Genomic DNA, 56,479 nt, shown 5'->3' with positions numbered 1-56,479 from the left:
GGTCGCCTACGGCAAGATCGAAGCCGTCAAGGGCATCTCGTTCAAGGTCGAGGCGGGCGAGGTCGTCACGCTCATCGGCACCAACGGCGCCGGCAAGACCACCACCCTGCGCACCCTCTCCGGTCTGCTGAAGCCGGTCGGCGGCCAGATCAAGTTCAACGGCAGGTCGCTCAAGAAGATCCCCGCCCACAACATCGTCTCGCTGGGACTCGCCCACTCCCCCGAGGGGCGGCACATCTTCCCCCGCATGACCATCGAGGACAACCTCCGCCTCGGAGCCTTCCTCCGCAACGACAGGCCGGGCATCGAGAAGGACATCCAGCGGGCGTACGACCTCTTCCCGATCCTCGGGGAGCGGCGCAAACAGGCCGCGGGAACGCTGTCGGGCGGTGAGCAGCAGATGCTCGCCATGGGCCGCGCGCTCATGTCCCAGCCGAAGCTGCTCATGCTCGACGAGCCGTCGATGGGTCTGTCCCCGATCATGATGCAGAAGATCATGTCCACGATCGCCGAGCTCAAGTCCCTGGGCACCACCATCCTGCTCGTCGAGCAGAACGCCCAGGCGGCGCTCTCCCTCGCCGACCACGGTCACGTCATGGAGGTCGGCAACATCGTCCTCTCCGGCAGCGGACAGGACCTGCTCCACGACGAGTCGGTACGCAAGGCGTACCTCGGCGAGGACTGACCGCTCACGCACTCGCTTCGTGCATACGACGAGGCCCGCGCCCCTGTAGTTCAGGGCGCGGGCCTCGTCGTATGTGCGACTCCGGATCAGCCCTTGGACGCCTTCTTCTCCTCGGCGTCCTGAATGACCGCCTCGGCGACCTGCTGCATGGACATACGACGGTCCATGGAGGTCTTCTGAATCCACCGGAACGCAGCCGGCTCAGTCAGCCCGTACTCCGTCTGGAGGATGGACTTCGCCCGGTCGACCAGCTTCCGCGTCTCCAGCCGCAACGTGAGGTCCGCGACCTCCCGCTCCAGCTCCTTCAACTCCGTGAACCGCGAGACGGCCATCTCGATCGCCGGAACGACATCACTCTTGCTGAACGGCTTCACGAGATACGCCATCGCGCCGGCGTCCCGGGCCCGCTCGACGAGGTCACGCTGCGAGAACGCCGTCAGCATCAGCACTGGAGCGATCCGCTCCTCGGCGATCTTCTCGGCCGCCGAGATGCCGTCCAGCTTGGGCATCTTCACATCGAGGATGACGAGGTCCGGCTTGTGCTCACGGGCAAGCTCGACGGCCTGCTCACCATCACCGGCCTCACCGACGACGGTGTACCCCTCTTCTTCGAGCATCTCTTTGAGGTCGAGCCGGATCAGCGCCTCGTCCTCGGCAATGACGACACGGGTCGTCAGCGGAGGCACGTGCGACTTTTCGTCGTCGGGCGCGTCTACGGGCTGGGGCGACTCGGGGGCGGTCACGGGGGCTCCTTGTTGCGGGCCGGGCAGGTGCTGCTGCCTATGCAGCCTACCTAGAGGCGGGGAGCTGCGGTGACCCGGTACACTCACGGCAGTGCCAGCCGGGTTGGCGGAACAGGCTTACGCGGATGTCTCAAACACATCTGTCCGAAAGGACATACGGGTTCGAATCCCGTACCCGGCACTTCTAGCCAGGAAGCGGATGCTCACGTTCTCGTGAACATCCGCTTTTTACTGCACGCCGTCACGATCAGTGACACAGAGTGTCCACATGAACTTTCACGGCACTGAGGTTCGACAAAAGGCGCTCACGCTGCTGCGCAACGGCGTGAAGAACGCGGATGTCGCTCAAAAACTCAGCGTCCCGCTGGGGACCGTCAGCTACTGGAAGCACCTCGACCGAGCGAAACGCGGCGAGTGTCCAGGCAAGCACGATCCCAAGTGTCCCCGGTGCGACGGACGGGACCTCGACGAACCCGCGTACAGCTACCTACTGGGCCTCTACCTCGGCGATGGCCACATCAGCCACTACTCCGAGCACCGAGTGCCCAATCTCGTGATCGCCTGCGGCGATTCATGGCCCGGCCTCATGGACGACTGCGAACAGGCGATGCGCGCAGTCCTCCCCGACAACTCCGTCTGCCGCGTCCGCAAGATCGGCTGCCACAACGTAAAGGTCTACTCGAAGCACCTGCACTGCCTGTTCCCTCAGCACGGCCCCGGTAAGAAACACGAACGCACTATCGCTCTTGAGGCCTGGCAGCAAGCCATCGCCGACGCACACCCTTGGGAGTTCATCCGCGGCCTCATCCATTCGGACGGCTGCCGGATCACCAACTGGACCGAGAAGACCGTCGCCGGACAGCGCAAGCGCTACGAATACCCCCGGTACTTCTTCTCCAACAAGTCGGACGACATCCGGAAGCTCTTCACCGACACCCTCGACAAGGTCGGCGTCAAGTGGACCACTCTCGCTCGCGGCAGCGACCCGTTCAACATCTCCATCGCCCGCAAGGCCTCCGTAGCCCTGATGGACATCCACGTAGGCCCCAAGTACTAACCCCACACAACAAAGGGGCCCCTGCCAACTCGCCTACTTGGGACTGTCATCCTCACCGATGCGGTGCACCCGGACGAGGTTCGTCGACCCGGAGACCCCGGGCGGGGAGCCGGCCGTGATGACGACCGTGTCGCCCTTCTGGCAGCGGCCGTACTTCAGCAGCAGCTCGTCCACCTGGTCGACCATCGCATCCGTCGAGTCGACATGCGGGCCCAGAAACGTCTCCACCCCCCACGTCAGACTGAGTTGGGAGCGAGTCGCCGGCTCCGGCGTGAAGGCCAGGAGTGGGATCGGTGAGCGGTAGCGGGACAGGCGGCGGACCGTGTCGCCGGACTTGGTGAAGGCGACCAGGAACTTGGCGCCCAGGAAGTCGCCCATCTCAGCCGCGGCCCTCGCGACCGCACCGCCCTGTGTACGGGGCTTGTTGCGTTCCGTCAGGGGTGGGAGGCCCTTGGCCAGGATGTCCTCCTCCGCCGCTTCGACGATCTTCGCCATGGTCCGGACCGTCTCGATGGGGTACTTGCCCACGCTCGTCTCGCCGGACAGCATCACCGCGTCCGTGCCGTCGATCACCGCGTTCGCCACGTCCGATGCCTCCGCGCGCGTCGGACGCGAGTTGTCGATCATCGAGTCCAGCATCTGGGTCGCGACGATGACCGGCTTGGCGTTCCGCTTCGCCAGCTTGATCGCTCGCTTCTGGACGATCGGGACCTGTTCCAGGGGCATTTCGACGCCCAGGTCGCCTCGCGCGACCATGATGCCGTCGAAGGCGGCAACGATGTCGTCGATCGCCTCGACCGCCTGCGGCTTCTCGACCTTGGCGATGACGGGGAGGCGGCGGCCTTCCTCGTCCATGATGCGGTGGACGTCGTCGATGTCCCGGCCACTACGGACGAAGGACAGGGCGATGACGTCGAAGCCCGTGCGCAGCGCCCAGCGGAGGTCCGCCTCGTCCTTGTCCGACAGGGCGGGGACCGACACCGCCACGCCGGGGAGGTTCAATCCCTTGTTGTCGGAGACCATGCCGCCCTCGACGACCGTGGTGTGGACGCGGGGGCCGTCGACGGCGGTGACTTCCAGGCAGACCTTGCCGTCGTCCACGAGGATGCGTTCGCCTGCGGTGACGTCGCCGGCGAGTCCGGAGTAGGTCGTTCCGCAGGTCTGGCGGTCGCCTTCGGTGCCTTCTTCGACGGTGATGGTGAAGGTGTCTCCGCGTTCAAGGAGTACGGGTCCTTCGGTGAAGCGGCCGAGTCGGATCTTCGGGCCTTGAAGGTCGGCGAGGATGCCGACGCTGCGGCCGGTCTCGTCGGAGGCCTTTCGTACGCGCTGGTAGCGCTCCTCGTGGTCGGCGTAGCTGCCGTGGCTGAGGTTGAAGCGGGCGACGTCCATTCCGGCTTCGACGAGTGCCTTGATCTGGTCGTACGAGTCGGTGGCGGGGCCCAGGGTGCAGACGATTTTCGCTCGGCGCATGTTTCGAGCCTATGGCTTACCGGCGGGTAGAGAATTGGTCGTGCGTGACTACTCAACAACCTTTGGGTGAAGGGCTATTGACAAGTGTTGAATTGTGCGGCGGGGCGCTCCGATGAGCATGGCACTGACCATCACAGCTGTGGTGGTGCCATGGTGAATCGGGCGTTGACCTGGGCGTAGACGTGTTGGCGTTGGGGTTCCAGGTCGAGGGGGGCGGCGGCTGCGTCTTCGGTGGCGTAGGCCATGGAGCGCATGCGGCTGCCGGCCACCTGTGGGTAGTCGGGGGTGTTCTCGGCGCCGATGTCGGCGAGTTCGACGAGGGCGGCGAGTGAGGTGCCGAGTGCTTCGGCGTACTCTCGCGCGCGTTGTACGGCTTCTCGTACTGCTTGTTGGCGGGCTTCTCGGTGGGCGGGTGAGTCGGGGCGCAGGGCCCACCAGGGGCCGTCGACTCGGGTGAGGTCCAAGTCGGCCAGTCGTGTGGTGAGTTCGCCCAGGGCTGTGAAGTCGGTGAGTTCGGCGGTGATGTGGACGCGGCCGTGGTAGGCGTGGATGCGTTCGCCGCGGCCCTTTTCCTTCAGCTCCGGCGTGATGGAGAAGGCGCCGGTTTCGAGTCGTTCGACTGCTTCTCCGTAGGTTTTGATGAGGTCGAGGGCGGTGGTGTTGCGGCGGGTGAGGTCATCGAGGGCGGCTCGGCGGTCTTTGCCGCGGGCGGTGACGGTGATGCCGATGCGGGCGATTTCGGGGTCGACTTCGAGGTGGGCTTCGCCGCGGACGGCGATGCGGGGGGCGTCGGGGGTGCCGTAGGGGGCGGCGGGTTGGGGGTGGTCGCTCGTCGGGGTCGTCATACGTACCACTCTGTCATCCCTTGATTGGTTTTGGTCCCGGGAGGTCACAGGTTCGGTCATCAGATCGAAACCTGGGGGGGCTATTGCCGCTCGGCATGCACGGGTCAGAATCTACGCGCGTTGTTCAGGAATGCGACGTTGATCGTTCCCGTAGGAGAGGCCAGACATGCCGTTGAACCGCCGGAAGTTTCTGAAGAAGTCCGCCGTGACCGGGGCGGGGGTGGCACTGGCCGGCGGGGCCGCGGCTCCGGCGGCGCAGGCTGCGGAGATGAGCAAGGGGTCCCGGCCGGTGAAGCGGTACTCGCTGACCGTGATGGGGACGACCGATCTGCACGGTCACATCTTCAACTGGGACTACTTCAAGGACGCGGAGTACACGGACGCGAAGGGCAACGCGCAGGGTCTGGCGCGGATCTCGACGCTGGTGGACCAGGTGCGTGCGGAGAAGGGTGCCCCCAACACGCTGCTGCTGGACGCGGGTGACACGATCCAGGGCACGCCGCTGACGTACTACTACGCGAAGGTGGACCCGATCACCGCGGCGGGTGGTCCGGTGCACCCGATGGCGCAGGCGATGAACGCGATCGGGTATGACGCGGTGGCGTTGGGCAACCATGAGTTCAACTACGGCATCGAGACGCTGCGGAAGTTCGAGGAGCAGTGCGACTTCCCGTTGCTGGGTGCGAACGCGCTGGACGCGAAGACGCTCAAGCCGGCTTTCCCGCCGTACTTCATGAAGACGTTCCGGGTGAAGGGCGCGCCGCCGGTGAAGGTGGCGGTGCTGGGGCTGACGAACCCCGGTATCGCGATCTGGGACAAGGCGTACGTCGAGGGCAAGATGGTCTTCCCCGGTCTGGAGGAGCAGGCGGCGAAGTGGGTGCCGAAGCTGCGGTCGATGGGCGCGGACGTGGTGGTGGTGTCGGCGCACTCCGGTTCCTCCGGCACTTCCTCGTACGGTGACCAGCTGCCGTACGTCGAGAACTCGGCGGCGTTGGTGGCGCAGCAGGTGCCGGGGATCGACGCGATCCTCGTCGGGCACGCGCACACGGAGATCGCGGAGCTGCTGGTCACGAACGAGAAGACCGGTAGGACGGTCGTGTTGTCGGAGCCGCTGTGCTACGCGGAGCGGCTGTCCCTGTTCGACTTCGAGCTGGTCTTCGAGAGGGGCTGCTGGAAGGTCGAGTCGGTGAAGGCGACGGTGCGGGACTCGAAGACGGTCGCCGACGATCCGCGGATCACCAAGCTGCTGAAGGACGAGCACGACATCGTCGTGGCGTATGTCAACCAGGTCGTCGGTACCGCGACGGAGACGCTGACGACGGTCGAGGCGCGGTACAAGGACGTTCCGATCATCGACCTGATCACGCGGGTACAGGAGGACGTGGTCAAGGCGGCGCTGGCGGGTACGGAGTACGCGTCGCTGCCGGTGATCGCGCAGGCGTCGCCGTTCTCGCGTACGTCGGAGATTCCGGCGGGCGATGTGACGATCCGGGATCTGTCGAGTCTGTATGTGTTCGACAACACGCTGGTGGCGAAGCTGATGACGGGTGCGCAGGTGAAGGCGTATCTGGAGTACTCGGCGGAGTACTTCGTGCAGACGGCCGCGGATGCGGTGGTGGACCCGGAGAAGCTGACGAACGCGAACGGGCGTCCGGACTACAACTACGACTATGTGTCGGGTCTTTCGTACGAGATCGACATCGCGCAGGCGGTGGGTTCGCGGATCAAGAACGTGACCTATGGCGGTGTGGCGCTGGATGATGCCCAGCAGTTCGTGTTCGCGGTGAACAACTACCGGGCGAACGGTGGTGGCGCGTTCCCGCATGTGGCGTCGGCGCAGGAGCTGTGGGCGGAGTCGACGGAGATCCGGACGCGGATCGCGGAGTGGGTGACGGAGAAGAAGGTGCTGGACCCGAAGGAGTTCGCGGCGGTGGAGTGGAAGCTGACGCGGAACGGTACGCCGGTGTTCTAGGCGTGGGTTGCGTGAGGTGAGTGGGTGGCGCTGCGGCGTCGGTGCGGGTGTTTCCGTGCCGACGCCGTTCGTCGTTCCTGGGGGATCCTGCGGTCGGTTCAGCGTTGGTCGACGAGGGGGGTGAGCGTGGGCTGTGGCCGGCGGGGGGCTGGGATCTGGGGGTGGGGTTCGAGGCCGAAGGTGGTGAAGGCGGTGCGGGTGGGCAGGGGGTAGGGGTTCTGGCCGGTGAGGGCGTTGAGGATGGTGGCGCTGCGCCAGGCGGCGAGGCCGAGGTCGGGGGTGCCGATGCCGTGGGTGTGGCGTTCGGCGTTCTGGACGTAGACGTGGCAGCCGGTGCCGGTGACGGAGGGGTCCATGATCAGGCGGTACTGGTCGTCGACGCGGGGGCGTTCGCGGCTGTCGCGGCGGAGGTAGGGGTCGAGGCCGGCGAGGATGCGGTCGAGGGGGCGTTCGCGGTAGCCGGTGGCGAGGACGACGGCGTCGGTGGTGAGGCGGGAGCGGGTGTTCTGCTGGGCGTGTTCGAGGTGGAGTTCGATTTTGGTGGTGGCGATGCGGCCGGCGGTGCGGACGCGGACGCCGGGCGTGAGGGTGGCGTCGGGCCAGCCGCCGTTGAGGGTGCGGCGGTAGAGCTCGCTGTGGATGGCGGTGATGGTGTCGGTGTCGATGCCTTTGTGGAGCTGCCATTGGGTCGTGGCGAGGCGGTCGCGGACGCCTTCGGGGAGGGCGTGGAAGTAGCGGGTGTAGTCGGGGGTGAAGTGTTCGAGGCCGAGTTTGGAGTACTCCATGGGTGCGAAGGCCTCGGTGCGGCCGAGCCAGTGGAGTCGTTCGCGGCCGGCGGGGCGGTGGCGGAGCAGGTCGAGGAAGATCTCCGCGCCTGACTGTCCGGAGCCGATGACGGTGATGTGGTCGGCAGCGAGGAGGGTGGCGCGGTGGGTGAGGTAGTCGGCGGCGTGGATGACGGGGACGGCGGGGGCGTCGACGAGGGGTTTGAGGGGGTCGGGGACGTAGGGCTCGGTGCCGATGCCGAGGACGATGTTGCGGGTGTAGGTGCGGCCGAGTGCCTCTGCTTCTCCGCCGGTGTCGAGTTGGGTGAAGTCGACCTCGAAGACGTCGCGTTCGGGGTTGAAGCGGACGGCGTCGACCTGGTGGCCGAAGTGGAGGCCGGGGAGGTTTTCCGAGACCCAGCGGCAGTAGGCGTCGTATTCGGCGCGTTGGATGTGGAAGCGCTCGGCGAAGTAGAAGGGGAAGAGGCGGTGGCGGGTTTTGAGGTAGTTGAGGAAGGTCCAGGGGCTGGTGGGGTCGGCGAGGGTCACCAGGTCGGCGAGGAAGGGGACTTGGATGGTGGCGCCGTCGATGAGGAGGCCGGGGTGCCAGTCGAAGGCGGGGCGTTGTTCGTAGAAGGCGGTGTCGAGGGCGGGGAGGGGGTGGGCGAGGGCGGCCAGGGAGAGGTTGAAGGGGCCGATGCCGATGCCGACCAGGTCGCGGGGTGCGTCGGGCTCTTGGCGTGGGGGGTTGGGGGCGGGGGTCGTCATCGGGGGGTGTTTCCTTCCACCAGTTTCAGGAGGGCGGCCAGGTCGTCGGGCCGGGTGTGGGGGTTGAGGAGGGTGGTTTTGAGCCAGAGGCGGCCGTTGGTGTGGGCGCGGCCGAGGACGGCGCGGCCGTCGGTGAGGAGTGTGCGGCGTACGGCGGCGACGGCGTCGTCGGTGGTGTGTGCGGGGCGGAAGAGGACGGTGCTGATGGTGGGCCGGTCGTAGAGCTCGAAGCCGGGGTGGTGGTGGACGAGGTCGGCGAACTGGTGGGCGCGGTCGCAGACTTGGTCGACGAGTGTGCCGAGTCCGGTGCGGCCGAGGGTTTTGAGGGTGACGGCGATCTTGAGGATGTCGGGTCGGCGGCTGGTGCGCAGGGAGCGGCCGAGGAGGTCGGGCAGGCCGGCGTCGGTGTCGTCATCGGCGTTGAGGTAGTCGGCGTGCTGGTGGAGTGCGGTGAGGTCGCGGGGGTTCTTGACGGCGAGGAGTCCGGCGGCGAGGGGCTGCCAGCCGAGTTTGTGCAGGTCGAGGGTGATGGTGTCGGCGGCGTCGAGGCCTGTGAGCTTGGTCCGGTGCCGGTCGCTGAAGAGGAGGCCCGCGCCGTAGGCGGCGTCGATGTGGAGGCGGGCGCCGTGGGCGGCGCACAGGTCGGCGATGTCGGGCAGCGGGTCGATGAGCCCGGCGTCGGTGGTCCCGGCGGTGGCGGCGACGACATACGGCCCCGGGAGGGCGCTGAGGGCCTGGTCGAGGGCGGTGGGGTCGAGTACGCCGGCCGGTGCGGGGACGACGGCGGGTTCGGGCAGGCCGAGGAGCCAGGCGGCGCGTGGCAGGGAGTGGTGGGCGTTGGCTCCGTGGACGAGCCGGACGGTGGCGCCGTGGGTTTCGCGGGCGAGGAGGAGGGCGAGCTGGTTGGCTTCGGTGCCGCCGGTGGTGACGAGGGCGTCGGCCCTCCCCGCTGCCCCGCCCGGGTAGATCGCCCCTGCCAGGGCCCGGGTCACCAGCCTCTCCAGTTCCGCTGCCGCCGGGGCCTGGTCCCAGGAGTCGAGGGACGGGTTGAGGGCGGTGGCGGCGAGGTCGGCGGCGGTGGCCGTGGCGAGGGGTGGGCAGTGCAGGTGGGCGGTGCAGAGGGGGTGGGCGGGGTCGGCGGAGTGTGCGGCGAAGGTGCGGACGAGGGTGTGCAGGGCGTTCGGGTCGCCCTGGTCGGGGAGTACGTCGCCGACGGCGTCCCGTACGCGGGCCGCGACCGCCTGCGGGCCGCCCGCGGGGAGGGGGCCGCCGCGTGCCTCGGCTCCCTCGGCCAGCGCGTCGAGCACGGTGTCGAGCAGGGGGCGCAGGGCGCGGGGGCCGTCCGGGCCTGAAGCGAGCGACGACGGCGTGCTCATCGGTGTCCTCCCGGGCGCTGGGCAGAGGGAGTTCCAGCTTGTACGCGGATGCGTGGTCACGCCCGGGAAGTACGACGAGTCAGACCCGAAAGGGGGTACGAGGGGGGCACGAGGGGGTACGAGGCGCTCCGCCGGGGCTGCCGTCGGAGCCCCGTGGCGGGAAAGGTGTGCGGTCCCGCGCCCCTGTCGGGGTGCTGCTACATCTCCCTGACCTTCAGAGCCCGCCCCAGGTCGTCCAGTTGGTCCGCGAGTTTGCGGCGCAGGGCCGGGATGGGTTCGGCGTCGCGCAGGCAGGCCTCGCCCAGGTGGAGGGTGTCGGTGTCGACGGCGTGGGCGGGGAAGGCCCAGCGGCCGGCGGCTTCGGCGATGGCGGGGCCGCGGCGGGCGGCGACGGTGACCGCGTCGTCGTAGTAGCGGGCGACGTACGGGCGTACGAGGTCGGCCTGTTCGGGTTGCCAGAAGCCCTGGGCGGTGGCGGTGAAGAGGTAGTTGGAGAGGTTGTCCGAGGCGAACATGGCGTCCCAGGCCTTGGCCTTGGTCTCCTCGTCGGGGAGGGCGGCCCGGCAGCGGGCGGCGCCTTCCTGGCCGGTGGCGCTGGGGTCGCGGTCGAGTTCGGCGGCGATGGCGGCCTCGTCGGTGGCGCCGAGGACCGCGAGCCGGGCGAGGATGCGCCAGCGCAGTTCGGGGTCGAGTTCGGGTCCGCCGGGGACGGTGCCGTCGGCGAGCCAGGCGGCGATGGTGTCGGGGTGGGCGGCGGCGGCGATGAAGTGGCGTACGGCGATGAGGCGCAGGCCGGGGTGGTCGCCGTCCTCGGTGCGGCGGATGAGGTCGCGGCAGAGGGCGGAGAGGGTGGCCAGGGCGGCGGGGCGCTCGTCGGGGGTGACGTAGCGGTCGGCGATGTGGGTGGCGGCGAAGGCGAGGACGCCCTGGACGAGGGCGAGGTCGGTTTCGTGCGGGAGGTGGGTGCGGGCGGCCTCGAGGTAGGCGGTGGCGGGGAGTTCGCCGTCGCGTACGGCGTCGCGCAGGGCGTTCCAGACGATCGCGCGGGTCAGGGGTTCGGGCAGGCCGGAGAGGCTGGTGCGGATGGTCTCGGCGGAGTCGGTGTCGAAGCGGATCTTGGCGTAGGTGAGGTCGCCGTCGTTCAGGAGGAGCAGTGCCGGGCGCTTGCCGATGGGCTGGGGGGTGGTGTGCGGGACGTCGAGGTCGAGGCGTTCGCGGAGGGTGAGGTGGCCCTCGTTGTCGCCGAGGTCCTGGTCGTAGAGGCCGACGGCGATGCGGTGCGGGCGGCTGCCCGTGGGGGCGACGGTGAGGGTGAACGTGCCGTTGTCGCCGGGGGTGACGGTGGGGGTGAGGGTGTCGACGCCGGTGGTGCGCAGCCAGGCGTCGGCCCAGGCGTGGACGTCGCGTTCGGTGGTGGTGGCGAGGGACTCGATGAAGTCGGCGAGGGTGGCGTTGGCGAACTTGTGGCGGGCGAAGTGGGTGTTGATGCCGGCGAGGAAGTCCTTCTCGCCGAGCCAGGCCACCAGTTGCCGTAGCGCGGAGGCGCCCTTGGCGTAGGAGATGCCGTCGAAGTTGAGGAGGGCGGAGGCGGTGTCGTCGACGGCTTCGGGGGCGACGGGGTGGGTGGTGGGGCGCTGGTCGGCGTCGTAGCCCCAGGCCTTGCGGGAGACGCCGAAGTCGGTCCAGGTGTCGGTGAAGCGGGTGGCCTCGGTGAGGGTCTGGTAGCCCATGTACTCGGCGAAGGACTCGTTGAGCCAGATGTCGTCCCACCACCTGAGGGTGACGAGGTCGCCGAACCACATGTGGGCCATCTCGTGGGCGATGACCATGGCGCGGGTCTGGCGTTCGGTGTCGGTGACGGCGGAGCGGTAGACGAACTCGTCGCGGAAGGTGACCAGGCCGGGGTTCTCCATGGCGCCGGCGTTGAACTCGGGGACGAACGCCTGGTCGTAGGAGTCGAAGGGGTAGGGCTCGTCGAACTTCTCGTGGTAGCGGTCGTAGCACTGCCGGGTGATCTCGAGGAGTTCGTCGGCGTCCGTGTCCAGGTACGGGGCGAGCGAGCGGCGGCAGTGGATGCCGAAGGGCAGGCCGCGGTGTTCGGTGCGCACGGAGTGCCAGGGGCCGGCGGCGACGGCGACGAGGTAGGTGGAGATCAGCGGGGTGGGTGCGGCCTGCCAGAGGCCGTCGCCGAGGTGGTCGGTGATGCCGTTGGCGAGGACGGTCCAGTGTTCGGGTGCCTTGACGGTGAGGTCGAAGACGGCCTTGAGGTCGGGCTGGTCGAAGGCGGCGAAGACGCGCTGGACGTCGTCCATGAACAGCTGGGTGTAGACGTAGGTCTCGCCGTCGGTGGGGTCGGTGAAGCGGTGCATGCCCTCGCCGGTGCGGGAGTAGCGCATACGGGCGTGGACGCGCAGTTCGTGGTCGCCGGCGGTGAGGTTCTTCAGGGGGAGCCGGTTCCCGTCGAGGGTTTCCGGGTCGAGGGGTTGTCCGTCGAGGAGGACGGAGCGCAGTTCGGCCGGCTTGACCTCGACGAAGGTGTCCGCGTCGGCGCGCAGGGCGAACCGGATGACGGTGGCGGATTCGAAGGTGTCGTCACCGGTGGTCAGATCGAGTTCGATCGTGTAGCGGTGGACATCGAGGAGCTTGGCACGGGTCTGCGCTTCATCACGCGTCAGTACGGACATGCAGGACATGCTGCCTGATGGCGCTGACGTGGCACAGAGGCGGATCGGTACGCGCGCTATGTCCGGTCCGGCGCGGGGTGTGCGGGCCGGCTGTCGCGCTGGGGTGGTACGCGGGTGGCGTCGGGGTGGGGCAGGGCGGGGCGGGGGCCGGTCTGCTGGGCTTCGGTGTGGTCCTTGACGAGGGCGCGTAACTCGCGGACCTCCTGTTCGAGGGCGCGGTGGCGTTGGTGGGCGTCGTAGAGGTAGCGGACCTTGGTGCGCAGGGCCCAGGGGTCGATGGGTTTCATGACGAGGTCGGCGACGCCGAGGCCGAAGGCGGTGGAGGACAGTCCCTGGTCGGGGCCGAAGCCGGTGAGCAGGACGACGGGTATGTGCTGGGTCTGTTCCAGGCGGCGCATGTAGCGGACCACGTCGAGGCCGCTGACGCCGGGCATGCGGACGTCGAGCAGCAGGAGACCGACCTGGCCGCGGAGCACGTGCTTGAGTGCTTCGTCGCCGCTGGTGGCGCGGCTGAGCCGGTAGCCCAGCGGGGCCAGGGCGCTCTCCAGCGCGTACAGCGTGTCCTCGTGGTCGTCGACGATGAGGATCTTGGCATCCGACGGCATGGCCCGACGTCCCTCCCACGGTGGACAACCAGCGTATGGTCGCGCTGACGGGGAGTGCTTGTCAGCTGACAAGGAGTGCACAGCGCAGCATGCTCCGCGCGGGCGCCGGTGTCACTCCCCAGGAGGGCTCGAAGCGCGTCAGTTCGCCGTGGGCGCAGTGCCGTTGATGGTGTCCTCGGCGATGCTCTCGTGGTGTCTGATCACCTCGGCGATGATGAAGTTGAGGAACTTCTCGGCGAACGCGGGGTCGAGTTTGGCGTTCTCGGCGAGGGTGCGCAGGCGGGCGATCTGGCGGGCCTCGCGGGCGGGGTCGGCGGGCGGCAGCTGGTGCTGGGCTTTGAGGTGGCCGACCTGCTGGGTGGCTTTGAAGCGTTCGGCGAGCATGTGGACGACGGCGGCGTCGATGTTGTCGATGCTGTCGCGCAGCCGGGCGAGTTCCTCGCGGACGGCGGGGTCGACGTCACCGGTTCCGTTGTTGCTGGTGGTCATGGCGGACCAGCCTACGTGGCCTTTCACTTGGCCGTTTGTTCGATCCTCGGCGGATCGTCGGAGTCGGGGACCTGGTGGCTCCAGCCGCCGGGGACGGTGCGGCCCTGCTGGGCGCGGAAGCGGACGGGGGCGGTGCCGACGCGGCGGGTGAACAGGCGGGAGAAGTAGGCGGGGTCGTCGTAGCCGACGCGGCGGGCGACGGCGGCGACGGGCAGTTCGGTGCCGGCGAGGAGTTCCTTGGGCGCGGCCGAGGCGGATGCCGAGGAGGTAGTCCTTGGGGCTGCAGCCGGCGCCGCGGCGGACGGCGGTGCGCAGTTCGGCGGGGGGCATGCCGTGCCGGGCGGCGTGGTCGGCGACGGTCAGGGGCAGGAAGGCGTCGCGGGCGAGGGACTTGAGGACGTGGTCGCCGTCGGGGGCTGGGCCCTGTCGTCGAATTCCCGTCGTCCGCCCGGAGGGCGGGCTCTGCGGCGTCAGGTGCGTGCTCTCGGCGTGCCGGGCGGAAGCCCTCGTACTGGTTGCACGTGGGCTTTCGCCCGGTGCGGCGAGTGGGGGCACCTCCCACGCCCTTAAGGCAGTGGGGGAGCGTGCATGGCGTCGCAGAGCAGGCGGGAATTCGACGACAGGGCCCAGGTCGGCTCGGGCGCGGCACAGGGCGACGAGGAGTTCGTGGACGGCGGCGCCGGTCTCGTCCTCCAGGAGGGGGTTGTCGCGGCGGGCGGCGCGGGCGATGCGTCCGATGACACCGCGCGGGCCGGTGGCGTCGGTGAGGGGCACGACGGGGCGGTCGGGTTCGATGTAGCCGAGTTCGGTGTACGAGGCGGTGGCCGGTCCGGCGAAGTCGACGAAGCCCTCGTCCCAGCCGGTGTGGGGGTCGGGCGCGTAGTGGTGGGGGATGCCGGGGGTGAGCCAGAGCAGTGCAGGGGCGGTGACGGGCGTACGGCGGCCGTCGGGGGTCCGGTACCAGCCGTGGCCGGCGCTGATGACGACGGCGACGTGGTGGTCGAGGGTGCGGGGGCCGACGGTGGGCAGGGCGCCGTGCTGGAGGCCGACGCCGAGGCAGACGAGGCCGAGGCGGTGGTGGGCGGGTCCGGGGCTGAGGAACCGCATCCAGGTGTGGTACATCGGCGGCCCCGCTCCGTTCTCTGTCGCGTCTGTCGTTCCTGTCGCGTCTGTCGTTTCCGTTGCTTCCGTTGTTTCCGTTGTTTCCGTCCAACCGGCGCCGATCTTTGTCCATGGACGTGATCGGCGCCGGAGGTGAGGGTGGGGCGCATGAGCGAGTTCACGGTGGGGGACACGGACTTCCTGCTGGACGGGCGGCCGGTGCGGCTGCTGTCCGGTGCGCTGCACTACTTCCGGGTGCACGAGGCGCAGTGGGGGCACCGGCTGGCGATGCTGCGGGCGATGGGCCTGAACTGTGTGGAGACGTACGTTCCGTGGAACCTGCACGAGCCGAGTCCGGGGCGGTGGCGGGACGTGGGGGCGCTGGGCCGGTTCCTGGACGCGGTGCGGGAGGCGGGGCTGTGGGCGATCGTGCGGCCGGGGCCGTACATCTGCGCGGAGTGGGAGAACGGCGGGCTGCCGCACTGGCTGACGGCCGGGGCCGGGGCACGCGTGCGTACCCGTGACGAGCGCTGGCTGAGCCATGTGGCGCGGTGGCTGCACCGGCTGGGGCCGGAGACCGTGCCCCGGCAGATCGGCCGGGGTGGCCCGGTGGTCGTGGTGCAGGTGGAGAACGAGTACGGCAGCTACGGCTCGGACGCGGAGTATCTGCGCCGCCTGGCGGGCCTGCTGCGGGACAGCGGCGTCACGGTGCCGCTGTTCACGTCGGACGGTCCCGAGGACCCCATGCTGTCCGGGGGTTCGGTGCCCGGTGTCCTCGCCACGGTGAACTTCGGCTCGCACGCGCGCGTGGCGTTCGAGACGCTGCGCCGACACCGGCCCGGGGGTCCGCTGATGTGCATGGAGTTCTGGTGCGGCTGGTTCGACCACTGGGGTGCCGGGCACGTCGTGCGGGACGCCGGGGACGCGGCCGGGGCGCTGCGGGAGATCCTGGAGTGCGGGGCGTCGGTGAACCTGTACATGGCGCACGGCGGCACCAGCTTCGCCGGGTGGGCGGGCGCCAACCGGGGCGGCGGCGAGCTGCACGAGGGGCCGCTGGAGCCCGATGTGCCGTCGTACGACTACGACGCCCCCATCGACGAGTGCGGGCGCCCCACGGACAAGTTCTGGGCCTTCCGTGAGGTGCTGGCCGCGTACGCCGCCGCCCCGCTGCCCGAACCGCCGCCCCCGCCCGCGCCGTTGGGTACCCCGGCCGAGGTGGCCCTGACGGGCTGGGCGCCCCTGGACGGCGTACTGGAGGCACGCGGCGGCCAGGAGGTGGCCGGTCCCGTGCCGCCGTCCTTCGAGGAGCTCGACGTCGACCGGGGTGTGGTGCGGTACGAGGTGACGGTGCCGGGCCCGCGGGAGGCGCATCCGCTGACCGTGCGCGGGCTGCGGGACCTGGCGGTGGTGTACGTCGACGGGGCGAGGGCCGGTGTGGTCACCGAGGACGACGCGCGGCTGAAGGAGCCCGTCGCCGGGTACGCGCGCGTGGAGCTGTGGGTGGAGTCCCTGGGGCGGGTCAACTACGGGCCGCGGCTCGGCGAGTCGAAGGGGATCACCGGGGGGGGGATCCTGCACGAGCGGCAGTATCTGCACGGCGTACGCGCGCGTGGGCTGCGGCTGGACGCGCTGGACGACGTCGAGGGCGTTCCGTTGGGGGAGCCGCACGGGGACGGTGCCCGGGGTCTGTACCGGGGCACCGTCCCCGTGCGGGGCGCCGGGGACGCGCGGCTCGAACTGCCCGGCTGGACCCGTGGATTCGTCTGGATCAACGGGTTCAACCTGGGCCGTTACTGGTCCGCGGGCCCGCAGCGCTCGCTGTACGTGCCCGGCCCGGTGCTGCGCGAGGGCGCCAACGACGTGTGGGTGCTGGAGCTCCAGGAGACGGCGGCCCGGACCGAGTCGGAGTCCGGCGGGGTGTCCGCCGTCCTCCTGCGGCCGGTGTGAAGCGGGCAGTGCCCGGCTCCGTGGCGCGCGGCGGCCGTCTACAGTGCGGACGCCGCCCGGGCTATGTCCTTCGCGAAGGTGCTGACCTCGGTGTAGACGCCGGGCACGCCGGTACGGGCGCAGCCGTCGCCCCAGGAGACGATGCCGACCTGGATCCACTTGCCGGCGTCGTCCTTGCGGAACATCGGGCCGCCGGAGTCACCCTGGCAGGTGTCGGTGGCGCCGCGCTGCCAGCCGGCGCACAGCTCTTCCTTGGAGATCAGCTGGTTGCCGTAGTGCCGCTTGCACACACGGTCGGCGACGAACGGGACGGTGGCCTTCTGGAGCTTGGTGGTGCCGGTGCCGGCGCCCTCACTGGGGTCGCCCCAGCCGGCGATCGTGAACATGCCGCGGTTGTAGCGGGTGGTTGTGGTGATCTTCAGCGTGGGCTTGTCGATGGGCCGGGCGAGCTTGATCAGCGCCCAGTCCTTGCCGGAGCCGTCGTAGCCGGGGGCCACCTTGACCTTGGTCGACTTGACCTTGATCGCGGCGGCGGAGTTGAGGTCGGAGACACCGGCGGTGACCGTGATGCTCCGGTTGGGGCCGGAACCCTCCATGCAGTGGGCGGCGGTCAGTACGACGTCCTTCTTGTAGAGCGCTCCGCCGCAGCCCATGGAGAGATGGACCATGAACGGGAACTCGCTCTGCGCGGCGGGCGTTCCTCCGACGACGCGGGTGTCCGCGGCGTTCGCGCTGACCGGCTGGAGGGAGGCGACCGCGAGGGCGACGGCGCCGACGGCCGCGGCTCTCTTGGCCAGGGTCAGACCGCTTCTGGTGGGTGCTTTGAGCGTCAACGTACGTCCTTGTGTAGGGGGTTGGGCGCCCCGGAGTATGAAGAGCGAGGGGGGTACATGACAAGGACGGATCTCACGTGCCGGGTGTGGAACCCGAGCGGCGAAAATCCCCTCACATCCCCGTAGAGTGGAATCGGGTTCAAGGCGTCATGGGGGTACGGACGTGGCGAACGACGGACCGGTCGAGCACGGCTTCCCGCATCTGGAGACGGTGCGGGCCTCGATCACCGCGCTCTACAAGCGGTTGTCGTACGACACCATCCAGACGTTCGCGACCAGCGTGGCCCCCGCCGACGTGGCGTTCTGCGACACCGATGATCTGTATCTGGGGGCGCAGCGGGTGGCCCGGGAGATGGTCCGGCACTATCACCTGCCGGACGCCCGGCTGATCGTCAGCTTCCGTGAGATGACGCATGCGGCGAATGTCGAACTCGCCGCCGGGCCCGAGTACTTCGTCGAGCTGAACGACCGGTTCCGCAGGCATCGGCGGGACATCGGGGCGGCGCTGGCGCACGAGGTGATGCATGTGTATCTGCACCGCCTCGACCTGTCGTTTCCCAGCACGCGGGACAACGAGATCCTCACGGACACGGCGGCGACGTATCTGGGGGCGGGGTGGCTGCTGCTGGACGCGTACCGGGAGGACTCGGCTTCCTCGCAGAAGCTGGGGTATCTGACGCCGGAGGAGTTCGGCTATGTCCTCGCCAAGCGGGCGCTGGTCTTCGGTGAGGATCCGTCGGTGTGGTTCACCAGTCCGCAGGCGTACTCGGCGTATGTGAAGGGCATGGCCGAGGCGCGGCGCGATGCGGAGCAGCCTCCGCTGACGGCTGCGGGGTGGGCGGGGCGGCGGCGGTACGCCCGTGACCGGCGGCATGCGCAGGATCATGGTGCCGGTTCCCGGCCCGGGGTGCCGTATGCGTTCACGCCGGATGGGCGGGGGCCGTTGCGGGTGTCGTTTCCGTGTCCGACGTGCCAGCAGCGGATCAGGGTGCCGGTTCGGGGGCGGGTGCGGGCGCGGTGTTCTCTGTGCCGGACGGTGTTGGAGTGCGATACGTAGGGGTGCGCGCCGGGAGGTGCTTCGCCCCCGCCGCCCCTACCCGTCCCATCACCAGGGGCTCCGCCCCTTCGACCCCGCTGGGGGCTGCGCCCCCAGACCCCTGCTCCGGCCCTGAAGGGGCCTTGTCCTCAAACGCCGGACGGGCTGAGATATCCGGACCGGCGTCGAGAGGCGAAGCCTCAGCGGGTGGGTGGGGGACGGGGACGGCCGTCCTTGACCTCAAACGCCGGACGGGCTGGAAGGTGCGGGCGAGACCCCGGCCGAGCACAGCCGGGGGTCCAGAGGGCGGAGCCCTACGCGCCGTACACCTCCCCCGGTACCTCCGCCTCCTCCAACAGCTTCCGCACCGCCTCCCCCGTCTCCCCCACACTCCACCGCTCCCCCTTGTCCACCCCGGGCCCCGCCCTCCACCCCTCTATCACCGTGACCCGACCGCCCTCCACCTCGAAGACCCGCCCCGTCACCCCCGCACTCTCCGCCGAGCCCAACCAGACCACCAACGGCGAGACGTTCTCCGGCGCCATCGCGTCGAAGCCCGACGAAGGGGCCGTCATCGATTCCGCGAACGTGCGTTCCGTCATCCGCGTCCGGGCCGCCGGGGCGATCGCGTTGACCTGGACGCCGTAGCGGCTCAACTCGGCCGCCGCGACCAGGGTCAGACCGACGATCCCCGCCTTCGCCGCGCTGTAGTTGCCCTGTCCGACCGAGCCCAGCAGTCCGGCCCCACTACTGGTGTTGATGACGCGGGCCGTCGGCGTGCGCCCCGCCTTCGCCTCCGCCCGCCAGTGCGCCGCCGCATGCTTCAGCGGGAGGAAGTGCCCTTTCAGGTGGACGCGAATCACCGCGTCCCAGTCCTCCTCGTCGAGGTTGACCAGCATCCGGTCCCGCAGAAAACCCGCGTTGTTGACGAGAGTGTCGAGACGGCCGTATGCCGACAGAGCCGCCTCCAGCAGGGACGCCGCGCCCGCGCCCGTCGCGATGTCACCGGCATGCGCGACCGCCTCGCCGCCCGCCGCACGGATCTGCCGTACGACCTGCTCGGCGGGACTGTCGGCGCCGGGCGTGCCGTCGAGGCCGACGCCAAGGTCGTTGACCACGAGCTTCGCCCCCTCCGCCGCGAAGGCGAGGGCGTGGGCGCGGCCCAGACCCCGGCCCGCGCCGGTGACGGCCACGACGCGGCCGTCGCAGATTCCGGTCATCTCAGGTCTCCTTGTGGGCAGTTGCCGCGTCCAGGAATGCGGGGCGCTCCCCGCCACCGTGTACGAGCAGGGACGCCCCGGTGATGTACGCCGCGGCGTCCGACGCCAGGAACACGGCCGCCCCGCCCACGTCGGCCGGTTCGGCCAGGCGCCCCAGCGGAACCGTGTCGGCGACGGCCGCGATGCCGTCCTCGCTCCCGTAGTGCAGATGGGCCAGCTCCGTGCGGACCATGCCCACGACGAGGGTGTTCACCCGGACCTCCGGCGCCCACTCCACGGCCATCGAGCGGGCCAGGTTCTCCAGTCCCGCCTTCGCCGCGCCGTACGCCGCCGATCCGGGCGAGGGGCGGCTGCCGCTGACGCTGCCGATCATGACGATCGACCCCCTCGACCTCTTCAGGTGCTCGTAGGCCGCCAGCGAGACCGTGAGCGGTGCGGTGAGGTTGAGCTCGATGACGCGTGCGTGCCGCTCGGCGTCCGTCTCGGCCAGGCACCGGTACGGCGTACCGCCCGCGTTGTTGACGAGGACGTCGAGGGCGGGGAGGTCGGCGAAGAAGCGTCGTACCGCCTCGGCGTGCCGCACATCCAGCGGGACGAACTCGGCGCCCTTCACCGGCGCTTCCGGTGGTCTTCGCGCGCAGACCACCACCTCCGCGCCCGCCTCCACGAAGGCGCGGGCGATTCCGGCGCCGACGCCGCGCGTGCCGCCGGTGACGACGGCGAGCTTCCCGTTCAGCTCCATCCGCTGCTACCTTCCACCTAACAAACGTTAGGTGGAAGGTAGCTGATGCGCCGATGAGTGTCTCCACCTCGTCCCCGGAAAAGGGGATTTCCGTCATCACCGTCGACTTCCCGCCCGTGAACGCCCTTCCCGTGCACGGCTGGTACGCGCTGGCCGATGCCGTACGTGCGGCCGGCCGCGACCAGGAGGTCCGGTGCGTCGTGCTCGCCGCCGCGGGGCGGGGGTTCAACGCGGGCGTGGACATCAAGGAGATCCAGGCGCGCGGGCAGAGCGCGCTGCTCGGCGCCAACTCCGGTTGCGCGCAGGCGTTTGCCGCGGTGTACGAGTGCGAGGTGCCCGTGGTCGCGGCCGTCCAGGGCTTCTGTCTGGGCGGGGGCATCGGGCTGGCCGGGAACTCCGACGCGATCGTGGCGAGCGAGAACGCCGTCTTCGGGCTGCCCGAGCTCGACCGGGGAGCGCTCGGCGCCGCCACGCATCTGGCCCGGCTGGTCCCGCAGCATCTGATGCGCGCCCTGTACTACACCTCGCGTACGGCGACCGCGGCCGAGCTGCACGCCCACGGCTCGGTGTGGCGAGTCGTACCGCGGGACGAACTGAGCTCTGCCGCCCTGGAGTTGGCCCGCGAGATCACCGCCAAGGACGGGACGCTGCTCCGGCTCGCCAAGGCCGCCATCAACGGCATCGACCCCGTCGACGTACGCCGCAGCTACCGCTTCGAGCAGGGCTTCACCTTCGAGGCCAACCTCAGCGGGGTCGCCGACCGCGTCCGCGACGGCTTCGGCAAGGAGGGTACGTAGATGAGGGACAAGACGATGACCGCCGACGAGGCCGTCTCCCGGCTGACGAGCGGCATGACCCTCGGCATCGGCGGCTGGGGCTCGCGCCGCAAACCGATGGCCCTGGTGCGCGCCCTGCTCCGGTCGGAGGTCACCGACCTCACCGTCGTCTCGTACGGCGGCCCGGACGTCGGCATGCTCGCCGCCGCCGGACGTATCCGCAAGCTGGTCGCGGCCTTCGTCACCCTCGACTCGATCCCCCTCGAACCGCACTACCGCGCGGCCCGGGAACGCGGCGCCTTCGAACTGATGGAGATCGACGAGGCGATGTTCATGTGGGGGCTGCACGCGGCCGCGAACCGGCTGCCGTTCCTGCCGGTGCGGGCGGGGGTCGGTTCGGACGTCATGCGGGTCAACCCCGGCCTGCAGACGGTGACTTCGCCGTACGAGGACCAGGAGACGTTCGTGGCCATGCCCGCCCTGCGCCTGGACGCGGCCCTGGTGCACGTCAACCGCGCCGACCGGCTGGGCAACGGACAGTATCTGGGCCCGGACCCCTACTTCGACGACCTCTTCTGCGAGGCGGCCGACGCGGCGTACGTCTCGTGCGAACGGGTCGTCGACACAGCCGAGTTGACGAAGGAGGCGGCCCCTCAGACGCTGCTGATCAAGCGGCACGTGGTGACGGGTGTCGTGGAAGCGCCGAACGGGGCGCACTTCACGTCCTGCGCCCCCGACTACGGGCGGGACGAGGCCTTCCAGAAGACGTACGCGACCACGCCCTGGCCGGAGTTCGCGGCATGGTACCTGGGGGAGGGATCGTGAACGGAGTCACCCGCGCCGATTACTGCGTCATCGCCTGCGCCGAGGCATGGCGGGACGCCGGAGAGATCCTCGCCAGTCCCATGGGCCTGATCCCCTCTCTCGGCGCCCGCCTCGCCAAGCGCACCTTCGCGCCCGACCTGCTGCTGACCGACGGCGAGGCGCTGCTCGTCGGCCTCGACGGCACTGTCGAGGGCTGGCTGCCGTACCGCGCACACCTGGCCCTGGTCACCGGCGGGAAGCGGCACGTCATGATGGGCGCGAGCCAGATCGACCGGTACGGCAACCAGAACATCTCCTGCATCGGCGACTGGGCGCGGCCGGCCCGGCAGCTGCTCGGCGTGCGCGGGGCGCCGGTCAACACCCTCAACAACCCCACGAGTTACTGGGTGCCGCGGCACTCCCGACGGGTGTTCGTCGAACGGGTCGACATGGTGTGCGGGGTCGGCCACGACCACGCCGCCGGCGCCCGCTACCACCGCATCCCGCGCGTCGTCTCCGACCTCGGCGTCCTCGACTTCGCCACGCCCGACCGGTCGATGCGGCTGGCGTCGCTGCACCCGGGGGTCACGGTGGCACAGGTCAGGGAGGCGACCGGGTTCGAGCTGACCGTCCCGGACGAGGTGCCGTACACCCGTGAACCGACGGCCGAGGAACTGCGGCTGATCCGCGAGGTCGTCGACCCGGACGGCACTCGCACGAGGGAGGTCAGCGCCTGATGGAGACGGCCCTCACCCGCCTCGTCGGCGTCCGCCATCCCCTCGTACAGACCGGCATGGGCTGGGTCGCGGGCCCCCGTCTGGTCTCCGCGACGGCGAACGCGGGCGCGCTCGGCATCCTGGCCTCCGCGACGATGACACCCGACCGGCTGCGCACGGCGATACGCGAGGTGAAGTCCCGTACGGAGGCGCCGTTCGGGGTCAATCTCCGGGCCGACGCGTCCGACGCCGGCGACCGGGTGCGGATCATCGTCGAGGAGGGCGTCCGGGTCGCGTCCTTCGCCCTCGCGCCCTCGCCCGAGCTGATCGCCGAGCTCAAGGAGGCGGGTGTCGTCGTCATCCCCTCAGTCGGCGCCCGGCGGCATGCCGAGAAGGTCGCCGCATGGGGTGCGGACGCGGTGCTCGTGCAGGGCGGGGAGGGCGGCGGGCACACCGGTGAGGTGGCGACGACGGTGCTGCTGCCGCAGGTGGTGGACGCGGTGCGGATCCCGGTCGTGGCGGCGGGCGGCTTCTTCGACGGGCGGGGGCTGGTCGCGGCGCTGGCGTACGGGGCGGCGGGGGTCGCGATGGGTACGCGGTTCCTGCTGACGTCGGACTCGACGGTGCCGGACGCGGTGAAGGCGCGGTATCTGGCGGCGACGGTGAAGGACGTGACGGTGACGCGGGCGGTGGACGGGCTGCCGCACCGCATGCTCCGTACGGACCTGGTGACCTCCCTGGAGAACTCCGGCCGCGCGCAAGCCCTGTGGCACGCGGTGCGCCACGCGGCCGGCTTCCGGCGGCTGTCCGGTCTGGCCTGGCGGCAACTGGTCCGCGACGGCCTCGCCATGAGACACGGCAACGACCTCACCTGGAGCCAGGTCCTCCTCGCCGCGAACACGCCGATGCTGCTCAAGGCGACGATGGTGGACGGCCGTACGGATCTCGGCGTCATGGCGTCCGGGCAGGTCGCCGGGGTGATCGACGACCTGCCGTCGTGCGCGGAGCTGGTGGAGCGGATCATGAAGGAGGCCGCGGAGGTACGGGACCGGCTCGCAGCCTCTTCGTGATCCGGCGAGGTACGCGCGGCTCAGAGCCTCTCGATGATCGTCACGTTGGCCTGTCCGCCGCCCTCGCACATCGTCTGCAGTCCGAACCGGCCGCCGGTGCGCTCCAGTTCGTGCAGCAGGGTCGTCATCAGCTTCACGCCCGTCGCGCCCAGCGGATGACCGAGAGCGATCGCGCCGCCGTTGACGTTGACCTTCTCCGGCTCCGCGCCGGTCTCCTTCAGCCAGGCCAGCACGACCGGCGCGAAGGCCTCGTTGATCTCGACGAGGTCGATGGCGTCGATCGACAGGCCGGTCTTCTTCAGGGCGTGCGCGGTGGCCGGGATCGGAGCCGTCAGCATGCGGATCGGGTCCTCGCCGCGCACCGAGAGATGGTGCACGCGCGCGCGTGGCGTCAGCCCGTGCTCGCGCACCGCCCGCTCCGAGGCCACCAGCAGCGCCGCCGCACCGTCGGAGACCTGCGAGGAGCAGGCCGCGGTGATCGTGCCGCCGTCGATGACCGGCTTCAGCCCGGCCATCTTCTCCAGCGAGGTGTCCCGGCGCGGCCCCTCGTCCACGGTCACCTCCCCGTAGGGCACGGTCTCCCGCTCGAAGCGCCCTTCGTCGATCGCCCGCACGGCCCGCTGATGCGACCGCAGCGCGAACTCCTCCTGGTCCCGTCGGCTGATCCCCCACTTCGCGGCGATCATCTCGGCGCCGGCGAACTGGTTCACCGGCCGGTCCCCGTACCGCGCCCGCCAGCCCACGCTGCCCGCGAAGGGGCCCTCGGACAGGCCCAGGGGCTCGGCGGCCTGCCGGGAGGCGAAGGCGATCGGGATCATCGACATGTTCTGCACGCCGCCCGCGACCACCAGGTCCTGCGTGCCGGACAGCACGCCCTGCGCCGCGAAGTGCACCGCCTGCTGCGAGGACCCGCACTGCCGGTCCACCGTCACGCCCGGCACCTCCTCCGGCAGCCCGGCCGCCAGCCAGCAGGTCCGTGCGATGTCCCCGGCCTGCGGCCCGACCGCGTCCAGACAGCCGAAGACGACGTCCTCGACGGCGGCCGGATCCACGCCCGAGCGCGCGACCAGCTCCTTCAGCACATGCGCGCCGAGGTCGGCCGAGTGGACTCCGCTCAGCCCTCCCCCGCGCCGCCCCACGGGCGTACGGACCGCTTCGACGATGTAGGCCTCGGCCATGGCAACTCCCCAGACTCCCCATTGAGTTACGTACGTACGGCGATCCCGTCCAGCACCATCGACAGGTACTGCCGGGCGATCTCCTCCGGGCTGTGCTGTCCGCCGGGCCGGTACCAGGACGCGGCGACCCACACCGTGTCCCGCACGAACCGGTACGTCAGCCGGACGTCGAGGTCGGCCCGGAACACCTCGGCGGCGACCCCGCGCTCCAGCGTGGTCAGCCACGCCTTCTCGAACTTGCGCTGCGACTCGGCGAGGAACGCGAACCGCTCCTGAACCGCCAGCTGTCTGCTCTCCTTCTGGTAGATCGCGACCGCGGCGCGGTGCCGGTCGATCTCCCGGAACGACTCGGTGACCAGCGCCTCCAGCGTCTCGCGCGGGTCCAGCTCGGCGTCCAGGACGGTGTCGTAGCCGTCCCAGAGCTCGTCGAGGAAGGTCCGCAGGATCTCCTCCAGCATCGACTCCTTGGAGTCGAAGTGGTAGTAGAGACTGCCCGCGAGCATGCCCGCGTGGTCCGCGATCTTGCGTACGGTGGTGGCGTTGTAGCCCTGCGCGGCGAAGACCTCGGCGGCGGTGTCGAGGAGTTCACGGCGACGGTCGCGAGCGGCGGCAGCCGCGGGGGGCTCTGTGGCGGTCACCTGGGGCTTCTTCTTGGTCGGCACGTGTCCATTGTGGTCCTAGGCATGCTGGCTGCTGACGGCGACGACCTCGCCCGTCATGTACGAGGAGTAGTCCGACGCCAGGAACACGATCACGTTGGCCACCTCCCAGGGCTCGGCGTACCGCCCGAAGGCCTCCCGCTCGGTCAGCTCCGCCAGCAGTTCGGGCGTGGTGACCTTGGCGAGGTGCGGATGCATGGCGAGGCTCGGCGCGACGGCGTTGACCCGTACGCCGTACTCGGCCGCCTCCACCGCAGCGCACCGTGTCAGCGCCATCACGCCGGCCTTCGCGGCGGCGTAGTGCGCCTGCCCGGCCTGGGCGCGCCAACCGACGACGGAGGCGTTGTTGACGATCGCCCCGCCGGTCTCCCGCATCCGGCGGAGGGCGGCCCGGGTGCACCGGAACGTGCCGTTCAACGTCACGTCCAGCACCCGCGACCACTGCTCGTCGCTCATGTCGACGAGCGGCGAGGTGCCGCCGAGGCCGGCGTTGTTGACGACGACGTCCAGTCGTCCGTGCTCCTGTACGGCCGTGTCGAGCAGCGCCCGCACCTGGGACTCGTCGGTGACGTCGCAGGGCAGCGCCGACACCGCACCCGGGAAGTCCCGGCCCAGCTCGGCCTCGTACTCCTTCAGCCGGCGCGGGTGCGCGTCGCTGATCAGCACGCGCGCCCCCTCCTCCAGAAAGCGGCGCGCGGTCGCTCCGCCGATCCCGGCGCCGGCGGCCGCGGTGATGACGGCCGTGCGCCCGCCGAGCAGCCCGTGCCCGGGAACGTAGGCCGGAGCCTCGACGTGTGTCATGGCAGCACGCTAACCTACCAAACACTTGTTAGGGAAGCGTCTCTCAGGAAGGACGGCGACCGTGGACCTCTCGCTCACCCCCGCCGACGAGGCGTTCCGCGCCGGGGCCCGCGCCTGGCTGCGGTCCCATGTGCCGTCCACGCCACTGCCCTCCCTGGAGACCGAGGAGGGCTTCGCGGCGCACCGCGCGTGGGAGGCGGAACTGGCCGCCGACCGCTGGTCGGTGGTCAACTGGCCGGCGGAGTACGGCGGTCGGGACGCGGGCCTGATCCGCTGGCTGCTCTTCGAGGAGGAGTACCACGCGGCGGGCGCCCCGGGCCGCGTCGGCCAGAACGGCGTCAGCCTGCTCGCCCCGACCCTCTTCGACCACGGCACGGAGGAGCAACGCGCGCGCGTCCTGCCGTCCATGGCCACCGGTGAGGTCGTCTGGGCCCAGGCGTGGTCGGAACCGGAAGCCGGTTCCGACCTGGCCTCCCTGAGGTCGAGGGCCGTTCGTACCAGCGGGGGCTGGCTGCTCGGCGGCCAGAAGACGTGGTCGTCGCGGGCCGCCTTCGCCGACCGGGCCTTCGGCCTGTTCCGCAGCGATCCGGACGCCCCGAAGCCCCACCAGGGTCTGACCTATCTGATGTTCGACCTGCGCGCTCCCGGCGTCACGGTCCGCCCCATCGCCCGCCTGGACGGCAAGCCCGCCTTCGCCGAACTGTTCCTGGACGACGTCTTCGTGCCGGACGAGGACGTGATCGGCGAGCCCGGCCAGGGCTGGCGTATCGCCATGTCGACGGCGGGCAACGAACGCGGGCTCATGCTCCGCAGCCCCGGCCGCTTCCTCGCGAGCGCCGAACGCCTGCGGGGACTCTGGCAGGCGCAGGGCAGCCCACCGGAGGCGGGCAACCGCGTGGCCGACGCCCTGATCGGCGCCCGCGCGTACCAACTCTTCACGTACGCCGCGGCCTCCCGCTTCCTCGATGGCGAGTCGATCGGCCCCGAGTCCAGCCTGAACAAGATCTTCTGGTCCGAGTACGACATCGCGCTGCACGAGACGGCCCTCGATCTGCTCGGCGCGGAGGGCGAGTTGGCGGACACAGACTGGTCCGAGCGCTACGTCTTCTCTCTCGCCGGCCCCATCTACGCCGGTACGAACGAGATCCAACGCGACATCATCGCCGAACGCCTGCTCGGTCTCCCGAAGGGACGCCGCTGATGCGCTTCCTCCTCGACGCCGAACAGCGGGCCTTCGCCGACTCCCTGAACGCACTGCTGACGGCGGCGGACACGCCCTCGGTGGTACGGGACTGGAGCCGCGGTGAGCGGAAGAGTGGACGCGCGCTGTGGTCCCGTATCGCCGAGGCCGGAGTCTTCGCACTGGCCGTCCCGGAGGAGTGCGAGGGGCTGGGCCCGCGCCCCGTCGAACTCACCGTCGCCTTCATCGAACTGGGCCGACACGCGGTCCCGGGCCCCTTGGTGGAGACGACCACGGCGGCCGCCCTACTCGCCGAACTACCGGACCCCGGCCCCGCCAAGCGCTTCCTCCCGTCGCTGGCGACGGGCGAGACGATGGCAACACTGACCTGCACACCACCGCCGGCCGGCCACGGCAAGCCCACGGCCCCATACGCCCTGGACGCCGACGCGGCGACCATACGCCTGACGGTGAGCGAGTCGGCCGCTGCGGCCGAGCTGCGCCTCGCTCCCCCGCCCGGCAGGCCCCTGCCCTCCCTCGACCCGGGACGTCGGCTTTTCGGTGTGCCGTCGGGTGGGGAGGTGCTCGCCGTCGGTCCTCAGGTCGGTGTGGCCGTCGGGCGGGCGGTTCTCCGGGCCCGTCTTGCCACCGCCGCGCAGGCGCTCGGTGTCGGGCTGGCGCTGCTCGACAGGAGCGTCGCGTATGTCAGGCAGCGGAAGCAGTTCGGTGTTCCCATTGGGTCGTTCCAGGCGGTCAAGCACCAGCTGGCCGACGCCGAGCTCGGATTGGAGTTCGCCCGGCCGCTGGTCCACGGCGCCGCCCTCACCATGGATCCCGCCGATGTCGCCGCCGCCAAGGTCACCGCCTGTGAGGCGGCGCACGCCACTGCCCGTACCGCGCTTCAGCTGCACGGTGCGATCGGCTACACGGCGGAGTACGACCTGTCCCTCTGGCTTACCAAGGCCCGTGCCCTGCGTACGGCCTGGGGGACGCCGGACGAGTGCCGGACCGTCGTGCTCAGTGGTGGTCGCCGCTGGTGATCTCGCGGTACTCCTCCGCCGTCGGCTTCGGGATCCGCGTGTCGGGCCCGAACATCGCCTTGGCCAGCCGGGCCCGGACCCGCTCGGACCGCCTGACCTTGCGGCGGACGCCGTGGGCGTCGACGAGCGGGCCGACCTCGTACGGCGGGTTCTGCTCGTGCTGGGTGAGGGTGAACAGCTGTTCCTGCGCGAGGGGTTCGTGGACCTCGATGTACTCACCGTCCGGCAGCCGCTTGATCGTTCCCGTCTCCATGCCGTGCAGCACCTTGGCCCGGTCCCGGCGCTGGAGACCGAGACAGACCCGCGTGGTGATCATGAAGGTGATGACCGGCGCGACGAAGACGGACACCCGTACGAACCAGGTGATCGCGTTGATGGACAGATGCAGATGGGTGGCGACGATGTCGTTGCCGCCACCGATCAGCAGCACCGCGTACAGACTCAGCCAGGCCGCGCCGAGGCCCGTCCGCACGGGCACGTTCCGCGGGCGGTCGAGGATGTGGTGCTCGCGTTTGTCGCCGGTGATCCACGCCTCGACGAAGGGATAGACGCCCAGCGCGAGCAGGATCAGCGGGAACAGCGAGAACGGGATGAAGACACCCGGCTCCAGGGTGTGGCCCCAGGCGTTGATCTCCCATCCCGGCATCACCCGGATCAGCCCCTCGGAGAAGCCCAGGTACCAGTCGGGCTGAGCGCCCGTGGTGACGAGGTCCGGGCGGTACGGCCCGAAGGCCCACACGGGGTTGATGCCGGCGATGGCGCCCATGAACGTCAGCACGCCGAAGACCAGGAAGAAGAAGCCGCCTGCCTTGGCCATGTAGACCGGCAGGAAGGGCATGCCGATCACGGACCTGTTGTTGCGGCCGGGGCCCGGATACTGCGTGTGCTTGTGGTAGAAGACCAGCGTCAGATGGGCGACCACCAGGCCGAGCATGATCCCGGGCAGCAGCAGGACATGGACCGGGTACAGCCGCGAGATGATGTCGTGGCCGGGGAACTCCCCGCCGAAGAGGAAGAACGACAGATACGTCCCGACGACCGGGATCGACAGGATCGCGCCCTGGGCGAAGCGGACGCCGGTGCCGGAGAGCAGGTCGTCGGGGAGGGAGTAGCCGGTCAGGCCGGTGATGATGCCGAGCATCAGCAGGGACCAGCCGAACACCCAGTTGATCTCGCGCGGCTTGCGGAAGGCACCGGTGAAGAACACCCGCATCATGTGCACGAGCATGCCGGTGACGAAGACCAGCGCCGCCCAGTGGTGGACCTGCCGCATCAGCAGCCCGCCCCGCACGTCGAAGCTGATGTCGAGGGTGGACTCGTAGGCCCTGGTCATCATGATGCCGTTGAGCGGCTCGTAGGAGCCGTTGTAGACGACCTCGACACTGCTCGGCTCGAAGAAGAGCGTGAGGTACACGCCGGTGAGGATCAGGACGATGAAGCTGTAGAGGCTGATCTCGCCCAGCATGAAGGACCAGTGATCCGGGAAGACCTTGCGCATCTGGGACTTGGCCAGCGCGTAGATTCCGAGCCGTCCGTCGGCCCAGTCGGCCACCTTCTCGCCCTTGCCCGGAGCCTCCCTGCCGGAGCGGACGGACCCCGCCGCCTCGTCCACCGATCGTGCGCCGTCCATGCGTCGTCGCCTCCCCGTCGGATCTCACTCAGGGTGGCACGGCGGTCACCGCAGGGCCAGCGGTGTGGGCAGACGGGTGAGCGGCTAAGCCCGGACGATCCCCCGCGCCCGCGCCGCCACCAGCCACTTCGGGTACTCGCCGACGAGACGGTCGTAGAGCTCCGCGTCGGACACCTTTCGCGGGTCCGAACCGGCGTGGAAGAACCCGGCGTTGTCGACCACCCGCCGGTCCGGCACCGCCAGCTCGTCCAGCTTGCGCAGGAAGTCGAACTGCCGGCTGAGCGCCTCGTGGTCGCGGACCACGGACTTCGCCCTCAGACCAAGGAGACCGCGACCACCACCAGCGACGCCCACGACCTCCCGCATGCCGGGCACGGCCGGAAGACCAAGGAGAAGCTGACCCGGTACGACCGACACCGAGCGCGGTTGCTGCGGCCCCGGGCAGCGCGCCTACGCCGACCCGGTGGAGGGCAGTTGGTTCGCACGGACCCTCGCCGCCGCCCTGCCCCGGGTCAACCCACCGGCCCCCTTCCTGAAGGTCGCCGACCACGCGGAGGAGGAACTTGCAGCAGCTCGCGTCCCGGTATCCCCAGGTCGCGCAGCCCTCGGTCGGGATTCGGCGGCCGGAACCGGTGCAGGGCCAGGAGATCGACAGCCTGATACGCCAGGTACTCGGGCACCTCACGGTGAAGCCGGGCCTCAGTCCACGGGTCAACGACACTCAGCACGGCAACGAGTGGGCCGACGCCGAGCCCGTACGCGGGAATCACTGGCATGGGCACCAGCTGGCCCGCCTGCTGTGGACCGCGGGCCTGCTCGCCGCGAGCCCGCGTCGGCTCTCCAGTGTCCTCGTCGACCACCTGGGGGCGCACGAACCCCTGCTCGCCGGCGAGGTGGTGGGCGCGCTGGGCGGACTCGACTACGACGACAGGGAGGGCCGCACCGCCGACACCTGAGGCATCACCGTGCGGTTGCGCTGTTCCCACCCGGCGCTGCACGCCGCCGTCGAGGAACTGCCGCTCGCCGGGGACGCCACAGTGCGAGCGTTCGGCGCGGAAGCAACGGCACAGCCCCTGCTGCGCGGGCTCCCGGACCGGGTGACGACCGACGAACTGCGCGCCCTGCCAGGCCGGTACAAGGAGCCGCTGGAACGCTTCCGGCTGGCCGAGGACGAGATCCGCCCCCTCCTCATGGGCACGCAGCTGTACGGCGACCGCATGCGAGCCCAACCGACTGCTGCTGTACGAGAAGCAACGCACCCGGAAGAGCCGGCGCCTGGTCGAGGCCGCCCCCCGGCTCGGCCTCTTCGGCGTACTCGCCGTGGCCGGCGCCGTCATCGTCACCTGGGTCGCTCCGAGCAAGCAGTACACATGCGGCGGCGCCTGCCAGGTCGTCCGGTCGGGGACAGGTAGGCAGGCGCCGTCTGGTGTTCCGTACGCCCTTGTACGGGACGTCTGTTGATCCGGCGGATCAGACCATCAGCGATCGGTCCGTCGGCCGGATCGGCGCCGGCAGGTCGCTGGCGCCGGTCAGGAAGCGGTCCACGCCACGGGCGGCCGAGCGGCCCTCGGCGATCGCCCACACGATCAGCGACTGGCCACGACCGGCGTCACCGGCGACGTACACGCCGGGGACGTTGGTCTGGAAGTCGGCGTCGCGGGCGATGTTGCCGCGCTCGTCGAGCTCCAGGCCGAACTGGTCAACGAGGCCGTTCTCCCGGTCGGTGCCGGTGAAGCCCATCGCCAGCGTCACCAACTGGGCGGGGATCTTGCGCTCCGTGCCCGGCTTCGGGGTCAGCTTGCCGTCGATGAACTCGACCTCGCTCAGGTGCAGCCACTGGACGTTGCCGTCCTCGTCGCCCTCGAAGTGGGTCGTCGAGACGGAGTAGACCCGCTCGCCGCCCTCCTCGTGCGCGGACGTGACCTTGTACAGCATCGGGAAGGTCGGCCAGGGCTGCGCGACCGGGTTCCGCTCGTCGTTCGGGCGGGGCATGATCTCCAGCTGCGTCACCGAGGCCGCGCCCTGACGGTGGGCGGTGCCCACGCAGTCCGCGCCGGTGTCGCCGCCGCCGATGACCACGACGTGCTTGCCCTCGGCCGAGATCGGGGGCGCCACGAAGTCGCCCTCCTGGACCTTGTTGGCCAGGGGCAGGTACTCCATGGCCTGGTAGATGCCGGTCAGCTCCCGCCCGGGGACGGGGAGATCACGGGCGGTGGTGGCACCGGCGGCGATGACGACGGCGTCGTACCGCTTCTTCAGGTCGGTCGCCTTGAGGTCGCGGCCGATCTCGATACCGGTGCGGAAGCGGGTGCCCTCCGCGCGCATCTGCTCGATACGGCGGTTGATGTGCCGCTTCTCCATCTTGAACTCGGGGATGCCGTACCGGAGAAGGCCTCCGATGCGGTCCGCGCGCTCGTAGACGGCGACGGTGTGGCCGGCCCGGGTCAGCTGCTGGGCGGCGGCGAGACCCGCCGGGCCCGAGCCGATGACCGCGACGGTCTTGCCGGACAGCCGCTCCGGGATCTGCGGGGCGACGTCACCGGTCTCCCACGCCTTGTCGATGATCGAGACCTCGACGTTCTTGATGGTGACCGGTGGCTGGTTGATGCCCAGCACACACGCCGACTCGCAGGGGGCCGGGCACAGCCGCCCGGTGAACTCCGGGAAGTTGTTCGTCGCGTGCAGCCGCTCGGAGGCGGCGCTCCAGTCCTCGCGGTAGGCGTAGTCGTTCCACTCGGGGATCAGGTTCCCCAGCGGGCAGCCGTTGTGGCAGAACGGGATGCCGCAGTCCATGCACCGGCTGGCCTGCTTGCTGATGATCGGCAGCAGGGAACCGGGAACGTAGACCTCGTTCCAGTCCTTGAGACGCACGTCCACCGGGCGGGACTTGGCGACCTCACGGCCATGGTTGAGAAAGCCCTTGGGATCAGCCATTGGTCGCCGCCTCCATCATCTTCTCGGTGATCTCGGTCTCGGAGAGACCGGCTCGCTCGGCGGCGTCCTTGGCGGCGAGCACTGCCTTGTACGTGCTGGGGATGATCTTGCTGAAGCGCTCGACCCCTCCTCCAGGGGTATCCCACTCGGCGAGCAGCTTCTCGGCGACCGTGGAGGCGGTCTCCTCCTGGTGGCGGCGCACCACGTCGTGCAGCCACTGCTTGTCGGCGTCGTCGAGGGCCTCTACGGCGCCCACGTTGCCGACGTTGACGTTGTCCCGGTCGAGGTCGATGACGTACGCGACGCCACCGGACATGCCGGCCGCGAAGTTGCGCCCGGTCTCGCCGAGGACCACCGCGTGACCGCCGGTCATGTACTCGCAGCCGTGGTCGCCGACGCCCTCGGAGACCACCAGTGCACCGGAGTTGCGGACGCAGAACCGCTCACCGGTACGGCCGCGCAGGAACAGCTCACCACCGGTCGCGCCGTACGCGATGGTGTTGCCCGCGATCGTCGAGTACTCGGCGAGGTGGTCGGCGCCCCGGTCGGGACGCACCACGACACGACCACCCGACAGACCCTTGCCGACGTAGTCGTTGGCGTCACCCTCGAGGCGCAGCGTGACACCGCGCGGCAGGAAGGCACCGAAGGACTGGCCCGCGGACCCGGTGAAGGTGATGTCGATGGTGCCGTCGGGCAGACCCGCGCCGCCGAACTTCTTCGTCACCTCGTGGCCGAGCATGGTGCCGACCGTGCGGTTGATGTTGCGGATCGCGACCTGGGCGCGCACCGGCTGGGCGTCGGTCGCGGAGTCCGCGGCCAGCGCGTCGGCGGCGAGCTTGACGAGCTCGTTGTCGAGCGCCTTCTCCAGGCCGTGGTCCTGCTCGATCAGCTGGTGGCGCACCGCGCCCTCGGGCAGCGCGGGCACGTGGAACAGCGGGGCCAGGTCCAGGCCCTGCGCCTTCCAGTGGTCGACGGCACGGGTGACGTCGAGCGTCTCGGCGTGGCCGACGGCCTCCTCGATGGAGCGGAAGCCCAGCTCGGCGAGGATCTCGCGGACCTCTTCGGCGATGAACCGGAAGAAGTTCACGACGTACTCGGCCTTGCCGGCGAACCGGTCCCTGAGGGTCGGGTTCTGGGTGGCGATACCGACCGGGCAGGTGTCCAGGTGGCAGACGCGCATCATGACGCAGCCGGAGACGACGAGCGGCGCGGTCGCGAAACCGAACTCCTCGGCGCCGAGCAGCGCGGCGATGACGACGTCACGGCCGGTCTTCAGCTGGCCGTCGGTCTGCACGACGATGCGGTCGCGCAGGCCGTTGAGCAGCAGGGTCTGCTGGGTCTCGGCGAGACCCAGCTCCCAGGGACCGCCGGCGTGCTTGAGCGACGTCAGCGGCGAGGCACCCGTGCCGCCGTCGTGGCCGGAGATGAGCACGACGTCCGCGTGGGCCTTGGACACACCGGCCGCGACCGTGCCGACACCGACCTCGGAGACCAGCTTGACGTGAATCCGCGCCTGCGGGTTCGCGTTCTTCAGGTCGTGGATCAGCTGGGCCAGGTCCTCGATGGAGTAGATGTCGTGGTGCGGCGGCGGCGAGATGAGGCCGACACCCGGCGTCGAGTGACGCGTCTTCGCGACCCACGGGTACACCTTGTGGCCGGGCAGCTGACCGCCCTCACCGGGCTTGGCGCCCTGGGCCATCTTGATCTGGATGTCGTCCGCGTTGACCAGGTACTCGGAGGTCACACCGAAGCGGCCGGAGGCGACCTGCTTGATGCTGGACCGGCGCGCCGGGTCGTACAGACGGTCCGGGTCCTCGCCGCCCTCACCGGTGTTGGACTTGCCGCCCAGCTGGTTCATGGCGATGGCGAGGGTCTCGTGCGCCTCCTTGGAGATGGAGCCGTACGACATGGCGCCCGTGGAGAACCGCTTGACGATCTCGGAGACCGGCTCGACCTCGTCGACGGAGATCGGCGAGCGGCCATCAATACCGGTCTTGAAGCCGAACAGACCGCGGAGCGTCATCAGCCGCTCGGACTGCTCGTTCACCCGGTCCGTGTACTTCTTGAAGATGTCGTAGCGGTTGGCACGCGTCGAGTGCTGGAGGCGGAAGACCGTCTCCGGGTCGAACAGGTGCGGCTCGCCCTCACGGCGCCACTGGTACTCGCCGCCTATCTCCAGGGCACGGTGGGCGGGCGCGATGCCGCTCGCCGGGTACGCCTTGGCGTGGCGGGCGGCGACCTCCTTGGCGACGACGTCGATGCCGACGCCGCCGATCTTGGTGGCGGTGCCGTTGAAGTACTTCTCCACGAAGGCGGTGTCGAGACCGACGGCCTCGAAGACCTGGGCGCCGCGGTAGGAGGCGACCGTGGAGATGCCCATCTTGGACATGACCTTCAGGACGCCCTTGCCGAGGGCGTAGATCAGGTTGCGGATGGCCTGCTCGGCCTCGATGTCCGACAGGAACGTGCCGGCGCGGACCAGGTCCTCGACGGACTCCATCGCCAGGTACGGGTTCACGGCCGCGGCGCCGAAGCCGATGAGCAGGGCGACGTGGTGGACCTCGCGGACGTCGCCGGCCTCGACCAGCAGGCCCACCTGGGTGCGCTGCTTGGTGCGGATGAGGTGGTGGTGGACGGCCGCGGTGAGCAGCAGCGACGGGATCGGCGCGTGCTCGGCGTCCGAGTGGCGGTCCGACAGGACGATCAGGCGGGCGCCGTTCTCGATGGCGGCGTCGGCCTCGGCGCAGATCTCCTCGATGCGCGCGGCGAGGGCGTCACCGCCGCCGTGCACCTTGTACAGGCCGGACAGGGTCGCGGCCTTGAAGCCCGGCATGTCGCCGTCGGCGTTGATGTGGATGAGCTTGGCCAGCTCGTCGTTGTCGATCACCGGGAAGGGCAGGGTGACCGTCCGGCACGACGCGGCGGTCGGCTCCAGCAGGTTGCCCTGCGGGCCCAGCGAGGAGCGCAGCGAGGTCACGAGCTCCTCGCGGATGGCATCCAGCGGCGGGTTGGTGACCTGCGCGAACAGCTGGGTGAAGTAGTCGAAGAGCAGCCGCGGACGCTCGCTCAGCGCGGCGATCGGCGAGTCGGTACCCATCGAACCGATCGGCTCGGCACCGGCCTTGGCCATCGGCGCGAGGATGACGCGCAGCTCCTCCTCGGTGTAGCCGAAGGTCTGCTGGCGGCGGGTGACCGAGGCGTGCGTGTGCACGATGTGCTCGCGCTCGGGCAGGTCGGACAGCTCGATCTCGCCGGCGTCCAGCCACTCGGCGTACGGCTGCTCGGTGGCGAGGCCGGCCTTGATCTCGTCGTCCTCGATGATGCGGTGCTCGACGGTGTCGACGAGGAACATCTTGCCGGGCTGCAGCCGGCCCTTGCGGACGACCTTCGCGGGGTCGATGTCGAGGACGCCGACCTCGGAGCCGAGGACGACGAGGCCGTCGTCGGTGACCCAGTAGCGGCCGGGGCGCAGACCGTTGCGGTCGAGGACCGCGCCGACCTGCTTGCCGTCGGTGAAGGTGACGCAGGCCGGGCCGTCCCAGGGCTCCATCATCGTGGCGTGGAACTGGTAGAAGGCGCGCCGGGCCGGGTCCATGGAGTCGTGGTTCTCCCACGCCTCCGGGATCATCATCAGCACGGAGTGCGGCAGCGAACGGCCGCCCAGGTGCAGGAGTTCGAGGACCTCGTCGAAGGAGGCGGAGTCCGAGGCGTCCGGCGTACAGACCGGGAAGATGCGCTCGATGCCCTTGCCGTCGGAACCGAACAGGTCCGAGACCAGCTGGGACTCGCGGGCGACCATCCAGTTGCGGTTGCCCTTGACGGTGTTGATCTCACCGTTGTGCGCGACGAAGCGGTACGGGTGCGCAAGCGGCCAGCTCGGGAAGGTGTTCGTCGAGAACCGCGAGTGGACGAGGGCGACGGCCGAGGCGAACCGGCGGTCGGACAGGTCCGGGAAGAACGGCTCCAGCTGGCCGGTGGTCAGCATGCCCTTGTAGACGATGGTGCGGGCCGAAAGCGACGGGAAGTAGACACCCGCCTCCCGCTCGGCGCGCTTGCGCAGCACGAAGGCCTTGCGGTCGAGCGCGATGTCCTTGCTGGCGCCGTCGGTGACGAAGATCTGCCGGAAGAGCGGCATCGTCGACCGGGCGGTGGCACCGAGCAGTTCGGGCGCGACGGGCACCTCGCGCCAGCCGAGGACCGTCAGGCCCTCGTCGGCGGCGATCGTCTCAATCTCTGAGACGGCGTCGTCCGCGGAGTCCTCCGGCAGGAAGGCGATACCGACGGCGTAGCCACCGGCCGCGGGCAGCTCGAATCCGGCCACCTCACGGAAGAAGGTGTCGGGAACCTGGGACAGGATGCCGGCGCCGTCGCCGGAGTCGGGCTCGGAGCCGGTGGCACCGCGGTGCTCCAGGTTGCGCAGCACCGTGAGGGCCTGCTCGACCAGGGTGTGGGACGCCTCGCCGGTGAGGGTGGCGACGAAACCGACGCCGCACGCGTCGTGTTCGTTGCGGGGGTCGTACATACCCTGCGCAGCAGGGCGAGCATCCATGAACGACCAGTTCTGGCTATTCGTGGAGTGCTGGGACGGCTGGCGCGGCGTACGCATCGGCTCTCCCGTCGTCGTCATGTGGCATATGCAGATTGCCGAGGGACGACGTTGGCCCTCTGCGTGAGTGCAAAATTTCGTGCAGGTTACATGATGGAGCGGTCCTCGGGAACCGGATACTCCGTTCCAACATGCGGACGCCGCGGGGTCACGGCGGGGGCACCGCGCTCGGCGGCGGAAAGTATGGGGGGACTCCAGGACAGATCGGTCAGATCGTTGCCCTTCGACCCGTGCGCGAGGCGAGCGTCGTCGCTCACCTCGCGGATGCGCGGCAGGCCTCATTGCCCACAGCGCTTACGGCTCATGCCCGGTGGTTAACCATTCGAAACCAGCGAGTAACGGCTACTTATGCGGCCCAACGCATAACCTGCAGCCGAACTATCCTACGGCGGTTCCGAACAAGCTGCCCAGGGCGTACGTCACACCGGCCGCGGCACCTCCGAGGGCGAGCTGCCTCAGCCCGCTGAACCACCAGGTCCGCGCGGTCACCTTGGCCACGATCGCTCCACAGGCGAACAGCCCGGCCAGCGCGAGCAGCACGGTCGGCCACAGCGAGGTCGCGCCGAGCAGATAGGGCAGTACGGGCAGCAGGGCGCCCAGCGCGAACGCCCCGAAGGACGACACGGCGGCGACCACCGGCGACGGCAGGTCACCCGGGTCGATACCGAGCTCCTCACGCGCGTGTATCTCCAGCGCCTGCTCAGGATCCCGGGACAGCTGCTTGGCGACTTCCCGCGCCAGCTCCACCTCGACACCACGCGCCTGATAAAGAGCAGCGAGCTCAGCCTCTTCATCCTTCGGATGCTTTCTCAGCTCCCGCCGCTCGACGTCCAGCTCGGCCTCGACGAGCTCGCGCTGCGAGGCGACGGACGTGTACTCACCGGCGGCCATGGAGAAGGCGCCGGCGGCAAGCCCGGCGAACCCGCTCAGCACGACGGTCTGGTGCCCGGCCACCCCACCGGCGACACCGGTCATCAGGGCGAGATTGGAGACCAGCCCGTCCATCGCCCCGAAGACGGCGGGCCGCAGCCAGCCGCCGTTCACGTCCCGGTGCGTGTGGTTGTCGCGGTGCGCCACGTGCAACGCCGCCTCGGTGTCGATGATGGCCATGAGGGTCCCCCCGAAAGCTTCTTTGGACAACTTCTACTTTTCGACAACGCCAAACATACGCCCGGAATTTCAGCTCCACCAGCAAGGAAAGGCTGCGCTAACCAGCACCTTTACCCTCAACCGCTCATCCGAACGAGACCATGCACAAATGTCGACCGGGTGACGCCGAGGCCCGTGAGGCTGCGCGGAACACCTCCCCGGGGACAGATCCGCAAAGGGTCGAGCGCCCTGGAGGCGCCCCCTGAGAGGAGAGGCCGCGTATGGCATCGATCGCCTGCATTCCCTCTGTCCCGGCGCCCGACAACGCCGCCGAACTCCGCGAGCGGGCCCGCGGCGCACTGCTCGGCCTGGCCGTGGGCGACGCGCTGGGCGCGCCCGCCGAGAACATGAAGCCGTCGGAGATCCGCGCGAAGTGGGGCCGCATCACGGGCTATGTCACCGACACCCCGGCCGGTACGGACGACACCGAGTACGCGATCTTCTCGGGCCTCCTCCTGGCCCGCCACGGCTCGGCCCTCACCCCCGTCCATGTGGAGGCGGCCTGGCACGAGTGGATCGCGGACCGCGACGAGGGCCCGTTCCGGGGAGCGGGCTTCAGTGAACGCGGCACGCTGGAGAACCTCCGGAGAGGACTGGCGGCCCCCATCTCGGCCCAGCACCGCCACGCGTGGAGCGACGGCCTGGCGATGCGGGCGGCCCCCTTCGGCGTCTTCGCGGCGGGCCGCCCAGCCGAAGCCGCCCGCCTGGTGGCGATCGACGGCTCGGTGAGCCACGACGGCGAGGGCATCTACGGCGGCCAGGCGGTGGCGGCGGGAGTGGCGGCGGCGATGGCGGGCGCCCCGACCGTCGCTGTGGTGGCCTCGGCCCTGGCCGTGGTCCCCGACGACTCCTGGACGGCCCGCTCCCTACGCCGTGCGGTGGCCGTCGCCCACCGAGGCGAACGGGCGGTCCGCTCAGCGGTCGTCATCGGCGGCTACCCCTGGACCGACCTGGCCCCCGAGGCGGTCGCCCTCGCCTTCGGCGCGTACGCGGCGGCCGACGGCGACTTCACCCAGGCGGTCCTGACAGCCGTGAACATGGGCCGCGACGCCGACACGACGGCAGCGGTGGCGGGCGCGCTGGCAGGTGCGACGCAGGGGGCGTCATCGATCCCGGCGGACTGGGCGGGGGCGATCGGCCCGGCGCGGGGGAGCTGCCTGCCGGCGATGGCGGGCCATCACGTACTGGAGGTGGCGGAGCTGCTGACGGCCGGGGAGGGCGGGAAGTGGGGTACAAACGAATCCGTACGCGGTGAGCCCCCCGTACCCCACGGCTCATGGCCGCCACCTGGCCCGAACGCCTTCACCCTGGCGGCAGACGACCAGCCGGAGACGGGCCGGTGAGGCCGCCCGGCCCATGGGACGAGGGGATGCCAGTCGGGACGGGGCCCACGGCGCCGGCGGACGATCTCGACATCGCGGATCCCAGGGGCACGGCGGAGCCGAGCGAGCCCGCGACCACCGACGACGAGGAGGCCCCGCAGGGGCCACCCGCACCCGACCACGAAACCGCCACGCACACCACGAACCAGACCAAACCCGCAGCCGCCGGCGGCGAGCCCACCCCACAAGGGCCACCCGCACCCGACCACGAAACTGTCATGGGTGGTGCGGGTGGGAACAACATGGCCGAAGGCGAAGCCGAGGCCGAAACAGCCCGCACCCACCCCCGCCGCCGAATCGAGGGCCTCCTGCTAGGTCTGGCCGCAGGCGACGCCGCCGGCTGGCCGTCCGCCCGCCACCGAGCCGCCCGTATGCCCGAATGGACCCGCCGCCTCACCCGCGAACTGGACACCTTCGCCGAGCAGAACGCGACAACCACCCTCCCCGTCCCCATCGCCCTCAACCAACCCCCCGAACCCCTCCGCCTGGGCCCCTCCGACGACGCCGAATGGGCAGCCTTCGCCGCAGAAGCCGTACTCCGCGCCGGCGACGACACCGCCCTGGGCGACCTCAGCCGACAACGCCGAACCCGCGCCGCAATCGACCTGACCTGGAACGCCGTAGCCAGCGAGGTCGCCGCCGCCGCAGCCCGCGCCCCCGAAGTCGAATCCGCCCTCCTCCCCCTCCGCGCCCGCATCTCCGTCCGAGCCGGCCTCGGCAACCTCGCCACCGGCCTACGCCCACCCGCCACCGGCCACGACAACCCGCACTACTTCGACGACGCGGCCTGCGTAAGAGCCTGCGTCCTGGCCGTAGCCCACCCCGGCGACCCCCAACGCGCCGCGGACCTGGCCGAGTTCGACGCCCGCTACACCCAGGACGGCGACGGCGTACACGGCGCACGGGCGATGGCAGCGGCCCTGGCCCTCGCCCTGGCCGGCGAGGACATCGAGACCTGCGTGACAGCGGCCCTCACCGAACTCCCCGAAGCCACGGAGATCGGCCGCAACGCCCGCCACGCCCTGACCCTCGCCCGCGCCGCGGACAGCGCGTTCGCCCTGGTCCCCGCCCTGGAACACCAGATCGTCGACCACGTCTACAGCTACGGCATCGCGGCCGCGGAAACGGTCCCGGTAGCCCTCGCCCTGGCCACGGCAGCGGGCGGCCGCATCGCGGAAGCGGTACCGGCGGCAGCCTGTCTGTCGCGAGTCGCGGACTCCGCACCGGCACTCGCGGGCGCGCTGACCGGCGCGTTGGCCGGCGGCGAGTCGATCCCCGCCTCCTGGCGCGACACCTGCCGCACCCTCTCCGGCTGCGTACTCCCCCGCCTCACCGGCACGGACCTGGTGGAACTCGCCGAACTCCTGGAAGCCACGCGACCGGCCCCACCAGGAGGATGATTCTGGGCATGACGCCCAAAGGAGCAGAAATCCGTCAGGCCGGTCTGGAGGAGCGCATCACCGGCGCCCTGGTCGGCGCAGCCGTCGGCGACGCACTCGGCGGCCCCGTCGAGGGCTACTCCCCCGACCAGATCGTCGAACGCCACGGTGGCCGCATCCACGGCATCGTCGGCCCCTGGAACGGCGACGCCTGGCGCACGGCGCGCCCCATCGCCCCGTATCACAAGGGCGACGGCCACGTCACCGACGACACCCTGATGACGCATGCGCTGATCAAGGTCTACGCCCAGGTCCGCGACCACCTGGACGCATACGCGATCGCCGACCACCTGGTCCCGGACCTGATGACGACCCCGCGCTGGATCCCGGAACTGGAGGCCGAGGCCCTCCCCCTCCAACGGATCTTCCTGGCGGAGAAATGGCTGGTGGCCCGCCTCCACTACGGCCATGTCGACCCCCGGGAGGCAGGCGTGGGGAACATCGTCAACTGCGGCGCGGCGATGTACATGGCCCCGGTCGGCCTGGTCAACGCGGCCAACCCCGCCGGGGCATACGCCGAGGCCCTGGACATCGCCGGCGCACACCAGTCGTCGTACGGCCGAGAGGCGGCGGCCGTCTTCGCGGCGGCGGTGGCGGCGGCGTGCACACCGGGCGCGACACCGGACTCGGTGGTGAAGACCTGCCTGTCCCTGGCGAAGGACGGCACACGAACAGCAATCGACAAGGTCTGCGAAGTGGCGTCGCACCACACGGACTTCGAGTCGGCACTGGGCCCGCTCCGGGAGGCCGTGACGCCGTACGACACGGTGGGCCCCGACTACCGGCAGCCCTCCCTGAACGCCCGCCGCCCATCCCGCCTCCACACGATCGAGGAACTCCCCGTCGCCCTGGGCATGTTGCTGGTCTCCGGCGGCAACCACCGCCAAGCGGTCCTGGGCGCGGTGAACTACGGCAGGGACTGCGACTCGACCGCCACGATGGCCGGCGCGCTGGCAGGCGCCCTGGGCTCACCGGTCCCCGAGGACTGGTCGAAAACGGTGGCGGAGGCCAGCCGCCTGGACCTCTGGGAACCGGCGGCAACGCTCACCCGGGTGACCCGCGAGATCCACGAACGGGACGTACACCGCCGCCGAGCACACGAGCAGGCGTTCACGGAGCTGGGAGGCCCGAGATGCTCCGACTGACCTGGGTCCAGCCGGAGGACCTACTGGGCCACGAACTCCGCCAGGCAGCCCAGGACGGCCGGGAGCCGTCGGCGATCGAGGCGAGATGGAGGGCAGCGGGCGGACGTGAGGCCCCGCTGCGGGCAGGTGCGTCACCGGAACCGGCGTCGCGTTACCTACGAACGCTGGCAGAGGACTTGTTGGACGAACTGGCATACCTGCCAAGCAAGTTGAAGGAACAAGAGCCAACGGACCTGGCAAGCATCAAGACCCTGTGCCCGAACTGGCCACACCAGCCCGCACAGCCTGCGCAGCCCGCGACCAACCCACCCACCCAGGCCCACCTGGAAGCAGCCTGGCTGGGCCGAGCCGCCGGCTGCCTCCTGGGCAAACCAGTCGAAAAGCTCCCCCTCAACGCCATCCGCCAACTAGCCAAACCCACCGGCAACTGGCCCCTCAACACATACTTCACAGCCAAGGGAGTCCCTCAATGCCTCCTCACCGCCCACCCCTGGAACCGCGGCTCGGCACATACCTCCCTCGCCGAGAACATCGACGGCATGCCAGAGGACGACGACCTCAACTACCCCCTCCTCAACCTCCTCCTGCTCCAACGCCACGGCAAGTCCTTCACCACCACAGACGTGGCAACCCTCTGGCTCGACGAACTCCCAGCCGGCCGCACCTTCACAGCCGAACGCATCGCCTACCGCAACCTCCTCACCGGCATCAACCCCCCGCACACGGCCCGCCGGCGCAACCCCTTCCGCGAATGGATCGGCGCCCTGATCCGCGCCGACGTCCACGGCTGGACCAACCCCGGCAACCCGGCCGCCGCAGCGGAACAGGCCCACAGAGACGCCACCCTCACCCACACCGCCAACGGCGTCTACGCGGCGATGTTCACGGCGGCCACCATCGCGGAGGCAGCCACCGGCAACCACGACATCCACACCTGCCTGCGCACCGGCCTCACAGTGATCCCCCCGACCTCTCGCCTGTCCCTGGCAGTCACCCACGCCATCCAACTGGCCCAGACCCACGAGAACTTCGACACGATCGTCGACGAACTCCACGCCACCCACGCCCACATCCACCACTGGGTCCACGCCATCCCCAACACCGCCCTGATCGCCGCCGCCCTCACCCACGCGAACGGCGACTTCACCGGCTCCATCTGCCGTGCGGTGTCCGGCGGTTGGGACACCGACTCCAATGGCGCGACAACCGGCGGCATCGCCGCCCTCCTGGCCGGCACCCCCACCGCCCTCCCCGACCGCTGGACGGCCCCCCTCAAGAACCGCCTCGCCACCTCCGTCGCCGACTTCAACGGCACCGGCTTCGACACCCTCGCCCAACTCACCCACACCGTCACCCACGCGGAGGCCCCCCGCCCATGACCTCGATGCCGTACCGCTCGGAGACCGAAACGCAGTACGCCTCATGACGACACCCGGCACCGCACACCAGAGCCCCACCCAGAGCCAAGCCCAGCGCCCCGCCCCCCTCACCGGCCTCCGCGTCCTGGACCTCGCCACCCTCTTCGCCGGCCCCCTCGCCGCCACCCTGCTCGGCGACTACGGCGCGGAGGTCATCAAGATCGAGCACCCCACCAAGCCGGACCCCTCCCGCGGCCACGGCCCGTCGAAGAACGGTGTGGGCCTCTGGTGGAAGGTCCTCGGCCGCAACAAGCACACGATCACCCTCGACCTCTCGAAACCGGGCGGCCGCGCCACCCTCCTCCGCCTGGCCGCCACCGCGGACGTCGTCATCGAGAACTTCCGCCCCGGCACCCTGGAGAAGTGGGACCTCGGCTGGCCGGAACTCTCCGCCGTCAACCCCCGCCTGATCCTCACCCGCGTCACCGCGTTCGGCCAGTTCGGCCCGTACGCCCACCGCCCCGGCTTCGGCACCCTCGCCGAGGCGATGAGCGGCTTCGCCGCGGTCACCGGCGCACCGGACGCACCCCCGACGCTCCCGCCCTTCGGCCTGGCCGACTCCATCGCGGGCCTGGCGACCGCGTACGCCGTGATGACGGCACTGGCGGCCCGGGACCTCACCGGCGAGGGCCAGGCCGTCGACATGGCGATCATCGAGCCGATCCTGACCGCGCTGGGCCCTCAGCCGACCTGGTACGACCAGCTGGGATACGTACAGGAGCGCACCGGCAACCGATCCGCCAACAACGCCCCGCGCAACACGTACCGCACAGCGGACGGCGCCTGGGTCGCGGTCTCGACATCGGCCCAGTCGATCGCCGAACGGGTGATGCGCCTGGTCGGCAGGCCGGACCTGATCGACGAACCGTGGTTCGCGACGGGCGCCGACCGGGCCCGCCACGCCGACGTCCTGGACCGGGCGGTCGGCGACTGGATCGCCCGCCGCACCCGCACCGAGGTCCTCGCGGCCTTCGAGAAGGCGGAGGCGGCGGTGGCCCCGATCCAGGACGTACGCGACGTACTGACGGATCCTCAGTACCAGGCCCTCGACACCATCACCACGATCGACGACCCCGAACTGGGCCCGCTCCGCATGCAGAACGTCCTCTTCCGCCTCTCCGCCACCCCCGGCACCATCCACTGGGCGGGCCGCCCGCACGGCGCCGACACGGACGAACTCCTCACCGAACTGGGTCTGACCCCGGCCGAGTTGGCCGCCCTGCGCGAGGAGGGCGCCCTGTGAGACCGCACCCCCTCACCTGGCTGTACGCCCCCGGCGACCGCCCCCGGGTAGTGGCCAAGGCCCTGACCGCCGGCGCCGACGTGGTGGTGATCGACCTGGAGGACGCGGTCGCCCCCGACCGCAAGGACTACGCCCGCGAGGCCACGGCCGAACTCCTCACCACCCCCCAGCCGGTTCCGGTCCACGTCCGCGTGAACGCCCTGGACACCCCCTGGGCGGCAGCCGACCTCGACACCCTGGCCGCCCTCCCGGGCGTGTCCGGCCTTCGTCTCCCGAAGGTGACCGCCCCCGCCCAGATCATCCACGTCGCGGAGACGACACCCCCCACCGCCGGAGGCGCACCGGCCCTCCACGCCCTCCTGGAATCGGCCCTGGGCATCGAACACGCCTACGCCATCGCCGCCGCCCACCCGTCCCTGCACGGCATCGCGCTGGGCGACGCGGACCTGCGGGCCGACCTGGGCGCACGGGACGACGCGGGCCTCGACTGGTCCCGCTCCCGGGTCGTCGTGGCGGCAAGAGCGGCGGGCCTGCCTCCACCATCCCAGTCGGTCCACCCCGACATCCGCGACCTGGACGGCCTGACCGCCTCCTGCGCCCACGGCCGCGCCCTGGGCTTCCTGGGCCGGGCGGCCATCCACCCCCGCCAGCTCCCGGTGATCGAGCGCGCGTACCTGCCCACGGGGGAGGAACTCGAACAGGCGGAAACGATCATCAAAGCGGCGACGGCGGACCAGGGCGCCCAGGCCCTCCCGGACGGCCGCTTCATCGACGCGTCGGTGGTGGCATCGGCGCGGAGAACCCTGTCACTCGCCCGCAGAAGCTGAGGCACGGCAAGCACGACAAGGGCGCCCGGAAACTCCGGGCGCCCTCATCGACGTACGACTCGACGTACGACGAACCGGTCAGCTCTTCTTCGCCGACTCGGCCCCGTCCTTGGCGTCGTCCTCGGCGTCTTCCTTCGCGGCGGCGTCCTTCTCCTCCGCGTCGGCCTCCGCATCGCTCTCGGCCGCACCGCCGGAGGCACCGGCATCGTCACCGTCGGCCGCACCGGGCTCGACGATCTCTTCCCGCCCGGGCCGCTTCTTCGCCGACAGCACGAGGTACACCACCGCGAGCAGGAACACGGCCAGCGCGGTCCAGTTGTTCAGCCGCAGGCCCAGGATGTGGTGGGCGTCGTCGACACGCATGTACTCGATCCAGAACCGGCCCGCGCAGTACGCGGCGACGTAGAGCGCGAACGCCCGCCCGTGGCCGAGTTTGAAGCGGCGGTCGGCCCAGATCACCAGCACCGCGACGCCGATGCACCACAGGGACTCGTACAGGAACGTCGGGTGGTACGTGCCCGGCACCCGCCCGTCCGACGAGGACGTGATCTCCAGCGCCCAGGGGAGGTCGGTCGACCGCCCGTACAGCTCCTGGTTGAACCAGTTGCCCCAGCGTCCGATGCCCTGCGCGAGGGCGATACCGGGGGCGACGGCGTCGGCGTAGGCGGGCATCGGGATGCCCCGGCGCCGGCAGCCGATCCACGCGCCCAGCGCACCGAACGCGATCGCGCCCCAGATGCCGAGGCCGCCCTCCCAGATCTTGAAGGCGTCCGCCCAGTCGCGGCCCTCGCTGAAGTACAGCTGGTAGTCCGTGATCACGTGGTAGAGCCGACCGCCGACCAGGCCGAACGGGACGGCCCAGACCGCGATGTCGGCCACCGTACCGGGCCGCCCGCCGCGGGCCACCCAGCGTTTGTTGCCGAGCCAGACGGCAACGAAGACACCGATGATGATGCAGAACGCGTAGCCGCGCAGCGGAATGGGGCCGAGGTACAGCACTCCGCGCGACGGGCTGGGAATGTAGGCAAGTTCCATGGCAGGATCGACGCTACCCTGCCGGGCGGCGCCGACGGCAGGCAGCCCGGCTACGGGTCCATAACGGGCGGCACCCCGGGCCGGCGGCGGTCACCCCTTGTCGGCCTCCTCCACCATCTGCTTCAGCTTCGCCGGTGTCATCGTCTGGTCCTGGTAGATGTTCTTGCCGTTGAACAGCACCGTCGGCGTGCCGGTGAACCCGCCGCTGCGGAAGGCCTCGGCGGACTTCTCGACCCAGCTGTTGTGGGTGCCGTCCTCGACGCACTTGCGGAAGGCGGCCGTGTCGAGGCCGTCGACCTTCCCGGCCAGCTCGAGCAGCTTGCTCTCCGCGGCGAAGGCGTCGTCGGTCTCCGCGGGCTGGTTCACGTACAGCACGTCGTGGTATTCGGTGAACTTCCCGGCGTCCTGGGCGCAGGCCGCGGCGTTGGCCGACTTGCGGGAGCCGCTGCCGCCCATGTTGCCGTCGATGATCGTCGCCAGGTGGTACTCGACCTTCAGCTGACCCGAACCCGTCAGCTCATGGATGGTCGAGCGGTACGCGTCCTCGAAGGACTTGCAGGCCGGGCAGCGGAAGTCCTCCCAGATCGTGAGCGTCGACTTGGCGCTCTCCTTGCCGACCGGGATCGCCAGGCTGTCCTCGCCGTTCGCCCCCGAGGGCGCCATGACCGGGCCCGCCGATGCGCTGCCTTCGTCCTTGCCGGCATTGGCCGCGATGACGCCGATCACCGCCGCGAGTCCCAGGACGCAGACGACGCCGGCGCCCACGATCAGTGTGCGGCGCCGCTTCTCGGCGGCCTTGTGCTTCTCGCGCTCTGCCGCCAGGCGCTCCCGGGCCGTGCGCTTTCCCTCACGATTCTTCTCACTCACACCCGCAGAACGAACCGGGGAGGCGCCCAGCGCCTCCCCGGCCCCAGGTCCACCCGTTCGAGTGACCTGTACCAAATGTCATGCCTTGCTACGCCTGTCCGCGCACGCCCTTCGCCAGCTCACCGGCGAGCGCGCGCACGGCCTCGACGCCGGCCGCGTCGTCCGCCGCGTCCAGCATCCGCTTCACGAAGGCCGAGCCGACGATCACGCCGTCGGCGAAGCCGGCGACCTCGGCGGCCTGCCGGGCGTCCGAGACGCCGAGGCCGACGCAGACGGGCAGGTCGGTGCCGGTGGCGCGGGTGCGCTCGACCAGGTCCTGGGCCTGCGCGCCCACCGACTCACGGGTGCCGGTGACGCCCATCAGGGAGGCGGCGTAGACGAAGCCGCTGCCCGCCGCGGTGATCTCCGCGAGCCGTGCGTCCTTGCTGCTGGGCGCCACGACGAAGACCGTCGCGAGCCCGTGCTTCTCGGCATGCTCGCGCCACAGGGCCGCCTCCTGGACGGGGAGGTCGGGCAGGATGCAGCCCGCGCCGCCCGCCTCGGCGAGTTCGGCGGTGAAGCGCTCGACGCCGTAGCGGTCGATGGGGTTCCAGTACGTCATGACGAGGACCGGCTTCCCGGTGCCCCGGTGGGCCTCCCGGACCGTCCGCATGACGTCCGCGATCCTGACGCCGCCGCGCAGGGCGATGTCGTCGGCGGTCTGGATGACGGGGCCGTCGAGGACGGGGTCGCTGTGCGGCAGGCCGACCTCGACCACGTCCGCACCGCCCTCGAGGACGGCCTTGATCGCGTCGATGCCGCCGTCCACGGTCGGGAACCCGGCCGGGAGGTAGGCGATGAGGGCGGCGCGGCCCTCGGCCCTGGCGGCGTGCAGGGTGTCCGTCAACAGCTGGATGTTGCCGCTCACTTGGCGTCCCCCTCGATCTCCGCGGTGCCGTCGCCGGCGTTGGACGCCACCTCGGCGTCGGTGTCGTACAGGCCGAAGTAGCGGGCGGCCGTGTCCATGTCCTTGTCGCCACGGCCGGACAGGTTGACGACGATCAGCCCGTCCTTGCCCAGCTCCCTGCCGACCTCGAGGGCCCCGGCGAGCGCGTGGGCGCTCTCGATCGCCGGGATGATGCCCTCGGTGCGCGACAGCAGACGCAGCGCCTGCATGGCGGCGTCGTCGGTGACCGCGCGGTACTCGGCGCGGCCGGTGTCCTTGAGGTAGGAGTGCTCGGGCCCGATGCCCGGGTAGTCCAGACCGGCCGAGATCGAGTACGGCTCGGTGATCTGGCCCTCGTCGTCCTGGAGGACGTAGGACCGCGAGCCGTGCAGGATGCCGGGCTCACCGGCGGTGAGCGTGGCGGCGTGCTCACCGGTCTCGACGCCGTGCCCCGCGGGCTCGCAGCCGATGAGGCGGACGTCCGCGTCGGGGATGAAGGCGTGGAAGAGGCCGATGGCGTTGGAGCCGCCGCCGACGCAGGCGATCGCGACGTCGGGCAGCCGGCCGGCGCGCTCCAGGAGCTGGCGTCGCGCCTCGACGCCGATGACGCGGTGGAAGTCGCGCACCATGGCCGGGAAGGGGTGCGGGCCGGCCACGGTCCCGAACAGGTAGTGGGTGCGGTCGACGTTGGCGACCCAGTCGCGGAAGGCCTCGTTGATGGCGTCCTTCAGCGTGCGGCTGCCGGACTTCACCGCGATGACCTCGGCGCCGAGCATCCGCATCCGGGCCACGTTGAGGGCCTGGCGCTGGGTGTCGATCTCGCCCATGTAGATCGTGCACTCGAGGCCGAACAGCGCGCAGGCGGTGGCCGTGGCCACGCCGTGCTGACCGGCGCCGGTCTCCGCGATGACGCGGGTCTTGCCCATGCGCTTGGTGAGCAGGGCCTGACCGAGCACGTTGTTGATCTTGTGGGAGCCGGTGTGGTTGAGGTCCTCGCGCTTGAGGAACACCCGGGCGCCGCCCGCTTCCGCGGCGAAACGGGGGACCTCGGTGAGCGCCGACGGGCGGCCTGTGTAGTTGACCAGCAGGTCGTCGAGTTCACGGGCGAACTCGGGGTCGTGCTTGGCCTTGTCGTACTCGACGGCGACCTCGTCCACGGCGGCGACGAGGGCCTCCGGGATGAACTTGCCGCCGAACGCGCCGAAGTAGCCTTCGGTGCTGGGTACCTGACCCTCGGGGTCGGGGATGAAGAACTCGCTGGGCATGCGGAAACCTCACGGTGAGTGTGTGTTGGGCACTGATCGCCGTGGGGGCGGGGTTCTTTCAGGCGGCTACAGGTCGTCTGTGGCTTGTCGCGCCCATGCGGTGGAGCCGCATATTCGGGCACAGCCCCGCGCCCCTAAGGGGCGCGCTGCCATCGACGGCCGTTCACCTGGCCCGGCTCGTCGCCGATGACGTATCGCACCCGGCGGCCGTGCACCCTGCGGGCGGGGGCACGGCAGCCTCGGGGCCGGCAGCCACGCGCGAGGCGGGCGTACGGGTCCCTGGCCGCCAGGGTGATCGTCAGATTCATCGCCGCTCAGCCTACCGGGAGATCAGCCTCGGCCGTGCCGCAGTGCGGGGTGGGTGCCCGCTGCCACCAGGTCGGCCACCGCCGTCTTGGGGTCGCGGCCGGTGACGAGGGACTCGCCGACCAGGACCGCGTCGGCGCCGGCGTTGGCGTACGCGATGAGGTCGTGCGGGCCGCGGACGCCCGACTCGGCCACCTTGACGATGCTGGCGGGGATCTCCGGCGCCACCCGCTCGAACGTCGTGCGGTCGACCTCGAGGGTCTTGAGGTTGCGCGCGTTGACGCCGATGACCTTCGCGCCTGCGTCGACCGCGCGGTCGACCTCGTCCTCGTCGTGCACCTCGACCAGCGGGGTCAGTCCGATGGACACGGCACGCTCGATCAGCGACTCCAGGGCCGACTGGTCGAGGGCCGCGACGATCAGCAGCACCAGGTCCGCGCCGTACGCCCGGGCCTCCCACAGCTGGTACGACGTGACGATGAAGTCCTTGCGCAGCACGGGGATGTCCACGCGCGCGCGTACCGCCTCCAGGTCGGCCAGCGAGCCGCCGAAGCGGCGCTCCTCGGTGAGGACGGAGATGACGGCCGCACCGCCCGCCTCGTAGTCCGCGGCGAGCCCGGCCGGGTCGGCGATCGCGGCCAGCGCGCCCTTGGACGGGCTGGAGCGCTTGACCTCGCAGATGACCTTGACGCCGTCGCCGCGCAGGGCGGCCACGCCGTCCTTGGCCGCGGGAGCCTTCGCCGCGCGCTCCTTGAGCTCGTCGAGGCTGACGCGCGCCTGCCGCTCCGCGAGGTCGGCACGGACTCCGTCGATGATCTCGTCGAGCACACTCACGCGAGCGGCCCCCTTCCAGACGGTTGACTAGCAGAAAACAGTGGTCACTGCGATGGTATCCGGAGGAGGGCGTAGGCCTCGCATCCGGTTGACGCCGGTCCCACTACCTGGACGTTCCCCAGTTGATCAAGGATGCAGCCAGCCACCGAACGGCAGGTTCCGGACAACCGTGAAGAGCAGCAGCAACGCACCCGCTGTCCACAGCTGCGCCGGCCCGAGATCGACCCGTACCGGCTTGCCGCGCCCGACACGGACCACCCAGACGGTCCACAGCACGGCGAAGAGCAGATAGCCGACGACGGCCGGCGCGTTGGCCTGGAGCGCGGTCAGGAAGTCGCCGTGGATGAAGGCGTGGGCGCTGCGCAGTCCGCCGCAGCCGGGGCAGTAGATGCCCGTGTACTGGAGCAGGGGGCAGGCCGGGTAGTGGCCGGGCTCGTTGGGGTCCACGGCCGCGACGTAGGCGAAGGCCCCGACGACGGCCCCGAGCACTCCGGCCGGGACGGCCAGCCGTCCGAGTACGGCTCCGGCCCGCGACGGTGTCACTCTCTGGCTGTCGGCGTTCACGTCTTGCATTGTGCCCCCGCCGGGCCGCACACGCGCGTGAGGGGCGGCCGTCCGGCCGCCCCTCCGACACGTCGTACGCGACCGCCGCGCGCGATCAGCTCTCGACGCTCGCCGGCGCGCGCCGGTCCATGAGGTCCACGGGCTGGGTCTTCTTCGGCTGGCCGAGGCCCATCGCGCTCATGACCCAGCCGATGACCCCGCCGAGGACCACGATCGCCATACCGGCCCAGAAGCCCGCCGGGCTGGCCATCACCGTGAAGGCGCCCGCCACGCAGAAACCGACGAAGGCGATCATGACACCGGTCCAGGCGGCCGGGGTGTGACCGTGGCTGCTGCCCGCCATTGCTTGCTCCTCGTTGCTGAGTACATGTCTGAGCCGGACGCTCGATGTCATTGTCCCGCACGCCCGCGCGCGAAGTGACCGGGGGTCACGGCGTGCCCGACCCGCTTACGCGCCGGTCGGGTCCTCACCCCGGTCTAGGGCCTTCCAGAGGTCCTCGGGACGGTCGGGGTCGACGACGGGGGCCGTACGGCGTGGCCTGGTGGCGCCGTTGCGTTCGTAGCGGCCGGACATCGCGGGCCACAGGCGGCCGTAGCGCAGGGCGAGCAGTCCGGCGAGGAGGAGCAGGACACCGCCGGCGGCCGCGGCGTACGGCCAGGCGGTGTGGCTGAGGGCGTCGACGGTGGCCGAGGTGTCGCCGGAGGCCTGGGCGGCCTTCTCGTCCAGGGCGGAGCTGTCGGACGCGCCGAGGAGGGCGGCGACGACGGTGCCGGCGCCGGCCAGGGCGAGGAGCGCGGCGACCAGGAAGCGGCCGGTGCGGCGGACGGCGAAGACGGCGACGAGCGCGGCGAGGCCCACTATGGCGAGGGCCGCGGGAACGCCCGTGACGTCGCTGCCGGAGGCGGTCAGCGGGAAGGCGCCGCCGGCCACGGTCGCGGTGCCCTCCGACCACTGCTGCCGGGTCGCCAGCAGCGCCACGGCCGCGCCGAGCGCCCCGCTGAGCAGAGCGACGGCGAGACTCGTGCGGCCGGCCCGGGCGGGTCCTGCGGCATCGGAACGGGGGTGCGGTACAGCTGTCACGTACCCCACTATCGCCTGCACCCCGGGCGAACCGTCACCCGGGGTTCACGTGAGAATGGCCCTACTTCGCCAGCCGGTTCGCCGTGTGCACGGCCCGCAGGACCGCCGCCGCCTTGTTGCGGCACTCGTTGTCCTCCGCGACCGGGTCGGAGTCCGCGACGATGCCGGCGCCGGCCTGGACGTACGCCGTGCCGTCGCGGAGCAGGGCCGTGCGGATGGCGATGGCCGTGTCGGAGTCGCCCGCGAAGTCGAGGTAGCCGACGCAGCCGCCGTACAACCCCCGCCGGGACGGCTCGAGTTCGTCGATGATCTGCATGGCGCGCGGCTTGGGGGCGCCGGAGAGGGTGCCGGCCGGGAAGCAGGCTGTCAGGACGTCGAACGCGGTGCGGCCGGCCGCGATCCGGCCGGTGACCGTCGAGACGATGTGCATCACGTGCGAGTACATCTCGATCGACATGAAGTCGACGACCTCGACGGAGCCCGGCTCGCAGACCCGGCCCAGGTCGTTGCGGCCCAGGTCGACGAGCATCAGGTGCTCGGCGCGTTCCTTGGGGTCGGCGAGCAGCTCGTCGGCGAGGGCCTGGTCCTCCTGTGGGGTCGCGCCGCGGTGCCGGGTACCGGCGATGGGGTGGACCATGGCCTGCCCGTCCTCGACCTTGACCAGGGCCTCGGGGGACGAGCCGACGACGTCGAAGCCGTCGAAGCGGAACAGGTACATGTACGGGGACGGGTTGGTCGCCCGGAGGACCCGGTACACGTCCAGCGCGCTGGCCGTGCACGGCGTTTCGAAGCGCTGTGAGGGGACGACCTGGAAGGCCTCGCCCGCGCGGATGCGCTCCTTGATGTCCTCGACGGCCACCCGGAAGTCGGGGCCGCCCCACAGCGCGGTGTACTCGGGCAGCTCGGAGGGCGGCAGGACCGCGGGCGGCTGGGCGACCGCACGGGACAGGTCCGCTTCCATGGCGTCCAGGCGGGCCACGGCGTCGGCGTAGGCCTCGTCGACGCCCGTGTCGAGGTCGTTGTGGTTGATCGCGTTGGCGATCAGCAGGACCGAGCCCTCCCAGTGGTCCATGACGGCGAGGTCGCTGGTGAGGAGCATGGTGAGCTCGGGCAGCCCGAGGTCGTCCCGCTCGCCGGGGCCGATCTTCTCCAGGCGGCGCACGATGTCGTAGCCGAGGTAGCCGACCATGCCGCCGGTGAAGGGCGGCAGGCCCTCCTGGTGCGGGGTGTGCAGGGCCTCGATGGTGGCGCGCAGGGCGGCGAGCGGGTCGCCGTCCATGGGGACGCCGACGGGTGGCGCGCCCAGCCAGTGCGCCTGGCCGTCCCGCGCGGTGAGCGTCGCGGCGGAGCGGACACCGACGAAGGAGTAGCGAGACCATCGAAACGCTGTGCGGCCGTTCTCCGCGGACTCCAGCAGGAATGTGCCGGGGCGCTCGGCGGCGAGCTTGCGGTAGAGCGCGACCGGGGTGTCGCCGTCGGCGAGGAGCTTGCGGGTGACGGGGATGACGCGGCGGTCGGTGGCCAGCTTGCGGAACGTCTCGAGGTCCATGGCGGCTGACCTTACTGATCCGAGGCCGGTACGCCGGAATCGGCGCCGAGGGTGCCGACGGCGCCGTCGGTGGCGTCCTTGAGCAGCACGTCGGCGTCGAAGCAGGTGCGTGCGCCGGTGTGGCAGGCGGCGCCGACCTGGTCGACCTTGACCAGCAGGGTGTCGGCGTCACAGTCGAGGGCGACGGACCTGACCCACTGGAAGTGGCCGGAGGTGTCGCCCTTCACCCAGTACTCCCGGCGGCTGCGCGACCAGTACGTGCAGCGGCCGGTGGTCAGGGTCCGGTGCAGCGCCTCGTCGTCCATCCAGCCGAGCATGAGCACCTCACCGGTGTCGTACTGCTGGGCGATGGCGGGGAGGAGCCCGTCGGCGCTGCGCTTGAGGCGCGCGGCGATCTCGGGGTCCAGCTGGCTGGGCCGGCGGGGCGTGCTGGTGGTCATGGATGCCATTGTGCCGCGCGCCTCTGACAGTCACGGCCGGGTGTCCACTGGGCGGACCCGAGGAGCGGTCGTAGGCTGGCAGCATGTCGACCTTCGCCAAGCGTGAACGACTTCTTCTGGCCGATCTGTTGGAGGCCGAGGGCCCCGATGCCCCGACCCTCTGCGAGGGCTGGACGACCCGAGACCTGGCCGCGCACGTGGTCGTGCGCGAACGCCGCCCCGACGCCGCCGCCGGCATCCTGATCAAGCAGCTCGAGCCACGCCTGGAGCGGGTGATGGCGGAGTTCACGGACAAGCCGTACGAGGAGCTGATCCAGCTGATCCGTACGGGCCCGCCGCGCTTCTCGCCCTTCGCGCTCAAGCAGGTCGAGGAGATGTCGAACACCATCGAGTTCTACGTCCACACCGAGGACGTCCGCCGCGCCCGGCCCGACTGGGCGCCGCGCGAGCTCGACCCGGTCTTCCAGGACGCCCTCTGGTCCCGTCTGGAGCGCTCGGCCCGGCTGATGGGCCGCACGGCGCCGACGGGCGTGGTGCTGCGCCGCCCGAACGGCCAGACGGCGGTCGCGCACCGCGGCACGCCGGTGGTGACGGTGACCGGGGAGCCGTCTGAGCTGCTGCTGTTCACCTACGGCCGGCAGAACGCGGCCGACGTCGAGCTGGACGGCGACAAGGACGCGATCGCGAAGCTGCACGAGACGAAGCAGCTCGGCATCTGAGAGGAGCGCGCCTGTGATCAAGGTCGCGATGACGAACGTGTACGTCGACGACGTGGCCAAGGCGCACGCCTTCTACACGGACGTTCTCGGCTTCGAGACCCGCACGCACATGGACCTCGGCGGCGGCACGCTGTTCGTCACGGTCGGCGCACCCGAGGGCGGCCAGCCGGACCTCCAGCTCCTCCTGGAGCCCGGCCAGGGCCCGATCGCGGACCCGTACCGCAAGGCGGTGCGCGAGGCGGGCCTGCCGTGCATCGTGTTCTCCGTGGACGACGTCGAGGCGGAGTACGAGCGGCTGCGCAAGCTCGGGGTCGGGTTCACGCAGGATCCGCAGGAGCAGGGGCCGTTCATCACGGCCGTACTCGACGACACGGTGGGGAATCTCGTGCAGCTGGCGCAGCCGAAGGAGTGAGGTCAGGGCAGTTCGGCGCGGCGGAGGTCGCGGACGGCCAGGGCAACCACGCCGCCGAGGCCACAGACCGCCGCGCTGACGACGAACACCGGGCCGGTACCCCACACGCCGATCGCCGCGGCGGCCGGCGGCATGCCGAGCGGCG

The 56,479-nt window shown here is 70.6% G+C and carries 48 protein-coding genes, 1 tRNA gene and 5 pseudogenes (1 of these 54 only partly in view); 21 read left to right on the top strand and 33 right to left on the bottom strand.

Annotation, left to right across the window (positions count from 1 at the left end; genetic code table 11):
* Positions 1 to 685: the 3' portion of an ABC transporter ATP-binding protein gene (locus AQJ91_RS01780; RefSeq protein ID WP_067015170.1), read on the top strand. Its footprint begins 32 nt before the window's first position; the window shows 685 of its 717 coding nt (coding positions 33–717); the start codon falls outside the window, past its left edge; it ends in the stop codon at positions 683 to 685.
* An 86-nt stretch (positions 686 to 771) separates the two neighbouring features.
* Here the strand turns inward: AQJ91_RS01780 and AQJ91_RS01775 are convergent, their stop codons facing one another.
* Complete coding sequence (locus AQJ91_RS01775; RefSeq protein ID WP_067015167.1) at positions 772 to 1,428, bottom strand: ANTAR domain-containing response regulator; 657 nt, start codon at positions 1,426 to 1,428, stop codon at positions 772 to 774.
* 97 nt (positions 1,429 to 1,525) lie between these two features.
* Here AQJ91_RS01775 and AQJ91_RS01770 point away from each other — a divergent pair.
* Together AQJ91_RS01770 and AQJ91_RS01765 are read left to right on the top strand one after the other, a co-directional pair.
* Positions 1,526 to 1,609: transfer RNA gene (locus AQJ91_RS01770), tRNA-Leu, on the top strand.
* A gap of 87 nt (positions 1,610 to 1,696) precedes the next feature.
* Positions 1,697 to 2,485, top strand: a complete 789-nt coding sequence (locus AQJ91_RS01765; RefSeq protein ID WP_067015164.1) for a hypothetical protein — start codon at positions 1,697 to 1,699, stop codon at positions 2,483 to 2,485.
* 33 nt (positions 2,486 to 2,518) lie between these two features.
* Here the strand turns inward: AQJ91_RS01765 and pyk are convergent, their stop codons facing one another.
* Both pyk and AQJ91_RS01755 read right to left on the bottom strand, forming a co-directional pair.
* Positions 2,519 to 3,955: a pyruvate kinase gene (gene pyk / locus AQJ91_RS01760; RefSeq protein ID WP_067015162.1), complete on the bottom strand. Its 1,437-nt coding sequence runs from the start codon at positions 3,953 to 3,955 to the stop codon at positions 2,519 to 2,521.
* A 131-nt stretch (positions 3,956 to 4,086) separates the two neighbouring features.
* Positions 4,087 to 4,800 carry an SIMPL domain-containing protein gene (locus AQJ91_RS01755; protein WP_067015160.1) on the bottom strand — a complete coding sequence of 238 codons (714 nt, stop codon included), beginning with the start codon at positions 4,798 to 4,800 and terminating at the stop codon, positions 4,087 to 4,089.
* Between the two features lie 166 nt (positions 4,801 to 4,966).
* Between AQJ91_RS01755 and AQJ91_RS01750 the strand changes: the two genes are divergently transcribed.
* A complete protein-coding gene (locus AQJ91_RS01750; RefSeq protein WP_067015158.1) occupies positions 4,967 to 6,772 on the top strand; it encodes a bifunctional metallophosphatase/5'-nucleotidase in 1,806 nt (601 codons plus the stop codon).
* 98 nt (positions 6,773 to 6,870) lie between these two features.
* Here AQJ91_RS01750 and AQJ91_RS01745 read toward each other — a convergent pair whose 3' ends face one another.
* The 7 genes and pseudogenes from AQJ91_RS01745 to AQJ91_RS01715 form a co-directional block, all read right to left on the bottom strand.
* Complete coding sequence (locus tag AQJ91_RS01745; protein WP_067015155.1) at positions 6,871 to 8,304, bottom strand: lysine N(6)-hydroxylase/L-ornithine N(5)-oxygenase family protein; 1,434 nt, start codon at positions 8,302 to 8,304, stop codon at positions 6,871 to 6,873.
* Complete coding sequence (locus AQJ91_RS01740) at positions 8,301 to 9,680, bottom strand: pyridoxal phosphate-dependent decarboxylase family protein (RefSeq protein WP_067015152.1); 1,380 nt, start codon at positions 9,678 to 9,680, stop codon at positions 8,301 to 8,303. Before AQJ91_RS01740 ends, AQJ91_RS01745 begins: the two co-directional genes overlap by 4 nt.
* Positions 9,681 to 9,877: 197 nt before the next feature.
* Positions 9,878 to 12,364: an aminopeptidase N gene (gene pepN / locus AQJ91_RS01735; RefSeq protein WP_067016069.1), complete on the bottom strand. Its 2,487-nt coding sequence runs from the start codon at positions 12,362 to 12,364 to the stop codon at positions 9,878 to 9,880.
* Between the two features lie 56 nt (positions 12,365 to 12,420).
* Complete coding sequence (locus AQJ91_RS01730) at positions 12,421 to 12,969, bottom strand: response regulator (RefSeq protein ID WP_067015149.1); 549 nt, start codon at positions 12,967 to 12,969, stop codon at positions 12,421 to 12,423.
* Positions 12,970 to 13,107: 138 nt separating this feature from the next.
* Positions 13,108 to 13,458 (bottom strand): chorismate mutase, encoded by a 351-nt coding sequence (locus AQJ91_RS01725; protein WP_067015145.1) that lies wholly within the window; start codon positions 13,456 to 13,458, stop codon positions 13,108 to 13,110.
* A 23-nt stretch (positions 13,459 to 13,481) separates the two neighbouring features.
* A pseudogene (locus AQJ91_RS01720) lies at positions 13,482 to 13,875 on the bottom strand (helix-turn-helix domain-containing protein); the annotation flags it as partial.
* A gap of 207 nt (positions 13,876 to 14,082) precedes the next feature.
* Positions 14,083 to 14,580 (bottom strand): annotated as a pseudogene (locus AQJ91_RS01715) (AraC family ligand binding domain-containing protein); the annotation flags it as partial.
* A 147-nt stretch (positions 14,581 to 14,727) separates the two neighbouring features.
* Here AQJ91_RS01715 and AQJ91_RS01710 point away from each other — a divergent pair.
* A complete protein-coding gene (locus AQJ91_RS01710; protein ID WP_067015142.1) occupies positions 14,728 to 16,506 on the top strand; it encodes a glycoside hydrolase family 35 protein in 1,779 nt (592 codons plus the stop codon).
* A gap of 38 nt (positions 16,507 to 16,544) precedes the next feature.
* Here AQJ91_RS01710 and AQJ91_RS01705 read toward each other — a convergent pair whose 3' ends face one another.
* Positions 16,545 to 17,339, bottom strand: coding sequence for a S1 family peptidase (locus AQJ91_RS01705; RefSeq protein ID WP_234381774.1), 795 nt, complete (start codon positions 17,337 to 17,339; stop codon positions 16,545 to 16,547).
* Positions 17,340 to 17,502: 163 nt separating this feature from the next.
* On the opposite strand from AQJ91_RS01705, the gene AQJ91_RS01700 reads away from it, so the two are divergent.
* On the top strand, positions 17,503 to 18,396 hold the full coding sequence (locus AQJ91_RS01700; protein ID WP_067015139.1) for a hypothetical protein: 894 nt from the start codon (positions 17,503 to 17,505) through the stop codon (positions 18,394 to 18,396).
* A gap of 293 nt (positions 18,397 to 18,689) precedes the next feature.
* On the opposite strand, the gene AQJ91_RS01695 is transcribed toward AQJ91_RS01700, so the two are convergent.
* Positions 18,690 to 19,595, bottom strand: coding sequence for an SDR family oxidoreductase (locus AQJ91_RS01695; protein ID WP_067015136.1), 906 nt, complete (start codon positions 19,593 to 19,595; stop codon positions 18,690 to 18,692).
* Between the two features lies 1 nt (position 19,596).
* Positions 19,597 to 20,337, bottom strand: a complete 741-nt coding sequence (locus tag AQJ91_RS01690; protein WP_067015133.1) for an SDR family oxidoreductase — start codon at positions 20,335 to 20,337, stop codon at positions 19,597 to 19,599.
* A 53-nt stretch (positions 20,338 to 20,390) separates the two neighbouring features.
* Here AQJ91_RS01690 and AQJ91_RS01685 point away from each other — a divergent pair, with 53 nt between their 5' ends.
* Genes AQJ91_RS01685 through AQJ91_RS01670 form a run of 4 tightly spaced genes read left to right on the top strand, consistent with a single transcriptional unit; the run spans position 20,391 to position 23,703 of the window.
* On the top strand, positions 20,391 to 21,134 hold the full coding sequence (locus tag AQJ91_RS01685; RefSeq protein WP_067015131.1) for an enoyl-CoA hydratase family protein: 744 nt from the start codon (positions 20,391 to 20,393) through the stop codon (positions 21,132 to 21,134).
* Entirely contained in the window at positions 21,135 to 21,938 is an 804-nt protein-coding gene (locus AQJ91_RS01680) for a CoA transferase subunit A (RefSeq protein WP_067015123.1), read from the top strand.
* Positions 21,914 to 22,654: a CoA-transferase subunit beta gene (locus AQJ91_RS01675; RefSeq protein ID WP_067015120.1), complete on the top strand. Its 741-nt coding sequence runs from the start codon at positions 21,914 to 21,916 to the stop codon at positions 22,652 to 22,654. Before AQJ91_RS01680 ends, AQJ91_RS01675 begins: the two co-directional genes overlap by 25 nt.
* Positions 22,654 to 23,703 (top strand): NAD(P)H-dependent flavin oxidoreductase, encoded by a 1,050-nt coding sequence (locus AQJ91_RS01670; RefSeq protein ID WP_067015117.1) that lies wholly within the window; start codon positions 22,654 to 22,656, stop codon positions 23,701 to 23,703. The genes AQJ91_RS01675 and AQJ91_RS01670 overlap by 1 nt, the downstream gene beginning before the upstream one ends.
* 20 nt (positions 23,704 to 23,723) lie before the next feature.
* Here the strand turns inward: AQJ91_RS01670 and AQJ91_RS01665 are convergent, their stop codons facing one another.
* The 3 genes from AQJ91_RS01665 to AQJ91_RS01655 are packed head-to-tail and all read right to left on the bottom strand — an operon-like array spanning position 23,724 to position 26,341.
* Positions 23,724 to 24,881, bottom strand: a complete 1,158-nt coding sequence (locus AQJ91_RS01665) for an acetyl-CoA C-acetyltransferase (RefSeq protein ID WP_067015114.1) — start codon at positions 24,879 to 24,881, stop codon at positions 23,724 to 23,726.
* Positions 24,882 to 24,907: 26 nt separating this feature from the next.
* On the bottom strand, positions 24,908 to 25,543 hold the full coding sequence (locus AQJ91_RS01660) for a TetR/AcrR family transcriptional regulator (RefSeq protein ID WP_067015111.1): 636 nt from the start codon (positions 25,541 to 25,543) through the stop codon (positions 24,908 to 24,910).
* Between the two features lie 15 nt (positions 25,544 to 25,558).
* Entirely contained in the window at positions 25,559 to 26,341 is a 783-nt protein-coding gene (locus tag AQJ91_RS01655; protein ID WP_067015108.1) for an SDR family oxidoreductase, read from the bottom strand.
* Between the two features lie 61 nt (positions 26,342 to 26,402).
* Between AQJ91_RS01655 and AQJ91_RS01650 the strand changes: the two genes are divergently transcribed.
* On the top strand, positions 26,403 to 27,542 hold the full coding sequence (locus AQJ91_RS01650; RefSeq protein WP_067015107.1) for an acyl-CoA dehydrogenase family protein: 1,140 nt from the start codon (positions 26,403 to 26,405) through the stop codon (positions 27,540 to 27,542).
* On the top strand, positions 27,542 to 28,561 hold the full coding sequence (locus AQJ91_RS01645) for an acyl-CoA dehydrogenase family protein (protein WP_067015105.1): 1,020 nt from the start codon (positions 27,542 to 27,544) through the stop codon (positions 28,559 to 28,561). The genes AQJ91_RS01650 and AQJ91_RS01645 overlap by 1 nt, the downstream gene beginning before the upstream one ends.
* On the opposite strand, the gene qcrB is transcribed toward AQJ91_RS01645, so the two are convergent.
* The gene (gene qcrB, locus AQJ91_RS01640) at positions 28,539 to 30,191 is read right to left on the bottom strand and encodes a cytochrome bc1 complex cytochrome b subunit (RefSeq protein ID WP_067015103.1); all 1,653 of its coding nucleotides are present in this window, start codon (positions 30,189 to 30,191) and stop codon (positions 28,539 to 28,541) included. The genes AQJ91_RS01645 and qcrB overlap by 23 nt on opposite strands.
* A gap of 84 nt (positions 30,192 to 30,275) precedes the next feature.
* A pseudogene (locus AQJ91_RS01635) lies at positions 30,276 to 30,470 on the bottom strand (VWA domain-containing protein); the annotation flags it as partial.
* A gap of 353 nt (positions 30,471 to 30,823) precedes the next feature.
* Here AQJ91_RS01635 and AQJ91_RS58700 point away from each other — a divergent pair.
* Positions 30,824 to 31,603, top strand: a pseudogene (locus tag AQJ91_RS58700) (HD domain-containing protein).
* 58 nt (positions 31,604 to 31,661) lie between these two features.
* Here AQJ91_RS58700 and AQJ91_RS01625 read toward each other — a convergent pair.
* From AQJ91_RS01625 to AQJ91_RS01615, 3 genes are all read right to left on the bottom strand, one after another.
* Positions 31,662 to 33,125 (bottom strand): glutamate synthase subunit beta, encoded by a 1,464-nt coding sequence (locus tag AQJ91_RS01625; protein WP_067015089.1) that lies wholly within the window; start codon positions 33,123 to 33,125, stop codon positions 31,662 to 31,664.
* Positions 33,118 to 37,734, bottom strand: coding sequence for a glutamate synthase large subunit (gene gltB, locus AQJ91_RS01620; RefSeq protein WP_079084616.1), 4,617 nt, complete (start codon positions 37,732 to 37,734; stop codon positions 33,118 to 33,120). The genes AQJ91_RS01625 and gltB overlap by 8 nt, the downstream gene beginning before the upstream one ends.
* Before the next feature lie 378 nt (positions 37,735 to 38,112).
* On the bottom strand, positions 38,113 to 38,844 hold the full coding sequence (locus tag AQJ91_RS01615) for a VIT1/CCC1 transporter family protein (protein WP_067015082.1): 732 nt from the start codon (positions 38,842 to 38,844) through the stop codon (positions 38,113 to 38,115).
* A gap of 260 nt (positions 38,845 to 39,104) precedes the next feature.
* Between AQJ91_RS01615 and AQJ91_RS01610 the strand changes: the two genes are divergently transcribed.
* Genes AQJ91_RS01610 through AQJ91_RS01585 form a run of 6 tightly spaced genes read left to right on the top strand, consistent with a single transcriptional unit; the run spans position 39,105 to position 46,337 of the window.
* A complete protein-coding gene (locus AQJ91_RS01610; RefSeq protein WP_067015080.1) occupies positions 39,105 to 40,226 on the top strand; it encodes an ADP-ribosylglycohydrolase family protein in 1,122 nt (373 codons plus the stop codon).
* Positions 40,223 to 41,665: an ADP-ribosylglycohydrolase family protein gene (locus AQJ91_RS01605; RefSeq protein WP_067015077.1), complete on the top strand. Its 1,443-nt coding sequence runs from the start codon at positions 40,223 to 40,225 to the stop codon at positions 41,663 to 41,665. The genes AQJ91_RS01610 and AQJ91_RS01605 overlap by 4 nt, the downstream gene beginning before the upstream one ends.
* Positions 41,666 to 41,673: 8 nt before the next feature.
* A complete protein-coding gene (locus AQJ91_RS01600; protein WP_067016063.1) occupies positions 41,674 to 42,849 on the top strand; it encodes an ADP-ribosylglycohydrolase family protein in 1,176 nt (391 codons plus the stop codon).
* Complete coding sequence (locus AQJ91_RS01595; RefSeq protein ID WP_067015073.1) at positions 42,837 to 44,228, top strand: ADP-ribosylglycohydrolase family protein; 1,392 nt, start codon at positions 42,837 to 42,839, stop codon at positions 44,226 to 44,228. Before AQJ91_RS01600 ends, AQJ91_RS01595 begins: the two co-directional genes overlap by 13 nt.
* A gap of 43 nt (positions 44,229 to 44,271) precedes the next feature.
* Positions 44,272 to 45,510 carry a CaiB/BaiF CoA transferase family protein gene (locus AQJ91_RS01590; protein WP_067015070.1) on the top strand — a complete coding sequence of 413 codons (1,239 nt, stop codon included), beginning with the start codon at positions 44,272 to 44,274 and terminating at the stop codon, positions 45,508 to 45,510.
* Positions 45,507 to 46,337 (top strand): HpcH/HpaI aldolase/citrate lyase family protein, encoded by an 831-nt coding sequence (locus tag AQJ91_RS01585; RefSeq protein ID WP_067015068.1) that lies wholly within the window; start codon positions 45,507 to 45,509, stop codon positions 46,335 to 46,337. Before AQJ91_RS01590 ends, AQJ91_RS01585 begins: the two co-directional genes overlap by 4 nt.
* Positions 46,338 to 46,415: 78 nt before the next feature.
* On the opposite strand, the gene lgt is transcribed toward AQJ91_RS01585, so the two are convergent.
* The 11 genes from lgt to hisI form a co-directional block, all read right to left on the bottom strand.
* Positions 46,416 to 47,372, bottom strand: coding sequence for a prolipoprotein diacylglyceryl transferase (lgt, locus tag AQJ91_RS01580; protein ID WP_067015065.1), 957 nt, complete (start codon positions 47,370 to 47,372; stop codon positions 46,416 to 46,418).
* Positions 47,373 to 47,462: 90 nt separating this feature from the next.
* On the bottom strand, positions 47,463 to 48,239 hold the full coding sequence (locus AQJ91_RS01575) for a DsbA family protein (protein ID WP_067015053.1): 777 nt from the start codon (positions 48,237 to 48,239) through the stop codon (positions 47,463 to 47,465).
* A gap of 88 nt (positions 48,240 to 48,327) precedes the next feature.
* Positions 48,328 to 49,146 carry a tryptophan synthase subunit alpha gene (trpA, locus tag AQJ91_RS01570; protein ID WP_067015051.1) on the bottom strand — a complete coding sequence of 273 codons (819 nt, stop codon included), beginning with the start codon at positions 49,144 to 49,146 and terminating at the stop codon, positions 48,328 to 48,330.
* Positions 49,143 to 50,429, bottom strand: a complete 1,287-nt coding sequence (gene trpB / locus AQJ91_RS01565; protein ID WP_067015048.1) for a tryptophan synthase subunit beta — start codon at positions 50,427 to 50,429, stop codon at positions 49,143 to 49,145. The genes trpA and trpB overlap by 4 nt, the downstream gene beginning before the upstream one ends.
* A 134-nt stretch (positions 50,430 to 50,563) precedes the next feature.
* The gene (gene trpM, locus AQJ91_RS51735) at positions 50,564 to 50,737 is read right to left on the bottom strand and encodes a tryptophan biosynthesis modulator TrpM (protein ID WP_199847835.1); all 174 of its coding nucleotides are present in this window, start codon (positions 50,735 to 50,737) and stop codon (positions 50,564 to 50,566) included.
* A gap of 22 nt (positions 50,738 to 50,759) precedes the next feature.
* Complete coding sequence (gene trpC / locus AQJ91_RS01560) at positions 50,760 to 51,569, bottom strand: indole-3-glycerol phosphate synthase TrpC (protein WP_067015046.1); 810 nt, start codon at positions 51,567 to 51,569, stop codon at positions 50,760 to 50,762.
* 126 nt (positions 51,570 to 51,695) lie between these two features.
* Positions 51,696 to 52,142, bottom strand: a complete 447-nt coding sequence (locus tag AQJ91_RS01555; protein ID WP_067015043.1) for a DUF2752 domain-containing protein — start codon at positions 52,140 to 52,142, stop codon at positions 51,696 to 51,698.
* Positions 52,143 to 52,227: 85 nt separating this feature from the next.
* Entirely contained in the window at positions 52,228 to 52,476 is a 249-nt protein-coding gene (locus AQJ91_RS01550) for an HGxxPAAW family protein (protein ID WP_067015040.1), read from the bottom strand.
* Between the two features lie 105 nt (positions 52,477 to 52,581).
* Positions 52,582 to 53,223 carry a TIGR02234 family membrane protein gene (locus AQJ91_RS01545; protein WP_067015035.1) on the bottom strand — a complete coding sequence of 214 codons (642 nt, stop codon included), beginning with the start codon at positions 53,221 to 53,223 and terminating at the stop codon, positions 52,582 to 52,584.
* A 52-nt stretch (positions 53,224 to 53,275) separates the two neighbouring features.
* Entirely contained in the window at positions 53,276 to 54,763 is a 1,488-nt protein-coding gene (locus AQJ91_RS01540; RefSeq protein WP_067015020.1) for an anthranilate synthase component I, read from the bottom strand.
* Positions 54,764 to 54,774: 11 nt separating this feature from the next.
* A complete protein-coding gene (gene hisI / locus AQJ91_RS01535) occupies positions 54,775 to 55,212 on the bottom strand; it encodes a phosphoribosyl-AMP cyclohydrolase (protein WP_067015018.1) in 438 nt (145 codons plus the stop codon).
* Positions 55,213 to 55,286: 74 nt separating this feature from the next.
* Between hisI and AQJ91_RS01530 the strand changes: the two genes are divergently transcribed.
* Together AQJ91_RS01530 and AQJ91_RS01525 are read left to right on the top strand one after the other, a co-directional pair.
* On the top strand, positions 55,287 to 55,922 hold the full coding sequence (locus AQJ91_RS01530) for a TIGR03085 family metal-binding protein (protein ID WP_067015016.1): 636 nt from the start codon (positions 55,287 to 55,289) through the stop codon (positions 55,920 to 55,922).
* 13 nt (positions 55,923 to 55,935) lie between these two features.
* Complete coding sequence (locus tag AQJ91_RS01525) at positions 55,936 to 56,334, top strand: glyoxalase/bleomycin resistance/extradiol dioxygenase family protein (RefSeq protein WP_067015013.1); 399 nt, start codon at positions 55,936 to 55,938, stop codon at positions 56,332 to 56,334.
* A gap of 2 nt (positions 56,335 to 56,336) precedes the next feature.
* Here the strand turns inward: AQJ91_RS01525 and AQJ91_RS51730 are convergent.
* A pseudogene (locus AQJ91_RS51730) lies at positions 56,337 to 56,479 on the bottom strand (MFS transporter); the annotation flags it as partial.

The sequence above is a fragment of the Streptomyces dysideae genome (assembly GCF_001514305.1).
Taxonomy (GTDB): domain Bacteria; phylum Actinomycetota; class Actinomycetes; order Streptomycetales; family Streptomycetaceae; genus Streptomyces; species Streptomyces dysideae.
Note: the sequence above shows the minus strand (reverse complement) of the source record. Positions and strands in the feature narration are given on the sequence as shown.

Excerpts from the sequence above, each read along its gene's own strand:
- trpB (WP_067015048.1), bottom strand. The coding sequence starts at position 50,429 with ATGCCCAGCGAGTTCTTCATCCCCGACCCCGAGGGTCAGGTACCCAGC.
- pepN (WP_067016069.1), bottom strand. The coding sequence starts at position 12,364 with ATGTCCGTACTGACGCGTGATGAAGCGCAGACCCGTGCCAAGCTCCTC.
- AQJ91_RS01695 (WP_067015136.1), bottom strand. The coding sequence starts at position 19,595 with ATGACCGGAATCTGCGACGGCCGCGTCGTGGCCGTCACCGGCGCGGGC.
- AQJ91_RS01765 (WP_067015164.1), top strand. The coding sequence starts at position 1,697 with ATGAACTTTCACGGCACTGAGGTTCGACAAAAGGCGCTCACGCTGCTG.
- qcrB (WP_067015103.1), bottom strand. The coding sequence starts at position 30,191 with ATGGACGGCGCACGATCGGTGGACGAGGCGGCGGGGTCCGTCCGCTCC.
- AQJ91_RS01710 (WP_067015142.1), top strand. The coding sequence starts at position 14,728 with ATGAGCGAGTTCACGGTGGGGGACACGGACTTCCTGCTGGACGGGCGG.
- AQJ91_RS01610 (WP_067015080.1), top strand. The coding sequence starts at position 39,105 with ATGGCATCGATCGCCTGCATTCCCTCTGTCCCGGCGCCCGACAACGCC.
- AQJ91_RS01680 (WP_067015123.1), top strand. The coding sequence starts at position 21,135 with ATGAGGGACAAGACGATGACCGCCGACGAGGCCGTCTCCCGGCTGACG.
- AQJ91_RS01550 (WP_067015040.1), bottom strand. The coding sequence starts at position 52,476 with ATGGCGGGCAGCAGCCACGGTCACACCCCGGCCGCCTGGACCGGTGTC.
- AQJ91_RS01740 (WP_067015152.1), bottom strand. The coding sequence starts at position 9,680 with ATGAGCACGCCGTCGTCGCTCGCTTCAGGCCCGGACGGCCCCCGCGCC.
- AQJ91_RS01645 (WP_067015105.1), top strand. The coding sequence starts at position 27,542 with ATGCGCTTCCTCCTCGACGCCGAACAGCGGGCCTTCGCCGACTCCCTG.
- hisI (WP_067015018.1), bottom strand. The coding sequence starts at position 55,212 with ATGGCATCCATGACCACCAGCACGCCCCGCCGGCCCAGCCAGCTGGAC.
- AQJ91_RS01755 (WP_067015160.1), bottom strand. The coding sequence starts at position 4,800 with ATGACGACCCCGACGAGCGACCACCCCCAACCCGCCGCCCCCTACGGC.
- AQJ91_RS01670 (WP_067015117.1), top strand. The coding sequence starts at position 22,654 with ATGGAGACGGCCCTCACCCGCCTCGTCGGCGTCCGCCATCCCCTCGTA.
- AQJ91_RS01615 (WP_067015082.1), bottom strand. The coding sequence starts at position 38,844 with ATGGCCATCATCGACACCGAGGCGGCGTTGCACGTGGCGCACCGCGAC.
- AQJ91_RS01725 (WP_067015145.1), bottom strand. The coding sequence starts at position 13,458 with ATGACCACCAGCAACAACGGAACCGGTGACGTCGACCCCGCCGTCCGC.
- AQJ91_RS01625 (WP_067015089.1), bottom strand. The coding sequence starts at position 33,125 with ATGGCTGATCCCAAGGGCTTTCTCAACCATGGCCGTGAGGTCGCCAAG.
- trpM (WP_199847835.1), bottom strand. The coding sequence starts at position 50,737 with ATGAATCTGACGATCACCCTGGCGGCCAGGGACCCGTACGCCCGCCTC.
- AQJ91_RS01600 (WP_067016063.1), top strand. The coding sequence starts at position 41,674 with ATGACGCCCAAAGGAGCAGAAATCCGTCAGGCCGGTCTGGAGGAGCGC.
- AQJ91_RS01665 (WP_067015114.1), bottom strand. The coding sequence starts at position 24,881 with ATGGCCGAGGCCTACATCGTCGAAGCGGTCCGTACGCCCGTGGGGCGG.
- AQJ91_RS01530 (WP_067015016.1), top strand. The coding sequence starts at position 55,287 with ATGTCGACCTTCGCCAAGCGTGAACGACTTCTTCTGGCCGATCTGTTG.
- AQJ91_RS01540 (WP_067015020.1), bottom strand. The coding sequence starts at position 54,763 with ATGGACCTCGAGACGTTCCGCAAGCTGGCCACCGACCGCCGCGTCATC.
- AQJ91_RS01595 (WP_067015073.1), top strand. The coding sequence starts at position 42,837 with ATGCTCCGACTGACCTGGGTCCAGCCGGAGGACCTACTGGGCCACGAA.
- pyk (WP_067015162.1), bottom strand. The coding sequence starts at position 3,955 with ATGCGCCGAGCGAAAATCGTCTGCACCCTGGGCCCCGCCACCGACTCG.
- AQJ91_RS01555 (WP_067015043.1), bottom strand. The coding sequence starts at position 52,142 with ATGCAAGACGTGAACGCCGACAGCCAGAGAGTGACACCGTCGCGGGCC.
- AQJ91_RS01745 (WP_067015155.1), bottom strand. The coding sequence starts at position 8,304 with ATGACGACCCCCGCCCCCAACCCCCCACGCCAAGAGCCCGACGCACCC.
- gltB (WP_079084616.1), bottom strand. The coding sequence starts at position 37,734 with ATGCGTACGCCGCGCCAGCCGTCCCAGCACTCCACGAATAGCCAGAAC.
- AQJ91_RS01750 (WP_067015158.1), top strand. The coding sequence starts at position 4,967 with ATGCCGTTGAACCGCCGGAAGTTTCTGAAGAAGTCCGCCGTGACCGGG.
- AQJ91_RS01685 (WP_067015131.1), top strand. The coding sequence starts at position 20,391 with ATGAGTGTCTCCACCTCGTCCCCGGAAAAGGGGATTTCCGTCATCACC.
- AQJ91_RS01690 (WP_067015133.1), bottom strand. The coding sequence starts at position 20,337 with ATGGAGCTGAACGGGAAGCTCGCCGTCGTCACCGGCGGCACGCGCGGC.
- AQJ91_RS01590 (WP_067015070.1), top strand. The coding sequence starts at position 44,272 with ATGACGACACCCGGCACCGCACACCAGAGCCCCACCCAGAGCCAAGCC.
- AQJ91_RS01675 (WP_067015120.1), top strand. The coding sequence starts at position 21,914 with ATGGTACCTGGGGGAGGGATCGTGAACGGAGTCACCCGCGCCGATTAC.
- AQJ91_RS01730 (WP_067015149.1), bottom strand. The coding sequence starts at position 12,969 with ATGCCGTCGGATGCCAAGATCCTCATCGTCGACGACCACGAGGACACG.
- lgt (WP_067015065.1), bottom strand. The coding sequence starts at position 47,372 with ATGGAACTTGCCTACATTCCCAGCCCGTCGCGCGGAGTGCTGTACCTC.
- AQJ91_RS01655 (WP_067015108.1), bottom strand. The coding sequence starts at position 26,341 with ATGACACACGTCGAGGCTCCGGCCTACGTTCCCGGGCACGGGCTGCTC.